53 protein-coding genes and 12 tRNA genes (1 of these 65 only partly in view) are annotated in these 57,671 nt (G+C 30.1%); 13 read left to right on the top strand and 52 right to left on the bottom strand.

Going from position 1 to position 57,671, the window contains the following annotated elements; genetic code table 11:
• Positions 1-336 precede the first annotated feature (336 nt).
• Positions 337-585 carry a hypothetical protein gene (locus tag DK442_RS14960; protein WP_160114202.1) on the bottom strand — a complete coding sequence of 83 codons (249 nt, stop codon included), beginning with the start codon at positions 583-585 and terminating at the stop codon, positions 337-339.
• Between the two features lie 1,195 nt (positions 586-1,780).
• Between DK442_RS14960 and DK442_RS14955 the strand changes: the two genes are divergently transcribed.
• The gene (locus tag DK442_RS14955) at positions 1,781-3,349 is read left to right on the top strand and encodes a tetratricopeptide repeat protein (protein ID WP_160114201.1); all 1,569 of its coding nucleotides are present in this window, start codon (positions 1,781-1,783) and stop codon (positions 3,347-3,349) included.
• A 56-nt stretch (positions 3,350-3,405) separates the two neighbouring features.
• On the opposite strand, the gene DK442_RS14950 is transcribed toward DK442_RS14955, so the two are convergent.
• The 3 genes from DK442_RS14950 to DK442_RS14940 form a co-directional block, all read right to left on the bottom strand.
• The gene (locus DK442_RS14950; RefSeq protein ID WP_109436693.1) at positions 3,406-5,304 is read right to left on the bottom strand and encodes a tetratricopeptide repeat protein; all 1,899 of its coding nucleotides are present in this window, start codon (positions 5,302-5,304) and stop codon (positions 3,406-3,408) included.
• Between the two features lie 448 nt (positions 5,305-5,752).
• On the bottom strand, positions 5,753-6,370 hold the full coding sequence (locus tag DK442_RS14945) for a hypothetical protein (RefSeq protein ID WP_143918980.1): 618 nt from the start codon (positions 6,368-6,370) through the stop codon (positions 5,753-5,755).
• A 341-nt stretch (positions 6,371-6,711) separates the two neighbouring features.
• Positions 6,712-8,517, bottom strand: coding sequence for a hypothetical protein (locus DK442_RS14940; protein WP_109436691.1), 1,806 nt, complete (start codon positions 8,515-8,517; stop codon positions 6,712-6,714).
• Positions 8,518-9,061: 544 nt separating this feature from the next.
• Between DK442_RS14940 and DK442_RS14935 the strand changes: the two genes are divergently transcribed.
• The 11 genes from DK442_RS14935 (at position 9,062) to DK442_RS14885 (ending at position 18,420) form a co-directional block, all read left to right on the top strand.
• Positions 9,062-9,550 (top strand): hypothetical protein, encoded by a 489-nt coding sequence (locus tag DK442_RS14935; RefSeq protein WP_109436690.1) that lies wholly within the window; start codon positions 9,062-9,064, stop codon positions 9,548-9,550.
• Positions 9,551-9,575: 25 nt separating this feature from the next.
• A complete protein-coding gene (locus tag DK442_RS14930; protein WP_109436689.1) occupies positions 9,576-9,998 on the top strand; it encodes a hypothetical protein in 423 nt (140 codons plus the stop codon).
• A gap of 54 nt (positions 9,999-10,052) precedes the next feature.
• Positions 10,053-11,492, top strand: coding sequence for a hypothetical protein (locus DK442_RS14925; protein WP_109436688.1), 1,440 nt, complete (start codon positions 10,053-10,055; stop codon positions 11,490-11,492).
• Positions 11,493-11,572: 80 nt separating this feature from the next.
• Positions 11,573-11,968, top strand: a complete 396-nt coding sequence (locus tag DK442_RS14920; protein WP_109436687.1) for a hypothetical protein — start codon at positions 11,573-11,575, stop codon at positions 11,966-11,968.
• A 108-nt stretch (positions 11,969-12,076) separates the two neighbouring features.
• On the top strand, positions 12,077-12,382 hold the full coding sequence (locus tag DK442_RS14915) for a hypothetical protein (RefSeq protein WP_109436686.1): 306 nt from the start codon (positions 12,077-12,079) through the stop codon (positions 12,380-12,382).
• A gap of 197 nt (positions 12,383-12,579) precedes the next feature.
• The gene (locus DK442_RS14910; protein ID WP_109436685.1) at positions 12,580-13,419 is read left to right on the top strand and encodes a phosphodiester glycosidase family protein; all 840 of its coding nucleotides are present in this window, start codon (positions 12,580-12,582) and stop codon (positions 13,417-13,419) included.
• A gap of 27 nt (positions 13,420-13,446) precedes the next feature.
• Positions 13,447-13,986, top strand: coding sequence for a hypothetical protein (locus tag DK442_RS14905; protein WP_160114200.1), 540 nt, complete (start codon positions 13,447-13,449; stop codon positions 13,984-13,986).
• A gap of 4 nt (positions 13,987-13,990) precedes the next feature.
• Positions 13,991-14,491, top strand: a complete 501-nt coding sequence (locus DK442_RS14900; protein WP_109436683.1) for a hypothetical protein — start codon at positions 13,991-13,993, stop codon at positions 14,489-14,491.
• A gap of 19 nt (positions 14,492-14,510) precedes the next feature.
• The gene (gene tssO / locus DK442_RS14895; protein ID WP_109436682.1) at positions 14,511-14,990 is read left to right on the top strand and encodes a type VI secretion system TssO; all 480 of its coding nucleotides are present in this window, start codon (positions 14,511-14,513) and stop codon (positions 14,988-14,990) included.
• Positions 14,987-16,105: a toxin-antitoxin system YwqK family antitoxin gene (locus DK442_RS14890; protein WP_109436681.1), complete on the top strand. Its 1,119-nt coding sequence runs from the start codon at positions 14,987-14,989 to the stop codon at positions 16,103-16,105. Before tssO ends, DK442_RS14890 begins: the two co-directional genes overlap by 4 nt.
• Before the next feature lie 74 nt (positions 16,106-16,179).
• Positions 16,180-18,420 (top strand): hypothetical protein, encoded by a 2,241-nt coding sequence (locus DK442_RS14885; protein ID WP_109436680.1) that lies wholly within the window; start codon positions 16,180-16,182, stop codon positions 18,418-18,420.
• Positions 18,421-18,427: 7 nt separating this feature from the next.
• Here the strand turns inward: DK442_RS14885 and DK442_RS14880 are convergent, their stop codons facing one another.
• The 46 genes from DK442_RS14880 to DK442_RS14660 form a co-directional block, all read right to left on the bottom strand.
• Positions 18,428-18,865 carry a DUF4952 domain-containing protein gene (locus DK442_RS14880; RefSeq protein WP_160114199.1) on the bottom strand — a complete coding sequence of 146 codons (438 nt, stop codon included), beginning with the start codon at positions 18,863-18,865 and terminating at the stop codon, positions 18,428-18,430.
• Positions 18,862-19,497, bottom strand: a complete 636-nt coding sequence (locus tag DK442_RS14875) for a hypothetical protein (RefSeq protein WP_109436678.1) — start codon at positions 19,495-19,497, stop codon at positions 18,862-18,864. Before DK442_RS14875 ends, DK442_RS14880 begins: the two co-directional genes overlap by 4 nt.
• A gap of 42 nt (positions 19,498-19,539) precedes the next feature.
• Positions 19,540-20,376 carry a hypothetical protein gene (locus tag DK442_RS14870; protein WP_109436677.1) on the bottom strand — a complete coding sequence of 279 codons (837 nt, stop codon included), beginning with the start codon at positions 20,374-20,376 and terminating at the stop codon, positions 19,540-19,542.
• Positions 20,373-21,080 carry a hypothetical protein gene (locus DK442_RS14865; RefSeq protein WP_109436676.1) on the bottom strand — a complete coding sequence of 236 codons (708 nt, stop codon included), beginning with the start codon at positions 21,078-21,080 and terminating at the stop codon, positions 20,373-20,375. The genes DK442_RS14870 and DK442_RS14865 overlap by 4 nt, the downstream gene beginning before the upstream one ends.
• A 121-nt stretch (positions 21,081-21,201) precedes the next feature.
• Entirely contained in the window at positions 21,202-23,025 is a 1,824-nt protein-coding gene (locus DK442_RS14860) for a WG repeat-containing protein (RefSeq protein ID WP_109436675.1), read from the bottom strand.
• Positions 23,026-23,143: 118 nt separating this feature from the next.
• A complete protein-coding gene (locus DK442_RS14855) occupies positions 23,144-23,449 on the bottom strand; it encodes a hypothetical protein (RefSeq protein ID WP_160114198.1) in 306 nt (101 codons plus the stop codon).
• 6 nt (positions 23,450-23,455) lie between these two features.
• Positions 23,456-24,136: a hypothetical protein gene (locus tag DK442_RS14850; protein WP_109436673.1), complete on the bottom strand. Its 681-nt coding sequence runs from the start codon at positions 24,134-24,136 to the stop codon at positions 23,456-23,458.
• Positions 24,137-24,181: 45 nt separating this feature from the next.
• Complete coding sequence (locus DK442_RS14845; protein ID WP_160114197.1) at positions 24,182-24,700, bottom strand: hypothetical protein; 519 nt, start codon at positions 24,698-24,700, stop codon at positions 24,182-24,184.
• 233 nt (positions 24,701-24,933) lie between these two features.
• Positions 24,934-25,668, bottom strand: a complete 735-nt coding sequence (locus DK442_RS14840) for a LytTR family DNA-binding domain-containing protein (RefSeq protein ID WP_109436671.1) — start codon at positions 25,666-25,668, stop codon at positions 24,934-24,936.
• Positions 25,661-27,424: a histidine kinase gene (locus DK442_RS14835; protein WP_109436670.1), complete on the bottom strand. Its 1,764-nt coding sequence runs from the start codon at positions 27,422-27,424 to the stop codon at positions 25,661-25,663. The genes DK442_RS14840 and DK442_RS14835 overlap by 8 nt, the downstream gene beginning before the upstream one ends.
• Positions 27,425-27,449: 25 nt before the next feature.
• Positions 27,450-28,085: a DKNYY domain-containing protein gene (locus DK442_RS14830; RefSeq protein WP_160114196.1), complete on the bottom strand. Its 636-nt coding sequence runs from the start codon at positions 28,083-28,085 to the stop codon at positions 27,450-27,452.
• A 208-nt stretch (positions 28,086-28,293) separates the two neighbouring features.
• Positions 28,294-28,632 (bottom strand): hypothetical protein, encoded by a 339-nt coding sequence (locus tag DK442_RS14825; protein ID WP_109436668.1) that lies wholly within the window; start codon positions 28,630-28,632, stop codon positions 28,294-28,296.
• A 1-nt stretch (position 28,633) separates the two neighbouring features.
• The gene (locus tag DK442_RS14820; protein ID WP_109436667.1) at positions 28,634-30,169 is read right to left on the bottom strand and encodes a hypothetical protein; all 1,536 of its coding nucleotides are present in this window, start codon (positions 30,167-30,169) and stop codon (positions 28,634-28,636) included.
• 25 nt (positions 30,170-30,194) lie between these two features.
• Positions 30,195-31,451, bottom strand: coding sequence for an ankyrin repeat domain-containing protein (locus DK442_RS14815; protein WP_109436666.1), 1,257 nt, complete (start codon positions 31,449-31,451; stop codon positions 30,195-30,197).
• A gap of 278 nt (positions 31,452-31,729) precedes the next feature.
• A complete protein-coding gene (locus DK442_RS14810) occupies positions 31,730-35,170 on the bottom strand; it encodes a VIT domain-containing protein (protein WP_160114195.1) in 3,441 nt (1,146 codons plus the stop codon).
• A 76-nt stretch (positions 35,171-35,246) separates the two neighbouring features.
• On the bottom strand, positions 35,247-36,131 hold the full coding sequence (locus DK442_RS14805; RefSeq protein WP_160114194.1) for a hypothetical protein: 885 nt from the start codon (positions 36,129-36,131) through the stop codon (positions 35,247-35,249).
• A gap of 206 nt (positions 36,132-36,337) precedes the next feature.
• A complete protein-coding gene (locus DK442_RS14800; protein WP_109436663.1) occupies positions 36,338-37,018 on the bottom strand; it encodes a LipL32 family surface lipoprotein in 681 nt (226 codons plus the stop codon).
• 232 nt (positions 37,019-37,250) lie between these two features.
• Positions 37,251-38,696 (bottom strand): nicotinate phosphoribosyltransferase, encoded by a 1,446-nt coding sequence (locus DK442_RS14795; RefSeq protein ID WP_109436662.1) that lies wholly within the window; start codon positions 38,694-38,696, stop codon positions 37,251-37,253.
• Positions 38,697-38,793: 97 nt separating this feature from the next.
• Complete coding sequence (locus DK442_RS14790) at positions 38,794-39,942, bottom strand: hypothetical protein (RefSeq protein WP_160114193.1); 1,149 nt, start codon at positions 39,940-39,942, stop codon at positions 38,794-38,796.
• A gap of 78 nt (positions 39,943-40,020) precedes the next feature.
• Entirely contained in the window at positions 40,021-40,758 is a 738-nt protein-coding gene (locus tag DK442_RS14785; RefSeq protein ID WP_109436660.1) for a metallophosphoesterase family protein, read from the bottom strand.
• Complete coding sequence (locus DK442_RS14780) at positions 40,755-41,303, bottom strand: 2OG-Fe(II) oxygenase (RefSeq protein ID WP_109436706.1); 549 nt, start codon at positions 41,301-41,303, stop codon at positions 40,755-40,757. The genes DK442_RS14785 and DK442_RS14780 overlap by 4 nt, the downstream gene beginning before the upstream one ends.
• A gap of 7 nt (positions 41,304-41,310) precedes the next feature.
• Positions 41,311-41,853 carry an RNA 2'-phosphotransferase gene (locus tag DK442_RS14775; protein ID WP_109436659.1) on the bottom strand — a complete coding sequence of 181 codons (543 nt, stop codon included), beginning with the start codon at positions 41,851-41,853 and terminating at the stop codon, positions 41,311-41,313.
• Positions 41,837-42,379: an LOG family protein gene (locus tag DK442_RS14770; RefSeq protein ID WP_109436658.1), complete on the bottom strand. Its 543-nt coding sequence runs from the start codon at positions 42,377-42,379 to the stop codon at positions 41,837-41,839. Before DK442_RS14770 ends, DK442_RS14775 begins: the two co-directional genes overlap by 17 nt.
• A complete protein-coding gene (locus DK442_RS14765) occupies positions 42,376-42,888 on the bottom strand; it encodes an O-acetyl-ADP-ribose deacetylase (protein ID WP_109436657.1) in 513 nt (170 codons plus the stop codon). Before DK442_RS14765 ends, DK442_RS14770 begins: the two co-directional genes overlap by 4 nt.
• Before the next feature lie 2 nt (positions 42,889-42,890).
• Positions 42,891-43,367, bottom strand: a complete 477-nt coding sequence (locus tag DK442_RS14760) for a macro domain-containing protein (RefSeq protein ID WP_109436656.1) — start codon at positions 43,365-43,367, stop codon at positions 42,891-42,893.
• Positions 43,364-43,999: a DUF4291 domain-containing protein gene (locus DK442_RS14755; RefSeq protein WP_109436655.1), complete on the bottom strand. Its 636-nt coding sequence runs from the start codon at positions 43,997-43,999 to the stop codon at positions 43,364-43,366. The genes DK442_RS14760 and DK442_RS14755 overlap by 4 nt, the downstream gene beginning before the upstream one ends.
• A gap of 20 nt (positions 44,000-44,019) precedes the next feature.
• Positions 44,020-44,568 carry an NADAR family protein gene (locus tag DK442_RS14750; RefSeq protein WP_109436654.1) on the bottom strand — a complete coding sequence of 183 codons (549 nt, stop codon included), beginning with the start codon at positions 44,566-44,568 and terminating at the stop codon, positions 44,020-44,022.
• A gap of 65 nt (positions 44,569-44,633) precedes the next feature.
• The gene (gene prs / locus DK442_RS14745; protein ID WP_109436653.1) at positions 44,634-45,458 is read right to left on the bottom strand and encodes a ribose-phosphate diphosphokinase; all 825 of its coding nucleotides are present in this window, start codon (positions 45,456-45,458) and stop codon (positions 44,634-44,636) included.
• A gap of 130 nt (positions 45,459-45,588) precedes the next feature.
• On the bottom strand, positions 45,589-46,269 hold the full coding sequence (locus tag DK442_RS14740; RefSeq protein ID WP_109436652.1) for an NUDIX domain-containing protein: 681 nt from the start codon (positions 46,267-46,269) through the stop codon (positions 45,589-45,591).
• 47 nt (positions 46,270-46,316) lie between these two features.
• Complete coding sequence (locus DK442_RS14735; protein ID WP_109436651.1) at positions 46,317-46,556, bottom strand: hypothetical protein; 240 nt, start codon at positions 46,554-46,556, stop codon at positions 46,317-46,319.
• Between the two features lie 170 nt (positions 46,557-46,726).
• Complete coding sequence (locus tag DK442_RS14730; RefSeq protein ID WP_109436705.1) at positions 46,727-47,827, bottom strand: slipin family protein; 1,101 nt, start codon at positions 47,825-47,827, stop codon at positions 46,727-46,729.
• Positions 47,828-48,518: 691 nt separating this feature from the next.
• A tRNA-Arg gene (locus DK442_RS28250) sits at positions 48,519-48,612 on the bottom strand.
• Positions 48,613-48,828: 216 nt separating this feature from the next.
• The gene (locus DK442_RS14725; RefSeq protein WP_109436650.1) at positions 48,829-49,155 is read right to left on the bottom strand and encodes a DUF6331 family protein; all 327 of its coding nucleotides are present in this window, start codon (positions 49,153-49,155) and stop codon (positions 48,829-48,831) included.
• A gap of 375 nt (positions 49,156-49,530) precedes the next feature.
• A tRNA-Arg gene (locus tag DK442_RS14720) sits at positions 49,531-49,603 on the bottom strand.
• An 84-nt stretch (positions 49,604-49,687) separates the two neighbouring features.
• Positions 49,688-49,758: transfer RNA gene (locus DK442_RS14715), tRNA-Gln, on the bottom strand.
• Between the two features lie 5 nt (positions 49,759-49,763).
• Positions 49,764-49,834: transfer RNA gene (locus DK442_RS14710), tRNA-Arg, on the bottom strand.
• Positions 49,835-49,841: 7 nt separating this feature from the next.
• Positions 49,842-49,915 (bottom strand) — tRNA-Leu (locus DK442_RS14705).
• 66 nt (positions 49,916-49,981) lie between these two features.
• A tRNA-Leu gene (locus DK442_RS14700) sits at positions 49,982-50,055 on the bottom strand.
• Positions 50,056-50,060: 5 nt separating this feature from the next.
• Positions 50,061-50,133: transfer RNA gene (locus DK442_RS14695), tRNA-Ile, on the bottom strand.
• Positions 50,134-50,138: 5 nt separating this feature from the next.
• Positions 50,139-50,211 (bottom strand) — tRNA-Glu (locus DK442_RS14690).
• Positions 50,212-50,451: 240 nt separating this feature from the next.
• Positions 50,452-50,524, bottom strand: a tRNA-Asp gene (locus DK442_RS14685).
• Positions 50,525-50,530: 6 nt separating this feature from the next.
• Positions 50,531-50,613: transfer RNA gene (locus tag DK442_RS14680), tRNA-Tyr, on the bottom strand.
• 100 nt (positions 50,614-50,713) lie between these two features.
• Positions 50,714-50,786: transfer RNA gene (locus DK442_RS14675), tRNA-Cys, on the bottom strand.
• Between the two features lie 255 nt (positions 50,787-51,041).
• Positions 51,042-51,128 (bottom strand) — tRNA-Ser (locus DK442_RS28245).
• A gap of 1,142 nt (positions 51,129-52,270) precedes the next feature.
• On the bottom strand, positions 52,271-53,659 hold the full coding sequence (locus DK442_RS14665) for an RtcB family protein (RefSeq protein WP_109436704.1): 1,389 nt from the start codon (positions 53,657-53,659) through the stop codon (positions 52,271-52,273).
• A gap of 134 nt (positions 53,660-53,793) precedes the next feature.
• Positions 53,794-55,569, bottom strand: a complete 1,776-nt coding sequence (locus DK442_RS14660; protein WP_109436648.1) for a hypothetical protein — start codon at positions 55,567-55,569, stop codon at positions 53,794-53,796.
• Between the two features lie 304 nt (positions 55,570-55,873).
• Here DK442_RS14660 and DK442_RS14655 point away from each other — a divergent pair, with 304 nt between their 5' ends.
• Positions 55,874-56,896 (top strand): YafY family protein, encoded by a 1,023-nt coding sequence (locus DK442_RS14655; RefSeq protein ID WP_109436647.1) that lies wholly within the window; start codon positions 55,874-55,876, stop codon positions 56,894-56,896.
• A gap of 61 nt (positions 56,897-56,957) precedes the next feature.
• Here DK442_RS14655 and DK442_RS14650 read toward each other — a convergent pair whose 3' ends face one another.
• Both DK442_RS14650 and DK442_RS14645 read right to left on the bottom strand, forming a co-directional pair.
• Positions 56,958-57,389 carry a hypothetical protein gene (locus DK442_RS14650; RefSeq protein WP_109436646.1) on the bottom strand — a complete coding sequence of 144 codons (432 nt, stop codon included), beginning with the start codon at positions 57,387-57,389 and terminating at the stop codon, positions 56,958-56,960.
• Positions 57,390-57,398: 9 nt separating this feature from the next.
• Positions 57,399-57,671, bottom strand: partial view of a hypothetical protein gene (locus DK442_RS14645; RefSeq protein ID WP_109436645.1) — the 3' portion only. Its footprint extends 336 nt past the window's final position; the window shows 273 of its 609 coding nt (coding positions 337-609); the start codon falls outside the window, past its right edge — the gene reads right to left on this strand; it ends in the stop codon at positions 57,399-57,401.

The following is a 57,671-nucleotide window of genomic DNA, read 5'->3' as shown; positions in this document are numbered from 1 at the left end:
GGCTTTTAAAAAAATAATGTAAAGTAAAAACCCCCTGATCAAAATAACCCAAAATGACCAGGGGGTAAAATATCAATCTTACATAGAAATATTTATAAAGTTTTTATCACAATCGTCAAAATAAAAACAATAACCTTTCTACATATGTATAGAACAATAGTTTCTTAATTTAAAAAAACAGGTAATACATGACTGACATCATTTCTAAATTTTATATCTCGCTATAAATTGGTTTTATAATAGTTTATTGTATTTCACATATAGAAGTAAACAAAAAGTATGTTTAAGCTTCTTTCATGAGGTAAATTAATAGTCCAGCTCTCAATTTTCTTCTTTTTACTCTATTTCAATTTGACTACAATGGATTAAGCTTAATAAACTATCTACTTTATTTACTAGCTCCAACAGTTTATATTGTGTAACCATATTAGATTCAAGAATAATTTTATTCTCGATTTTAAGTCTATTTATTTCATTCTTTCCTATAGAATTGAAAATTTCGTCTTCTTCTGGTATTACATTAAAAAGAATCGATATAACAAACATTATAGTACCTACAGGTAACACCCACTCCATTTTTTTCATAAAAACATTTTCAAAATAATAGACAAATACAATGGTTTTTATCAACGATAAAGTAGTAAACATCTATATAGATTACTAGAGCAATATTATGGTAAAGCCATAAATATCTTTAGAAAAAAGAGCATACAAAAAGAAACATTATTACATCAATAGGTTACTTTTAAAAAGATAAGGAGGAACAAAAGAAATCATCAAAAAACAATCAATTAAAAACGTTGGACATAGTATTTTAAAGAGCAGTTTTAATAAAACAACAGTAATATATTGATATAGCAAATCCACAAAATATATTCTGTTTTATGAGAAAACGGTGTTATAGAATGATACTATTGTATGAATAAGACAAAAAAAGCAAAACCATAAAAATATTGAAAAAGCTAAAAAAGAAACAAAACAAACTCTTGAAAAACAATGGATTAAAGATAAAACTTAAGAAAATCAAATTACAAAAAAACCTTTTACCTCTCTAATACCTCTTAGTGTCCCCCTTTTGTACCCTCAGTTTTTTTTTAGACAACAAGACTACATATTAAATTTGAGTTAAAACCAAATTAGAATTATAGTTCAGACTCTTAATTGTAAGTAGTTTTGTTTTTTCAAACCTCAAATACCTTAAAAAAGAAATAAAAACCTATTTAAACAATAAATTCATAAGATACAAATCATCAAAATTTACCCCTAACTTTTTAATAAACTCAGATATGGCCATTCACAACACTTCATCTTTAAAATTACTTTTTCATCCAAAAAGTACTATAATATTAAAAAAGAAGAATTTTTATAAAAGCTAGAAATTCTCTTATCTTTTATTAAAGACATTAAATCTTATTCTTTAAATTCTATCTTAATCATAACAGAATTTATCTTGATTGGATAACGAATTAAATGTATCTAAATTGTATAAATTAAAATTTAAAACAATAGTTACAGAATCACAGATTCTAAGTAATTGTGCTAGAAATACCATTTATATTGCTTATCTTAAAGTGTTATGTTAGTGAATTTTAGAAATATTTTTAATGATTTATATAGATATGGATTAAAATAAAAACCAAAAAACCCCTTAATAAACCTCTTAATAACCCAACCCCATATGATACTACTTCTACACTATTCTTTTTATAGATTAAACTTAATATCTGTATCATTACCTAATTTACGGAAGATACATTTAACGATCTACACTATTTTATTTATGTGTTTTTTACAAAGTATAAATGCACAAAATCAAAAATTAACCAATTTAGAAAATGAACCTACTCAATATTACAAAAACAATACTATAAGTGTTGATATTCTAAGCAGTATTGGCTATCAATATTGGGTTCAGGGAAATTATAAAGAAGCACTTCGATACCTTCTTATTTCAAAGAAAAAACATAAAAAAAATAACAATTATAAAGGTGTTGCCAGCACAACACTACACATCGGATTAATATATGCCGATTTAAAGGAGTACAATGAAGCGCTTAGAGAATATAACAAAGCGATTCATCTATTTACAGATTTAAAACTCACAAATGATGTTGCTACTACTTTCACCAAAATAGCAACTATTTTGATTGAGCAAAACAAGCATATTGAAGCCTTAGAATATCTAAATAATGCTTTGGAAATACACACTAAAAGTAATTTTACTTATGGTATTGCAGAGATTCATAATCGTTTGACTTTACTCCATTTAAATAAAAATAACCTCGACAAAGCATCGTATCATATTCATGAATCAATTAGACTAAGTAAAGAAATTGGAGATACCTATGGATTGACAAGTAGCATGATTCTATTAGGTAAAACTTTAAGACTTAAAGGCAATTTGAAAGAAGCTGAGCATAACCTAAAAATGGGATTACAGAGCTCAAAAGAAAATAATCTAAAAAAGCAAGAACTAGCTTCATATCAAGAATTAAAGAAGTTAAAAACCATAATGAACCAACCTGAACAAGCTTTATTGTTTTATAATAACTATGTCAAACTTAAAGATACTTTGTTCAATTATAAAAAATCAAAAGAAATAGCTTTTTTAGAATTTAAAAATAAATTAGAACAAACCAATACTAAAATTTCTATTCTTGAACAGGAACATGGAAAGAAAAAAATCATCAACTACACTCTCTTTACCAGTATTTTACTCATCTCCATTAGTGCATATATTATCTTATCTGTGTATAGAAAACGTTCAGAAAAAGAAATTGAATTTGCAATTAAAGAACAAGATATTTTAAAATCTCAAAATTCTTTAGCTCAAAAATTTATTCAAAATGAAAAACTGAAGCAAAAGGAGTTAGAAGAACAACTAGAATTCAAAAATAAGCAACTTACCTCTTATACTTTTAATTTTCAGCAAAAGAATGAGATCATCAATAAAATACAGAATATCGTTAAGCATTTAGATCAAGTGTCATCTTTAGAAGAGAAAAAACTTATTCAAGAATTAAAGAAGCTGGCAGAAGAAAACCTGAGCATTGATAAAAATTGGGAGAATTTTAGAAATTATTTTGAAGAAGCTAAAATAGGGTTCCATGCCAAATTAAAATTAAAACATGAAAATTTAAAGGCTAACGATCTTAAAATATGTTCTTTGATTAGACTCAACCTTAATATTAAAGAAACGGCAAGTATTCTTGGTATTTCGCCAGGAAGTTTAAAAACTGCCAGATATCGTCTTCGTAAAAAGCTGGAACTGAATCCTAAACAAGAAATCATTGATTATTTAATTAGTCTTGAAAAAGAAATGATTCCTGACGATAAATTGTATAAATAGAAGTTTTGTATTATGTGTTCTTTTGTGAATACCTTATGCCTTATAATTAAATATCTCTAGAGGTTCATGACTAGGTTTTGAAGGGATTCTTCTGGTTTTATATTTAATTTTTTACGAAGACGATATCTGGCCTTCTTTACTCCTTCTTGAGTAATGTTAAGGATTCCTCCAATTTCTTTGTAAGACAAATTCATTTTTAGTAATGCAATTAGTCTTAATTCTCCTGGAGTGATTTTGGGGTATTTCTTCTTAACAGTTGTATAAAAATCTTGATGGATATGTTCAAAATAATTTCTAAAATTCTCCCAGCTTTCATCGTCTCTTAATTCTTGTTGAATAATTGCTGTTAATTGACGATAGTCAAATGTTATATTTTCTTTTTCAGCCAATACAAATTTTTCTATCGTTTGTTTTAGCTTTTCTAATACGGTATTCTTTTTGGCTAAGTGTAAAGCATGTGTAATTAACTCTCTTTTCTTAAATGACAATTCATCATCTAGCTTTTCTTTTTCCAATCTAGAATGTTTTGCCAGCAATTTAGAACGTTCTATTTTTTGTTTGGTTTCATAAAATCCAAACCCCAAAATAATAAGAATTAATACTAAAACAATAATCAATAAGGAATACTTTAGCTTATTAATTTTTACTCTTTGTTTCAGTAATTGAATTTCGTTTTCCTGTTGATCAATTTGCAGTTCTTTTTGTTCTGTTTCATACATCATTTGTAATTGACGTGCTTGTTTTTCGTTCTCTATTTTAAGCATTGAATCTTTTAACTCCAGAGCTTTTTTATAATATCCAGAAGCTTCCATACCTCTTCCCTCCTGTTCTACGATAGATGCCAAAATAGTATACGTATTCTTTTCGCCTTTTAAATTTTTGATCTTTTTAGAAATTTCCAATGCTTTGGTTGCATAAAACTTTGCCTGACCAAGTTTATGGATAGCTAAATAAGTCTTGCTCAACCTATGACAAGTAATCATTTTACTAGTGTAATCACCATTATATACATGGTTTTCTAACGATTTCTTTAAATAATCAATCGCTTTATTGTAATCCTTAAGATGATAATAGATCTCACCGATAGAACTTTGTGTAGAGGCTATATTCTTTTTATTTCCTGATAGCTTTTTATATTCCAGGGCTTCCATGCTATACTTCAGCGCTTTATCATAATTATTAAGTCCAACATAACATCTCACTATATTTTGTAAAGCAACTGCAACCTGTATATTATTACCTGATTTTCTTATAACTATTAAAGCTTCATTAAGATAATCCAATGCTTTTTGGTATTCTTTCTGATCTATTAAAGAACGACTTAAATAATTATATTCACGACTGATGCCATTTATATCATGTTTCTTTTCGTATATATTCATTGCCTGCAAGTGAAATTCCATTGCTTTGTGATGATTCCCAATATAATAATAGCAACTTCCTATATTTTCTATTGCCTTTGCAAAAGAAATAGAATCATTAATTGAATGAAATAACTCTCTGGATTTTTGAAAACTTTCTATTGCTCTAAGATAATTAGCCTGATATTTATGAATTACCCCTATTTGGTGTAATGCTGATCCTTGCCCCCAATAGTATTTTTCTCTTTTATTAATCGCTAAAGCCTTATTAAAATATACTAATGCAGAGTCATATTGTTTCTGGTAATAATAAACAATCCCTAAACAATTTTGAGCACCAGCGATACCTCGTTGATTTTTACTGGATTTAGCAATTTTTAGTGCTTTATTGATATAGGTTTTTGCCAATTTTGAATCTGACGTAGCATATTGAATTCCTAAATCATTATAACCAATTACTAATGTAGAATCAGGTGTATCATGATCATTTACTAAAAAACGTAAACTATCTACAATTTTAAGATTTTGGGCTGACAATTCTTGAGATAAAAAAACTCCATAGCATAAGACAAATACTAAATAGAAAATTCTCATTTAGGGATAATATTAAGAAATCAAAAATAAAATTTTAAACAAATACTTTTTATAGAAACAATACTGGAGAAAAATAGAATTAGCATTTTTCTACACACAATCTATTAACTTCATAATATTGTTTCTTACAAAACAGACAAAGGTATAATCGTAACTAGTGATTTAGCAATATATAGGGTAGACAAAAGGTTACAAATACAAATCAATAGGTGTACAATTCTTTTATCAACAGAACATAAACCTCACAAAATCAATCAACTGTCATTTAACTATGTAAAAGAGAGAATTTGCTATGGAAAAAAATAAAAAACGCCCAAAATCGGGCGTTTTTTATTTTTTTATATCAGATAATATTCAATCGGCAAACATAACTTCATTTAGATATCAAGAAAACAGATTTCAAATTAAATTAGTTTCTTTATACATTACCTAAGATAAAGAGGCTATTTTATTTATGAAGTTCTTCGTATATATTAATAGGTAGAAAATTATGTCTTTGCGCATTGTCCTCACCATTGGATGCGTCAAATATTTCATTGAAATACCCTACTGCTCCATATGAGTAATTTACTTTTTCTATCCATTGATTGAAATAATCTTCTTTTTTATCAGAAGTAGCATATTCAAAAACTTTACCTTTTAATTTTTCCAAACCTGCTTCTGTAAAAATTGGACGTGATGGGAATATTTTAAATTCACCTTCTGTGATTTGAAGTTTGGATTCAATCCATTTTACATCAGCTTGATATTGTGCAACAAGTTTATCCTCTAAAGATAAAAATATCTTTTCTTGTAATACAATTCTAAGGGTACTTCTCTTTCCTATCAAATCTTCAACCTTAAAAGTAAGACGACCATTACTTCCTAATTGATATTGTCCATCATTATTACTATTTTCTAAGACTATTGTAAAAGGAATTCCATTAATACTGCTTACAGTAAATTCTCTATCATTAATAGATTGAATAGAAATTTGATCATTCTGTGCCTTCATTTGTATAAAAAAGCATAAGATTACCAGGGTAAGTAATAACTTTTTTGTGTTCCAAGTATTCACGTTGCGCATAATATTCATTTTTTGGGGGAGTAAAATTATGATTTCATAAATTGTTTTCAAAGTTCTAATTGCATAGATTTCTTTTTATTTGAAAGTTAATCAAATACGACCATCTATAAAAAGTATTTTTAATAATTAATAATAGATAAACAAAAAACATACCAAAATAAATAAAAGCCTCCAACAATAACGTATTAAACATTTTACTAACCTGTTATAAACTAAACACATAACATTCTTAGTTCGTTATCTTCTTCTTTATTTTACAATAACTTTTTAGAATAAATATAATACGCTAATGAAGATGTATGGGATAAAACAATTTCTAAACTGATACTGATATTCTTCAATTAGGTATTACACAAATGATCTATTTCTGAATTTATTTGGTTTAAAATACTATGCCATTTGACTAAACCTCTCATAATCTCACATTTAGTACTTTCTGATACCGTTTTTAGATCGCTATTAAAAGTATTTTTATAATATGAAATACCTTCACTTAAGTTTTTGGCAAATGTTGTCAAGTACTTTTTTTGTTTAGTATCCAAGGGGGTTTTCATCTCTTCGAGCTTAGTTTTTAAGTAATTGATATAAATCCCTAACTCTTTTATGAACATATTTGGACGATCTGTTCTTGTTATTACATCAGATTCTCCATAGATATGATTGGTCATTTCTTTTAAACTCATAATCTTTGAAAAGTAAGCCATATTGGGGCCTGGGCAAATAGAAACACCTTGTCCTTCGGTTTTGGTATTTAAGTTATACTTTAATAATGCTGAAGTTCCTAATCCAACACAAGTACATGACTTTTCTATAATTTTATTATATTCTTCCTCATATTTATCTTTAGAAAACTCTTTTTCATCCAATTCTTTAATTTTTAAATACTGATATTGACGAGAAGCAGTACACATTCCTTGTTCAGAAAAATCTTTATTTAAAGCTACGTATTTTTTAGGGCAGGAACTCCCCGGTCTATTTTTTGATATCAAAGCAAGTTTTTCCTGATCTTTAGTATTTCCCTTAAGATTATTAAAAGGTATACCCAAAGGAGAGATATTACTTAGATACAAATCTTTTTCTTTTGCTTTTACTAATTTATCTAATGAACTATCATCTACAGTTGTTGCTTCGGGAACCAAAAGAAATGGTGTCCCCCAACCTACAGAATCTACTCTATAGTGTTCGAGTAAAAACCGATGTTCTTCTGCTGTACCAACTCCTCCTTGAGCGGTTATTTTTATAGATAAAGGTTCTTGTAGAATATGATTTCTTTTATGAAAAAGTGCTTCAATCATTATCTTGTGTATTTCTTGTATCAATTCCTCCTTTTGATCTCTAAATTGAGCTAAAATAGGTCCCAGAAGATATCCATCGGTTGCAAATGCATGCCCCCCACAATTAAGCCCAGATTCAATCCTATATTCTGAAACCCAAAGTCCTTTTTTAGCAAGAAACTTTCCTTGTATCAGGGCAGATCTGTAATCACTTACTTTTAAAACTATTTTCTTTTTAATCTTCCCGTTCTTATCGGGATAAAAATCATCAAATTCTTCCATATAGCTATATAACCTAGGATTCATACCTGCCGAAAGTATTATAGATGAAGATAAATCGCTTTTAGCATATCCTCTAAGTGCAGAGTGAGCGTCATTATATATATTAGGTAATTTTTCTTTTTTCTTATAATTTTCTTTATCTACTTTAGTCATGATATTAACATCAATACTTCCTATACATAAATGATCTTCTATAAAACTTAGGAGTTCTTTTACATTATAATTTGTATAACTCAAATTTTTAAATCGTTGTTTTAGGACAGAAGTACCAGGTAGAATGTTTAAATATTGTTTTAATTCTTTATTCAATCCATTTGAAATATTTTTGAGTTCTTCAAACTTCTTTTCTGCTACATTATTCATCAAATTAAGATAGGAAGTAATCCGTTTGGCTCTAAAATCTTCTATACTTTCAGTTATTTCACTATAGGGTTCTTCAAATAGATTGCAGTACATTTTTCTTAGTTTTTCTAATAGAATATCATCTACTAAGGAAACAACAGAGTCTATGCCTAAATGAGAAACTTTTAACGGAGTATCGATGGTAAAGCCTATTCCCATTACAGGAATATGAAATGAATGTAGTTTCATAAAAGAATAAATTAATTTTGCTGCAATTGCGCAACTATAGATTGTTAATCCAAAATATTATGTATTTACATATATTTATACAGATTCTTAATCGTCAAAATTGACAAATGGAGTCAGAACTAAATATGATAATTATCATATTCTATGAACTTCTAATTTTTTAACAATAATTAGTTTGAATTTCTGGTAGCTCTCTTTTCATACCTTCTATCGTATAATTTCTGAAACTATGTTCTAAGAGTCGTATTTGACAAAGAGTTTTTATTGAAGTTTTTAGATTATATAAATCTGAAAAAAGGTAATTTAAAATGTTATTGTACTCGAATCAAATACAGGGTCTCTCAAAATATTCCCTACTGCAGCCTCAAAAATTCATCAAATATATATCCAAATAAAACGGATATTAATTGAGGGATAACCTCCTTAAAGAAAGTATATACATTTGGAATATAATATTAATTAATTGTTAGAAATCAGAACAAAATATCACTAACAACTCTGAAGAAATAGAAAATCTTTTAACAAAAATTGAAAACGTATCGTCATGGAAGAATATAAAGAATTTGAATATAAAAGTACATTTTCATATTGGACATTCATGCCTGCTATTATTTTTGGGGCACTAACACTTTATTGCTTTTATTACAATGCAGGGATTGCAATTAAAGGTAAAAGTATTATATCAAGTCCATACAGTTATTATATTTTAGGAGTTTTATTCATTTCATTTTTGATATACTCCATCTACAAATTAAAAGCGCATAAAACTGCCATTCAAAATAAAAATACTATAAAAATATCTCAGACTACAATTAGTTTTCCTCATAAAACCACTCAAGTCATTTTAAGTTTTAAAGATATCAGCAAGTTATATATTAAGGATGATTCTGATGATGGAGAATCTATTATCATTTATACGAATGATAATAAAGATAGATTTGAGTTTTTTCATGACAACTTTATTTCATCTACAGCATATATCGAGTTTAAAATTTCGTTAGAAAAATTATGTATTAATGTAAGTAGTACATAATCCAATAATTCCTAATCATAATAACATGGAAAATAAAGAAAAAATAGAACAAGAAGTTCAATTAGAGATTATAGAAAAACTACCTGAACAAATATTACAGGAAATGCTAGACATTTATAAAAAATCAGCTGAAATGGAAAGTTATGTAAAAATTCCTTTTTTGATTATTGGTGTCTTTTTCTTAATTCATAATATTTTTATAGCTGGTAGAAGTTATAGCTATGATACCTATAATACTATCAAAACAACAGAATTTTCTATAGTTGGAATCATAGTTATTGTTGTATTCATTATGGCAGGAATAGCGATTGATAAAAATTTAAAATTAAAGAAAAAATTAACTAATGCCTCGAAGACTTACAATATTTCATTAGAAACAATGCAAAATGAATTTAGTGGTATAGCTGCCAATTTATATGGTGGTAGAGGAGTTAAACTAACAAAGTAAGTTTTCAATATTTTCTATTAAAATAACATAAATATTTTCAATCTAGAAAAGAATATGAAATCAAAGATTAATATTTCTGTCATCGCACTCTTAATGATATTTATCTCATGCGGAAAAAAAATATCGGGAGATTCTCCAGAAGCATTTAAAACATCGAGATTAGTTGTAGAAAAAGATTTAGACCAGATTCAAAAAGATAATTTAGAAAAAGCCTTTAGAGTTGTTTTACTAGAGGCAATGAAGTTAAAATGGGATAATCCTAAAAAATATAAAGGAAAATCTTTTGAACAGATTTCATTACAAATCATTGATAATAAAACCTATAATCAAATAATTTCTCTTGCTGAAAGTCTTCTCAAAGAAGAAAATGAAAATAATCTAAAAGAATTAGAGGAAGAACTCACAAGGTTACAAAAAGAACGTAAAGCTGCTAGCGAAATAATATCCAAACTAGAAACTGTTACGCCTACAAAAATACAAATTACAGAAGGTCCTTGGGGCGATCCCCAGATAAAAGTAACATTCACAAATACTGGGGATTTACAATTAACAGGAGCGTTCTCTTTTGTTATCGACATATATTCTATTGCAAAAAATATACGTATAGATGGCACAAAACAGGGAGGTAATTTTAAAGACGATGTGTCTAAGCAGAAAGGAGATTATTTCACAACAATTACCCGAACATTAAGTGGATTGATAGAACGAAGTAAACGATTAAACACACAATTAAAAAAAGCCAAATATCCTATTGAAAATCTTACTTCATATGATTTAGATATTCGTGCTAAAGCGATAAAACTTACAACAACAGAAGGAATAACATATGAATATCCCGAACAAGATATCGCACATTACGATACAGAAATAGGTCTTTTAAATCAAAAAAAAGAAAGAATAAAATTATTAACAGGAACATTAGAAGAATTAGAATTAACAGATCTTACATCAGAAGATAAAGAAAAGAACACACATGCTATCGATCTAGAATCGATAAGGGCTAAAAATACGGGAATAAGCCAGAAAGAACAATCTATTAAGATTGATGAACAACTACATTTGATACTCCCAAAAACGTATGCAATCAGAAAACTACCAAAAAAAGGGTTTGGTACATATATACTTGCACTAAGTGATAGTCTAATTTTTGATAGTAAAGACAAAAAACTTATACAATATCAAATTCAGGATACCATCTACAAAGAATATGTGAGTGATAGTGACAAAGCGAATGGTAAACTAAATATTCTTAAAAAAGAAAATGTTAGTTATGATATAAAAGCAATCATTAACGAAATGAAAGAAAGCTCATATGTTGACATAATTGATGCTGATGAATCTGGATACATAATTCGTAAATTTTCTAATGCTTTTGAACTTCATAGGTATTTTAAAATAGAAAACACACATTACTACTATACCTTAAACTTCTCAAATTTAGAAGATTGTGTTATCGAATTTGATCGATCCAAGCATATTAGTGGCAAAAAATGATTGTATAAACATATATTGATGTAAGTGGTAGTGATTGTCAAAATTGAATTTGAAGAAAACTAAAAAAACAAGTATACATTATGTCAGAAGAAGTACAAGAAAAAAAAGAAACTATTACCATGCACATTATCATTTTAGTGATAATGATGATAATATCTTTTCTAATATTAACTAAATCATATGAAGGAATTAGAAAAAGAGATCTTGATTTTGGTTTATTATTAATGTTTTCAAGTATCTTTTTCAATATTGCTTTTTCCTTTGGTTTAAAAAATAAAGTTTTTGTAAAGTACTTTTTTTGGGGAACTTTTTGTTTCTATACTTTATATTTATTTTGGTCTACTAGAAAAGATATTTCGTTTGAAGATGATTCTATATTATTACTTATGATTATTGAATTTTTTGTGATAATAATTTATACAATTTACTATTTAATTCGTAGAAAAAAATTGGGAAATATATTCAAAAAGGAGTAAAAATCTTAAAGTAAATGACAAAGTCACCAAATACAAGATTGACATTTACAAATTTGTTAAGCTAAAACGTATCGCATGTAGCAACCTTACATTTTTATATAGGACAATATGAATAAGAAAATTATTAGAGCAATTATAATAAGAACAGGAATTCTAATCTTGCCCATAATTGTATTAATACTATTCATGGAATATGGGCCAAGACCTGAATATAATGAAAGACATGGTCATACTGATAGAGGTTTGGGGTTTGCCATTATGGGAGTTCTTTGGTTGCTATTATTTTCTATATTAATAGGTTTTGAGATGTTATTCAAACTATATAAAAGACAAAAAACCTGGATTGCCAATTTGATATTTATTATTATCATTGCATTCTTCCTTACTGCATGTGCCATATATAACAGCTATTAATTACATAAAAGTAATATCAACTCCTTTAGAAAACTCAGTCCTATTTGAAGTATCCATTCTACTTTAATTACTGTACTTCGAATATATACAAAGGCTTAACGAATATAGATTGAGGCTTTTATCCCCAATAATAACCTAATATTTTTACTATAAAATTAATATAAAGAGAATTTTTCTTAAAGTATAATGCTTCTTATATGAATATAGTAAAAAACAGATATTACATAGTAACTTTTATTTTGGGTTTTACATACACATTGTTTAGCCAACAAAACTCTAATCATATTCAATGGCAAAAAATAGATGAAGGGTTATTCTTATCAGAATACCTTGCTCCAAAGAAATCGATCTTGGGAGATCATAAAATTACCATCCTAAAAATCAACCCTTCTAGATATGATTTTAATCTTTTTAGTGCCAAGAAAAAAGAAGAACATACAAGAACTGCCAAAGAATGGGGGAATCAAAAAAAACAAATAGCGATTATCAATGCCGGAATGTATCGTATGGATCACGCTACTAACCTCGGATATATGAAAGATTACAATTTTATAAATAACCCTAACGAGAATAAGGATAATACTATTGTAGCATTTAATAGAAAGGACAACAGCGTTCCAGAATTTCAGATTATAGATCGCACCTGTCAGAACTGGGAAGTACTCAAAAACAAATACAATTCTTTTACACAATCCATACGCATGGTAGATTGTAATCAGAAAAACAGATGGAGTAGACAAAGTAAAAAATGGAGTATGGTCGTCATTGGTAAGGATGAAGAAGGAAATGCTTTATTTATCATATCAAGATCTCCATATACAGTACACGATTTTATCAATATCCTGCTACAAGCACCATTAAAATTATATAACCTCATGTACCTGGAAGGAGGTCCGGAAGCATCCTTTTATTTAAATCATAACAATACCGTAGTTGAAAAAATGGGAAGTTATGAAACAGGATTCAATGAAAATGATAAAAACACTGTCTTTTGGGAAATCCCCAATGTAATTGGAATTACAAAAAAAGAAAATTAAAACGTAAATAAACCAAAAAATAACATCATGAATATTGGAAGAAACATCATAAAAGTAATAGCTATCAGTTTATCTCTTATGGTATCGTCATGCATGAGTACAGAAGAGAAAAAGAAAAAAGCTGAAGAAGAAGGTAATGCTCTGGTCTCCATAAAATCAAAACTATTAAAAGGAGCAGGAGATGCTCTTAAAACAGATGGTAAAGAAGCATTAGAATCTGCTAGTGAAGGGATTTCTGAGGCCATAAAAGGAGTGACAAAAGGATATGATAAAAGTATTAATCAAGCTAAAATAATAGCAGATTCAACGTTTTTAAAGAATTTTGAAATCGGACGTACAGAAAAAATATATAGTGACTCTACAAAAGTAAAAAAAGTGTCTGTTTACTTGATTTCCTCAGAAAATTTTGATGGAAAAATCAAATTAAAAGCTTATAATCAGGAAAATAAAGAAATTGGAAGAAGTACTACCAAAGTCAAACTTGAAGCTGATGATGCTGCATTCTTCGATTTCGAATTTGATAATAGAACTCCCCTACTTCAAGCTGATTATTTTAAAATAGAATAAAATCATGTATACAACGACATCAAAAATCATTTTGCTTCTTTTACCAGCTATACTATTTAGCTGTTCAAAAACAGTTGAAAAGAAAGATTCAAATACCCAAGCACAGGTAATTGATTCGAACCTCATAGAATTAACGATAGAACGTGGAGCTTTTCATTATGACAGGTTCGTTCTTAAAGATACCATAATCACTTTTTATCCATCAGCAGAAATGGTAGAAAATAATAAATACAATGTAACCTCAAGTCAAAATATCACCATACAACAAAGGGATGAATTAATCAATTACCTTCAAGAAAAATCTTTTTTTAAACTAAAAAACAGATATAGTAATCAGACTTCGGATAATAGTATATTAAAAATCACTTTGAAGATGAATGGTAAAAACAAAACTATTGAATGTGATGATTTTGAAAGAGGATGCCCAGAAATACTTCAGTATATAGAGCAGCAAATTATCGCATTACACAATAAAGGGTTAAAAAGAATTTATTTGCCCGGATAAAGGTATAATAATAGTATGTATGGAAGGGAAAAAAGGAAATTTCAAACAATATATATTAGTGTTCATTGCAATAGTGATAACACTAAGTGTGATTTTTTACTTCATGTTTAAAATTCCAGAACTAAAAAAACAAGTCGCCGAAGTAAATAAAGAACGAGAATTTCAAGAGTATTATAGAGATCATATGATTAAAACACAACAACAGCTGGATTCTATCTATAAAGACGGAGTAAATGTTGAATATATGCGTATGCTTTTCAATACAAATCTCGTTGATATGCAAAAAAGATTACCCAAAAAAGATTCTTCTTATGTTCATGAGATGTACGACATTATGATATCTAATTTTCTGGAAATACATGATCTAAGAGAAGAGCGAATAGAGCTTTTATCTCAAATACAACAACAAAAAGAGGAATTAATCGATTCCTATCGAACTGTTCGAAGTTTACTTCCACAAGATGTAAAAAGAAAAAATCACTATCACAAACCAAAATGAAAACAATCAAAATAATACTCATACAAATTATATTTTTATGTACTTCTTTTTATAGTCAAGCTCAGAACTATCTTACCTGGAATGAGATTGAAAACATAAAATTTGGTCAGGAAAATATTTTTAGAACCAATAGAGACAAAAAAAACCTGGAAGGAGATTATAAAATATCAGAAACCAGTGGAGCCTATTCTGAAATACGTTTTAAAAACGGAAAGATCGATGGTAAATATATCGTCTATGATTTTGAGGGTAGGATAGCATCTTCCTCAACCTATTCTAACGGAAAAATACAAGGGAAAAGCACAACATATTTCCAGAATGGTAACATTGCTTCAGAATATTATTATAAAGATCATCAACCTATTGGCAAATGGTTGGATTATAATAAAAAAGGTGAAATCACTAGCACTCAAAACTATAAAAACGGAAAAAAAGATGGAAAATGGACTCGTATTATTCGCAACCCTGCTGAAAATACAAAATCTACTTTGACAGAGTATTATAAGGATGATCAACCAACAGGACATTGGGAAGAACGCCTTATTGATGGTCCATTAAAATGGGAAAAAGATTACAGTTCTCCTGTAGATTATATGAGAAAAAGTTATTATCCTAATGGAACGTTAGCTGAAGAAAAACAAATCAAAGACAGAAGAAAAAACGGTATCACAAAACAATACACACAAGAAGGTATTCTTCTTAACAAAATTAATTATGATAACGATCATATTGTTGATCAGGAAGTATATTACAAAAATGGTACATTAAGAACTAAAACACATTACAAGTATGGTCGTATTAATGGCCCATACGTAGCCTATACAGAAGAAGGCATTAAAATTATTGAAGGAAATCATAAGGACACTTACAAAGATGGAATTTGGAGAAAATTTGATGAAAAGAAAGGGCGACTTATAAGAGAAACCACCTATAAGAATGATGTAAAAAATGGTCTTTGTAAACATTATAATAAGGCTAAAAATGTAGCTCTTGAAGGAAATTATCTCAACGGCAAAAAAAATGGAATTTGGAAATATTATGATCTTGCCGGAGAACTAGAAAAAGAAATAGAATATGATAAAGGAAAACAATTGTCTGAAAAAAACTATAATTAATTTGATTATCAAAAAATTAATATAAAAATACAAGTAATTTCATTCTAAGATCTTTTACCATTTATAGTGTAACAATGAATACTAATTTTTTACCATATCTCATTATAACAGTAATAATAACTTTAATATGCACCTCTTGTAAAAAAGAGATACAAAAAGAACAACCCATTAAAAAAATAGTTACTGTTGAAACAAACACTACCAAAAAAGATACTCTATCTATTATTAAAATTCCAGAAAATGCTGTGCCCATTAGTGTTTCTGAATTTGAAAAAAAGTTTAAAGACCAGTTAAAAGATAGTTTAGGTGTATATATGCCTATTACATCGGGATTAGCATATACAGATAATATATCAAAACATTATATACTATTTACGGAAGATCGAAGTATTATAAAGAATAAGGATACACTAAATAGTAAGATCAAAGCATTTATTATCTCAGAAACTCAGGGTTCATTGATCAATGCCTACGAAATATCAGAAAACACTTATGCTCCTGATATTAATACCGATTTTCGTTTTTTAAAAAAACACTGTTCTTTTACCGATATTGATAAGGATGGAGTAATAGATCCTATTATTATTTCTACTTCTACATATGATGACATCATCACGTCCTCTATTACTATGTGCTACAAAAACAAAGTTGCAAAAATTTTCTGTCGTAAGAATGATAGTGATGAAGAAGATACATCATTCGAAATATCTCCTACTTTTTATTCTTTTCCTAATGAAATACAAAACCATGTGCTACACACAATGGAAGAATTAGAATATGAAGATTTGGCATATTTTGGCAAGTTTAGAGAAATTATTAATCAAAAAGCACATTTTGGTAATAGTGAATCCATTATATCTGTTCATATACCAGAAAACATATATACGACTCAAATACAACAAAAAATCCATAATACACTACTTATAAAAGAGAACAATACATATACACTTAATACTTTACTCAAAACATACGAATCTGCATTTCCAAAATCGTCAATAGTTTCAATAGATTTTCCTATATATCCTACATTAGACTTTCATTCTGGAGTGATTTCTAACAACATAACTACAGAAGAGATATACATACCTATACATGAAATAGAATATTTTTACATTTCTGAAAAAAATGAAGTGTTTAGAAAAAAAATAATTTCTGGTGATTGGTTCGACAGTTATCACCTTAAACCCGATGAAGATGTTCCTCTTGATGATAGCAATATTGATTATGACTCATATAATGGAAGATATTTAGTCCAAAGCTGGGATTATCAAAATGGATGGGAAAGCGAGAAAGTATCCTTATTTCCCAAACAAATGAAGGAAGGAAATTATTTAGCATTTTCTAGGCTTAGTTATTTTGATGGTAAAGAAAAGAGAGCAATATATTCCTCCAAAGACTCTATATATTATGCAACTCCAGAGCGTAATCCCTATATGGTCAGTGAAGATATTAAAAGACTTAAAAATAAGTATCAAGAATTATATCCTGCATCGCACGACTTAGATTTAGAAACCGGGATTACATTATTAACCGGATTTGAAAACCCGTCATACGTGGTCACACCTTGGTTCAAAAATAGTTCAGAAGAGAACATTGATCTAAATCATTCTTCATTTACTATATATTATATTAGTAATGATAGTACTATCTATGAAGAGAAAATTGGAGAATATGATGATTTAGGTATCCTTACTCCAGGAGATGAAAATATCCTGGATGATTCTTTTATGATAGAGATTAAAAATGGAGATTGGATTTTTAATCAAGGGGATTTATCCCAAGGTTATTTTCCCGAAGAAATGAAATATGGCGAATATCTCATGTATTCCAAAATAGAAACTGCACAAGGAAAAACATATTATTCAAAGAAAGAGTTTTTACATTACTTATCTCCTTATGGAAACAATAAAAAAGATAATAAAGAAGATAGAAAAGAAACCAAAGAGTTTTATAAAAATTTAACTCTAATCACTCAAAAAGGAGATACTATATCGAATACGCTTAATTGCTATGAAGAAAAAATAAATAATCATACCGTAAACACCTGTGTATATCCAAAATCATACACACTAAAAAACTTGTATAAAGTATATCGAAATTTAAATTTCGAAAGAGAAAACTTATTGCCAGATATACCAGAAAAAGATACTATATATTTCTCAAAGAAATACAACAAAATAAGTTACATACTTCCTAAAACTGAAACAGATTCTATTAAAATTTCTATTGAGACAGAAAAGTATGAACAAGAATATTTTCTATATAAAACTGTAGATTATTCTCAGGTTTCTAAACGTTTTATAGATAAAAACTAAAACTGTACTAAACCTCAACAACCTCTACAATTACATAGAAATAAGGTATTTTATTTCTATTTTTTTCTATATAAATTGTATTGTTTTTATCTTTCTTTTCTGCATTTCCATACATCGTTATTAGAATTGAGAAATTAGGATTTATTGCTTTAATTTTTGAAGGATTAATTTGTCCATATTTTTCAGATTCCCAGCCACAACAATTAAATTTTAGCTTTCCTAATCCATATTTCGAGATCAACACTTGTTCTATTTTTTTAGAATCTTTTCCTGACACTCTATATTTTGAACGCAATATAACTTGTCCCTTTTCTTTACTACATTCTAAAAATTCTAATTCGACCGGTTTTTCTGCATATAAAGATAACAGATCTCCACATAGCAATATAGTACTGTTAGTGCATGAGTAAAACAGAATAATCAATATAAAAGGAAATCTTATCACGGCGAACAGGTTAAAGAAAAGAATGTGATTGCCGTATCATCATAGATATCTCCTTTATACACTTCTATAATTTCAAATTCAATAACCTCATCTACTTCCAGCAAATTATCATAGAGTATTTTTCCCAATGAAAAGGTTTGTACATTAGGAGTATCCTCCAGATATATCTCGGCAATACTCTTGCCATTTCGATACATTTTCAATTTCTTTACTCTATTATTGGCTTTCCAAGTTTTTTCATTTTTTGCATACCCATTAATAAAAGTAACGGCTGCAGATAATCTCCAACGTTCATAATCAGCATATATCTCCACTACTTTAAATCTAATTTTTTCTCCAATTCCAGATCCATCAACTCCTTCTACCCATGCTGTATTTATAGTATTATCAAAATTTGATTGATACATGTTTTTAGCTTCATATGTTATCCCTTTATTCGCCTTTAAAGTACTTGTCGTACTTATTTTACATGTATTAGGGCAAGCGTTTTCAAATTCACCATCATAATCATTGCTCCATGCAGGGTAGTTGGCATATACCTTTGATCTAATCAAGGGTTCTTTTTGAAAAGCATATAACGAGTCAAAAACAAGCATTAAAATAATTATGAAAACTGGAATTGTTTTTGTCATCAGGGTTTACCGATTTTCTTATTCATAAATAATATACTAAACTTATTTAACATGTATAGTAATCTTCTCATTTTCAAGCCATTTTTTGGCCAACAGTGTATTATGAGTAATATTAATCATATAATAAGTTTCACTCATGAATGCAGGAGAATGATCCGTCAATTCTATCATTACTCTATCATCTATATAATTAGAATGAATAAAATAGGTTTTGCCATTATATAAATACAAATATCCTACATGATTATCAAGACCTACAATGTATACACCTTCTTTGAGTCGTTTCAAAGTGTCACTTATGTTGTTGTTTTTGGATACTATTATGTTATTTGCGTTTATAGCTATTGATTTCACTTCTAAACTAGAAGCTTGTTGTGCCATTTTATATCTATTCAAATTAAGTCCCATATGTTTAAGTGTAGTTGACACAAAATAGCCACAAGCAATTGTGCCTTGATTCGGAATATCACTATATCCATTAAAGTCCCACTCTGTGCCGTACCAATGAGGTATAATATCATTGAGTAATGATTTTGTAAAATATAGAGAAACTACATCCAAAAGACTATCTTTTTTACTATTATTAGTCTCTGTTTTATACTCCCGACTTAAACGATTTCTAACGGTTATTATTTGTTCTTTTGTTGCGTTATACCCTGTTTTTGGTTTAAAATTTAATCCGCTTGCTATAGAATCAAAAGTTTTCTGAGGCGTTATTTCTTCTTCTAATCCAAGAACTGTATCGAGTACAACTAATTCTTGGTTTTGTTCACTAAAACTTTTGTTTTCTTGTTGTTTTGAAGAATTAGCACATGAAAAAACAAATGCAAAAAAGAAAGGAATCAGAAAAACGATATTTCTTCCATACTTCTTTTTCATTTTTCAGATACTTTGTTTTTCAAAATTTCATATGTATTATTAGTATACACAAGAAGTTCTTTAAATTTTTTCACTTCTTCTTTTTCTTCGCAATCTTGTTCTCCTAGTTTAAATGTTGTTCTCTCTGTTATGGTATGATCTATTTTAATATCAAAAAACCCATTAGTCGGATGTCTTGACATTATTAATACTTTTTTTGAACTTGTAGATTCACCCTCACAGATCATGTTCCACTCTCCGCTATATTCATGCGTAATAAAATTGTCCAGTATTTTCTTCAACTTATCCTGAACTGGTAAAAACAAGGAGATTGATTCTTCTGTATATGGATTTGGTTGAGATTGTGTTCGGTGACGCACTCTTACACCAAAAGCAGTTTGATTTTTTGTCACCTGATATAATGGAACATCAATAGATATCTCATCTAAAAACAATGCATCTGACTCCCATTGCTTACTTTCAAAAAATTTATTTTTTATAATCCCTGTGTTGCTATCTACAATAAGAATATAACTATCTAGAGAAAAATAACTTTCATCTTCTTCTAGTATATTGATTTTAGGAATAATCAAAATGGTTTGATCTTGATTTGAAGGTATTTTTTGTTCAATTAAAAATTCCGGATAACAGTCTTCATATCGTATTCCTAATTGTTTTAATGCCTCAGCAACTATATCTACTTTGGATAATACTTCTATTGTCACCACCTCTTTCTTTCTAAAAGAGGAAAAACAACACAAACAAGTCAAAAATATTATAAACTTAATCGTTCTAAAACACTTATAAATCATTACAATATTTTTTATTTTGAATATCAATATACAATTATTGTGTTATTAAAATTCCGTAAGAGTCATATTTAGATCCATCATTAAAACTATATACTCTTTCTCTTCCTTTACCATTAATAGAAGCTCCTTTTGATTTTGTATCAATCCAAACTTCTCCCTTTTTATCTATAAATTTATAAGTCCCATCATATTTCACCAATGCTATTCCATTAATAAATTCATGAGCTCTCTCATACTTAAACCCTAATACTTTATTCCCTTTTTTATTTAAATACCCATAATAATCCGGAGTTTCATAATTATTATCTTCATTTTTTACCTGCACCAAACCATCACTAAAGTTTCCAACTTTATCATATATCATTGGGATTACAATTTTTCCTTTTTCATTTATAAAGCCATACTGGTAATTTTCATTTTTAATAGAGATCATCCCTCCTGCCATATCTCCTAATTCCTCTACATCCTTTAACAAAGTACTTTTTCCTTTCTTATCGATATGATAATACTTAAAATTAGACCGTCCAAATAACAGATCTCCTTTTTCTTTTAAGTAAATATATTCCTGTTTAGAAACCTCTTTATTGTCTTTAGAATATAATTTATAATCGCCTTCATCCTTTTTTTGAATACCCACTAATCCATTTTCATAACTTTCTATATCATAGACAAACAAAGTATCCATTCGCTTTTTCTTTATATTCAAATAATAATAATGCTCATCATCTTCATAAAACCTATCATTTATAGGATAATAATCAGATCCTTTTACAGAAAATAGTTCATTGTTTTTCTTATCCATTACCGATATTCCGTTTTCTGTAGGCATATATATCATTTTACCAAATTTTGTATTAGTCGTAGCGGTAAATTGTATTTTTTTCTTTTCGTATTTTTTTGCGAAATATAGTTTTACTTTTTTTACAGTACCATCATAATAAAGTTCTCGATGAAACATCCCATCATTATCTTTGAAATAATCCAACTTTGAAGCATTCTTTTTAATATAAGATTTTAACTCTTTGGTATCCTTAAACTCTTGATTATCTAGTTTTTCTATTGTTTCCTCTAAGAACTCTATCATTTCAGCAAATACTTCTTTTTCCTCTTTTGGTTCTCTGTCGGTATAACTATATCCTTTTGAGTGCAATACTTTCCCTTCTTCATTTAATCCTTCTATTTTTAGAGGGGCATTAAGAGTATCACTGGCGGTGATATATACATAATTGTCTTTTATTTTTTCTATTAGAATTTCACCTCCGTTATAATTTGCTTTTGGTTGATCAAGGGATACTATTACTTCATCATAAGTTGACAAGTATTTTATAGTATATTCTACATCTATACTATCTATCAATAATGGCTCTCCCCATACAGTATCATATTCAAAACTTACATCATACTTTGAAATACTATCTATATCAATCGTTCCATTATTATAATATATTTTTTGAGGTTTATAATATTCTCTAATAGTTTTTATAGTTGAAACGGGGTTTATAAAATCCTTATCCTTAAATTCAAATTCAATGTGCGATTTATAATCTTTAAATTTTTGGAAAAACTGAGCTTCTTTCACCTGACCTATAACTACTGAAACTATCGTAGTATCATTTTTAAAAACAGGATCAAAACTTTCATCTTCTATAAATTCTATTTCATTTGAGAATGTATTATCAAAAAAGTTTATGAAAGATTTAAGGCCTTTCAAATTCTCTTTCATCCCTTCCTTTACCTCTTCCAAATTTTCACCATCCATTTCTGAAAGATAATCTGATATCACTTCTTGATCTCCATTGCCAGAACTGCTACAACTACATATTAAAAATAGTGCTGCTATCAAAAGTGTATTTTTCATTTCTTATTATTTTAAATCTATTATTTTAATTCATTACCTCTACAAATTCGCTTTTTTTATTAGAGCATCACACATTGTTTTTAAAGTATATAGTAATGCTATTTTGTATCTAAAAATTCTAGGATAGAAAAAATTCTACAACTATAAAAAAAACTATAACACCAATGGGGACACTTATAATCAGTTGCTTTAGCACGCGAGTAATTATATATGTTTTTAAATTAAATATTGACAAAATTAATCCCAAACTCAATCCTACTATCGAACCAATTCCTGGTATAAAAAGATATAAAAGGTGCTCCATACTATGTGGATGATCACTACTAAAAACATTGACTAACACGCAGGCTAGTATCAACCCTGCTATACTATATACAAGAAGTCCAACACCCATCGATTTTATAATGAAATAGAAATTTTTCATTATCTATCAATTTTTTTTATGATCCTGATTCATATATAAAACACCTTCTATTTCTCCGTTTTTTATTACGAATATATCTTCACATATTTGTTCAATATCTTCTTCATCAGAAAGGTAAGTCGCATAATGAAAATTCATAAATTTAGACTTAATAGTTTCCTCTGCACCCTGATCACATATCAACATTTTACTACGTCTTGGAATAGAAACCAATATTGAATCAGCATTTAATTCCTTTTGAATATGAATCATAAAATTTTGATCCAGTATTTTTTCACAAGTAAACGTATGCCTTTGAAAACCGATGACTTTATGGTCAAATACTTTTTGTGTGGTGTATTTTAATTCTAACTTCTCAATATTGATCTGCGCGGTATCCATAATCAAGCGAAATTGTTCTTCTGTTTGATCATTAGAATCTAGCATCCAAAGATCATCTTGAGTAGATGTTACATAGCTGATTACCACTTTAGGTTCATCAGAGTTATAATGATCAAGGAATGGAACAATAAAATTATTAGGAATCAACCCTTCATAATCTATTTGGGAAAGAAAAGGATATAATTCGTGATCCTCTTCTTTTTGAGTTACGGTTTTTGACTCAGTAGATATAGAATCTCTATTAGATCTTATTTTTTTTTCTTCTTGAGTATTTTTTTTTCCAAAAAGCTTGCTAAAAAAATTCATTAAAGTTGTCTTTCGTTAAATTTAGATCTTAAAAACAATTTAAAATCAATTCCATTGCTCTACTAAATCTCCTTCGAGGTTATAGAAGAAATCGAAAGTTTTACCTATTTCAGATTTGATTTCAATAGTGTATCCCATTTTAGATTTATCACCATCATTAGGAGATGTAACAGATACCGATCCTAAAACCGGAGTCTCAGCCTTTTCTTTTTCTCTTATTTCTCTTATAGAAGTATTTACCAAATTTTCTATCATATCCATGCTTACTTCTTCATTTAAAGTGAACATATAATCTTCTATCCTTCCTTTTTTAAGTTCTAAACTTACCTCTGAGACATTTTTCCAATCATCATCAGTTTTCACCCAGCCTTTCATCTGTAATGATTCAGGTTTATCCGTTACTACGACATTAATAACATGACCTATGTTTTCATTGTAGACAATTGATAGATCTGTATAATACGAATATAGTCCAAACTTCTCGGTCAAATCTCTCTCTATTTTATTAAAATCTGTAACAGAAATAATGTAATTATCCTGTTTACATGACTGCAGTGTAAACATGCATAAGAGAAATAGCACGATCATTTTTAATCTCATTTCTTTTCCTATATAAATAAAATCTAATACTCTTGTTGTTATACGACTAATAATAGCATCCAAATACTACTATGCTATTTGGTTTAATATGTCAAAAGTACCAGTTCCTCTTAAGAAACAGAATGATGAATCAATATTCGATAGTGTTTGATTTATATTTGAAAAGTTCTCATTTTAAACTAGAAAAATGGCTGTTATTATCCATTCAATAGCTTTGATACGAATTCATCTTTTTTTCGTGATGAAACAGGTATTTTTTCCCCAGATTTCAAAATGACATATCCATTTTTGTCATATTTATCAACATAATCCAGATTTACCATAAAAGATTGATGTGTTCTGATAAATCTTTCATTTGGTAGTTGACTCTCAAATTCTTTTATAGGTTTAGAAGCCATATAAGATTTACCATCTGATAAGTAAAAAGTAGTATACCCTTTGTCTGATTTACAATAAATAAGTGAATCAAAATTAATAACTTGAAATCCTTCTTGTAACCTAAGAACTAATTTGTTCTTTTGCCTATTGATAAGTTGATTTTTAACAATTTGTAATTGTTCTTTTTGTTGAGATATATCTATATTAATTGCTTTATCTATTGCATTTTCTAACTCTGTAATATCTACAGGTTTTAAGATATAATCTACAGCTCCATTTTTTAATGCTTGCAAAGCATATTGCTCATAGGCAGTAATAAAAATAATTTTAAAAGTCAATGCACTTGTTTGTTCTAAAAAATCAAAAGCATTACCATCTTTTAAATTTATATCCAGGAAGATCAAATCCGGTTTACAAGCCTTTGCAACGGTAACAGCATCTTTGACCGATTCACATTCTCCTAAAATATTAATATCCTTATCCAGGCTTTCAATCATTGATAGTAACCCTTTCCTGATATACAATTCGTCTTCTACAATTAAAGCTTTAGTCATTTTGATCTATTTTATAGGGTAAAGTTAATGTTACTTGTGTTCCTTTTTCATTAAACACACTACGGTTTTGTATAAACACTCCTGAAGGTACTTTAAATTTTTTTGATATAATTTTCAACCTTTCAGATGTTATTTTGGTAGCTAATGATTTTTTATCACTCATTGGTATTTTTTCTCCATTATCTATACCAACACCGTTATCCTTTATTAAACAAACAAGCTTATTTTCTTTAAATGAAATTTCGATAGATATTTCGGGATCTTCAACATTATTTTTAAATCCATGAATAATTGCATTTTCAACAAAAGGTTGAATAAGCATTGGAGGAATTAATAGTCCTATTTCCTGGATATTGTCATCCAATTGAAGCGTATATTTAAAACTATTTTTAGATCCCATATTTTGTAAATCCATATAATTTTGTAGCGCTTCTAATTCTTCTTGTATGTAAACTAATTTCTCTCTCGAACTCTCTAAAATCAAACGCAATAATTTAGAAAATTTTGACAAATAAAGTACTGCTTTTTTCTCCTCATTATTAAGAATCATACCTTGTAAAACAGAAAGTGAATTGAAAATAAAATGAGGAGTCATTTGAGATCTTAAGAGTTTCTGCTCTGTTAATATATTCTCATGGGCTGTTCTAATTCTATTATATGCAAAAATGAATACTATAGAGAGTAAGACAAGAATAATGAATAGTAAAATAACCGCTCCCCATAATTTTTGCTTTTGAGATGTTATTAATTCATCATCAATTACCTTTACTTTTTTCTTCAGAATATGTTCTCTTTTATTAGAGTTTTCTAATGAATATATTTTTTCGTTAATTTTTTCTCTAAATATCTCTTCATTCCAATCGTTAATACGTTCAAGATATTCTAGAGCAGTATCTATTTTTTTCTGTCCTTTATATAATAAAAAGTAATTTTCATTAAGGGTTTTGTGTCCTCTTATTTGACTTTCTAATGTAAAGGAGCGATGAGCAGAATCTAAAAACATCTTAGCTTCTTTCCATTTCTTTTGTTTAATATATGCCAGACCTATATTAGATAATGTTATGTTTATTTCTTTTACATCTTTAGACTCGTACTTATATTTTAATGCGTTTTTAAAATTAACAATAGCTTCATCCCATTTTTTTAATCCCATTAATACTAATCCATAATTGCCTGTAAACACTGGTAATTTTCGATATTCTTTTTTTGTGATTTTATTGTATGTATCATATGCTTTATCATAATCTTTATCATAATAATATAATACTCCGCATTTAAAACATAGCTTTTGAAGTTCTATCGAATCCTGAACTCTAAATACTGTACCTGCCTCATCACATAATCTCACTCCCTCTTTAACCTTACTCATATCAGTAAGGTTCTCTACTCTTAAATTATAAGCAATAACCAAGTTTGCAGTATCCTTTTTTGCTGAAGACTTTTCATACATCTGGATAGCTAATGTATATCCATTAGAGTATTGACCAATTCTAGCATAGGAACGTGCTAATAAATAGTACTCTCTCATCGAAAGCTTACTATCCACTTCTTTTTTTCCTAAAATATTAATTACTTTATCATAATCTCTCTCTTTAAAAAACTGTTCTACATCTTCATAGTTCTTATCTTCAAAAAGATTCTCTACGTTCTTAAGTTCCTGATCTTCTATTGGTTTTTGATTACTATCCTGAGTGTACGTTTTAGAAAAAAAACATATAAAAAGTGTAAATAGTATAACGTTCTTAATATTCTGCATTGAAAATGTATAAGAGAATATAGTTTTAATTATTGTTTCTTAATAAATTCGATAATTCTTTTACAGAAATTGATTTTTTGCCAAATACATTCTCTATTTCTTTATTTGTATATATCAATTCATCCCAAAAGTAATATCCATTCTTATCCTTTGCATATGGCCCTGATCCTTTTGTTGCCCTAAATGTCTTATAATCTACATGGTTTAAAATACCTGCTCTTTCGCCAAATATATAATTTTTGTCCTTGGCATAGTTATCTCCTAATACTTTAAATGAGCTATAATCGGCCTTATTGTAAATATAAAACTTACCACCATATGCCATATCATAATAATGATAAATATGATTCTTGTCTTTATAAAAAGTACTTCCAATATGAGTAAATGTCACGGTATCTATTATTTTATGTAGAGATATTTCTTTCTCTTCAAAAGCAATATGTGTTATATATGACACTGTCACTCCTACCTCAGTCGCATATGGTATTTGAAAACCTATTTCTTTATTCTTATTGGTATATAGGTTATGTTTTAGTTTTCTCCAATCCAATTCTCTGTGAATACTATCTAATCTAGAAACAATAGTCGCAATTTTTTTCTCTCTATTGGTTTCAATATCCTCTTCTAGAACTTCAACTTCTTCTGGAATTTCTTCTACCACCTTTTGAACTTCTTTTGTTTTACAACTAAAAAAGAAATAAATAAAAGCTGTAAACAATATGATTAGCCTTATAAACAATATACTATGCTTCTTATTTTTTAATTATATATATTATAAAGTTACGGTATGTTTTTAATTATATAATATCTCAATTTATATTCATACAACCTTAATCTATATTCGAACTTTATCAATTGAAATAAGTGATCTAATATGCTCTTTTTTTTATTCGCCAAGCATATAAAACTATAGTAATCAAAATTATAATTATTTGTATTGGTATAATACTAAACAAACGCTGAGCAAACTTATGTTTCTCTCGATCTTTATCTTCTATTTGTTCTAATATCTGACTCATCCTTTTCTTGATAAAAAGTATATCGTCTGACGCTTTTATTTTTTGTTTTTCTAAATGTAAATATGTGCTATATTTATTATAGGCAACACCAATGTTAGGAGCTGTTAAACACCAGGAATATATCTGAGAACAAAATACAACAAGAAGTAAAAAAGGTATTATACTCTCGGTTATTATTACTTTTTTCATCTTACATTTCTTTCGTCTCTGTCATAAGTTGCATTAATTGATCATAATTACCTTCTTTATAATCTTCTGGTTTTAGATGTCCTAAATGTCTCATTTTTTTCGGAAAATATGTATTATATGAATATATCCCTTTATCGTCTTTAAAAAAATAATACACATCAATTTCTACAGGATATTGGCCTTCTCCTCCATCGCATCCAGAAATTACATCTACCGTAGACCCAAGAAACAAAATACTTTCTCTATCTGCTATATTTTTAATTTCCTTATTCTCAATCAACAGTTTATCATCATAAGCATACCCTAACGTAAGATCTTTTATTCTAGAGGTGTGAGAAACTCTTGGAGCTTCCTTTTTAGGAATATTTCCTGAAAGAAAATGAATTGAGGAAATACCAACATATATCCCATTATTTCCTAAAAAATTGTAAGTATTGATAGAAGTGAAATATTTTGAACTACCTTCTAACCAAGGAAGTATCCTAAATTTATTTGCATCATAGTCGTAAACATATTTCTGTATCCCATCAGTATAGATATACTCTGTTTCCATGTGCAGGTTATTGATATCTTTAACTACAGAAATATCTATAGGTTTTTGTTTGTTTATAATATAATACATGTCCTTATATACCTTATTATCATATCGTATTAGTTCTTTAAACTCATTAAGATAAGAAGCTTCTATAGGAACAAAATGTACGTTATGGTTATTAGCAAGATGAACTCCTCCTTTTCTATAAATCCATATCGTACCATTTTTGGTATCTAATGATATTCCGGATTCTTGTTGTATGATTTCCAGAGTATCAAAAGTGGTTCCTGATTGTTGAGTGTTAAAATCCAATGTCATATTTTCGATTTCATGTACTCCGACACGATAAAAAGTATCTTTATCAAATAAAAAACTATTTCCATGCTGATGTCTATCTGTAATAGGGACGAATTGTGTAGTTTTACCCAAAAGATCTGGAACAACAGAAAATGTGAGTTGTTCTTCATTAAAAAGATATACATATTGACTATTCTTCATGAATAGTCCCTTTCTTGGTAAGTTGGTTATCACTTCCAAATCACCTGGCATCTTGGTAATAACCTTCTCTATAAATTCTGCCGAATAACTTTTAGGCACAATATATTTCCATACATCATTCTTACATATAAAATTAACCCCAACAGTCTCTGAAATAATTTCTAAATCACCAATTTTACTTACACCATATTCTTTAATTTCGTTCTCTTTTTTTTCTGCTATAAAGTACCCTTCAGCAGTGGTAAACAAAAAGAATTCTTCATTTTCTTCTAAAATTTTAAAATTTTCAGCATCTATATTCTTAAGTATTATTTTATCCCTAGACACATAACTTACTCTATTTGGATCCTTTACGGTATGTTGAAATACTAGCTTTCCATTTTCTGAAAATAATTCATAAAAATGAGGGGTATGATAATGATAGCATTCACTTGCCTGGATTACATTTCCTATCAAAAACATATAAATACCAGTGACTATACAGTATATCTTACTTTGTTTCATTATGTTCTAACTCTTAACGATTACTTCATTTTTTCCAAGGTGAAAGTTCTTTATATTCCTTTGATTCTTTTACTTCATTCTCTAGTAATAGTTCTTTTACTTTTTCATTTTTTGAAGCTATTGCATAGTACAGAGCATTTTCTTTATTTGGATTTATATAGTGGATATTAGCTTTACGTTCTATAATGGTCTTAACGCATTCTAAACTATTATCTACGGTCTTATCTTTACTCATAGCCATAGCATCATAGAAAAAATCCTTTACAGAGATTGAGCTTCCTCCTACATTTTGGTTTAAACTATTTATATTATCATAAAGTCTTGCGGCGTGCATTAAAGGGCTTATTTTAGAAGTTAATGATGTTTGATTTATATCAGCACCATTATCCAATAAAAATGTTAGCATTTCTACATCTCCTCGTATTGCAGCATGATGTATTGCTCCATATTCATACTCTTTTGAGATATATTTTACATTAACATGGTGGTCCAAAAACATTTTGGCAATGGTAGTATCCTTAACAAATATAAAAGCCTCATGTAACATTTCCTTAGTCACCCAATCCTGATTGATCCATTTTGATAATAACTCAGAAGTATTTGATTTTCTTGATTCGTTTAAAAATAATTTTCTTTTTTGGTCTAATGAAAATTTATCAAAGAATATTGTAGAAATTTTTGGATGATTTGATCTAATTGCCAAATCCAGAACTGTATTGTCATTAATATCTTTAATCGTATCTGTAGCTTTATTTTTTAGAAGTAACTCTACAATATTGTCCTGATTAGACTCTACCGCAAGGTGTAATGGTGTTTTATCATACACCAGACTTTTAGTATTTGGATTCGCTCCTTTTTTTAATAGTTTATCAACAAGTTCATAGTCGTTTTTTACAATTGCATAATGCATACTTGCATAACCGTTTAAAGAATCTATAATATCCAAATCTATTTCTTTCTCTAATAAATATTCTATTTCTACTTCATTGTCATTAAGTAATGCTATTAATAAAGGAGTATGGCCGCTAGAATCAACTGCATTAAGCTTATATTCTTCCTCAATCAATTTTTTAGAAATTTTGGATGCCTGATGCTCTAAAGCAATGTGAAGAATATTTCTTCCATTAAAAAATTGCAGCGTATCTCTATCTACATCCATAAGAATTTTTTCAAATTGATTTACATTATCTTTTTTAATAATGTTTTCAATACTTTCTGTTGATGGTTTACCACAAGATATTATCGTTATGATTAGAATAAAAATGCAATTGAAACGTACCATTTTTTAATTTTTAAAGTAAAATATTCAAAAAAAAAGCCAAAACAATAATGAAAATGACCCAAATGCTTATATTCATATTTCACTAACAACATAATATGAATAAAACTGGTAATTCTTAGGTCATTAATGTTTTGGCTTACTAACTAATACTCCCACAAGTAATACGTTAAAAATATTTCTTTTTTAGAATGGTAGAATACGCTAAGTCATATTTGTAGCGATCGAATTAATATTCGTTTGAAGTTTTATTGGCAGATTGATCATAGGCCAAATGTTATTTAAAACTTAATGATAGCCCCCTGTATATTTTTTGCTTTTTTTGTCAAGGTTAGAACTTTTTCTGTTCGTTCTTCCTTTTCTGTTCCAAAATATTTATACATTTCTATGGATAGGCCTACCGGACCATGAATGGTTTGTTGACGATCTGCAAAAAAGTCAATCATAATTGTATATGTCCCTTTTTCTGCTTTTTTAACTATAATTTCTTCGGGACCATAACCATCTGTAATATCTGTATTATATCTTATATTATCAGACTCATCATTACCATAATAAAAATCTTTTCCTGATGGAGTAATAAGATGTAAATCAATATCGGTATCACTGGATGTCCATGTAAGAACAACTCTTAGATCTCCTGAAATTATATACTTGCTTTTTTTGGTATGTTTTTCTTTCTTTAAAATTGAATGATAATCATTGTACAAAGTGTTCATTACCTCTGTATAATCATAAGGGTCATGATTTCTTTCTATCCAATTACCGTCCAGTGCATTCCTTAATATTTCTGCTGCTTTGTTATATTCTTTTAGTAATCCATAGGTTACTGCCAGATCCCGATGTGCAATAGGTTCATCTGGTCTTACTTCTAATATTTTCTGAAACAAAGGTACTGACTCTTTATATTTTCCTATAGAACGCAATTGATACGCCAAAGTTCTGATGTTTTCATGATTATCTAATTGTATCTCGGCTATATTTGACCAAATCTTAGCCGCCAGATCTGGAGCATCTTGGGCAAAGATACTTCCTGCAGCCATATAAAATCCAGCAGGTTGTTTTTCCTGGGTAGTTAAATTCAAATATTTTATATACCGCTTCTCTGGATCATATTTCTTTATTTTTTGTAACGATTCTGGTATATCTGTCCATACTTTTTTAGAAAGCTCGTGTTTGATATGTTTATTAATGTTTATAGGAATTGTAATTCTTTGGTCTTCTACAAAGTCCTTGGTGTATACAAAAATAATTCCGTCATTTCCTAATGTTCCTGCCAATTGTCTTGATGCTTCTCTTGGTATAATTTCTAGAGAAAATACCTCATCCCAATCTAAATAGTTCAATTCGCCTTTTCCTTCTTCCCATTCTATATTAGCAAAATCATCAACTTCGTAATCCACAAAAACCAATGGATTACTCCCTAAAACAATATGGTTATCTTTTTTCTTGATAAACAATTGTTCTTTATATCCAAAAATTTGGTAATCGTCAATATTGGGTGCGCTAACAAGGAAATCATTACCATCTTTATACGTTGCTTTTTTTTCAGAAAAACCAGCAATAACAACTTCTTCCAACATTGCTTCTGATGAAGGCATTATTATACTATGATCACCTATTACAACTTCTTTCTCTACAGTATCAAAACCAATAAAAGAATAATTTAAGACACTTCCAGGAGGTACTTCTAACGAAAAATTTCCATCAAAATCACTCACTGTTCCTATATTCTGACCTTCAACAAATACATTGACTCCTGGCAAAGGTAGACCATCTTCGACTATTCCTGTAACTAAGTAATTATCTCCTTGTTGTATTACTTTAATAGTAATTGTAGCATCTTCTGCTGTTGATTCTTCAAAATTTTGGTCAATTATGGGATCTAATTGCTTTGGTAAACGTAAGGCATCTATTGAATCTAAATATCTTTCTATTTGATCATATTCATCATCCATACGATCATATTTCTTCTCTAAATCCTTCTCTTTTTTATCAAATGTTTCCTCTAGCGTATCTTCTTGATCAGGATATCTCCAAATAAGTAATTCTGATAATGCATCCATTTGATCTTCAAAAGCTTCTAACTTTTCTAATTGCTTCTTTAATCTTGCTAATTTAAGATTATCAGCATATTGTTTTTGCCACTCTTCGTTAGGAGGTATTATTTCATTAGTAATATAGTCTTCAAAAGTTTCTAATACAATTAAAGAAGTGAATTCTGTTAATAGGTGATACTTTAATGCTAAGGATAGTAATTGTTCCTTGTTTTCTTTAGGATATAGACTTAACTCCTTTACTTTTTCAATAGCTAAGAAACGCTTTAGATCGATTATTTTATGATCAATCTCTAGCGGAGTAACAGAAACATTAAGCTTTTTATATTTATCAAACACAGGAGAAGTTGTGACCAACTCGGTTCCTCTAACCACAGATCTAAAATGTGATCTGTCAATTCGAGTGTTCGATTTTGGATAATATTCTATTAATTGCTTTTCTTTATATCCAGAAAAAACTACTGAATTATTCATCAACACAGACAATGCAGCTGTTATAGATTGAAGTTCTAGGTTTAAATATACTCCTCCATTGTCTCTGGCAATCACTTTAAGTTTTGCAGGATTATTCGATGCTTGTGATGTAACTGTATATAGAGGTGATACTGCAGATTTAAACGTAATATCACCAAAATTGGTTAAACCGTCACTACACAAAATATACATGTCTGATTTTGGGATTTCGTCTACACAACCATATTGCGTTGCGGCATCATATGCGATATCTTTTAAAAGTCGTTCTAGTTTTCTAGTATTTGCATTCCTTACTTTTATTTCTCTTATAGAAGTCACTTCGGTATTAAACAATATTATGCTTATATCAACAGTAGCAATTCGTTTACAAAGTTCTTTTAAAAATAGTATTTCTTTATCTACCAATCCCTTTCTGGATCGAGAATGATCCCACAATATCGTAATACTTTTTGGTACTATGTTTTCGTTTTCTATACTAGGTACTGGAGTACTGTTATAATAAAAATAATCATTCTCATGTTTTTGATAAAAAGTGAACCTTTTTTGTTTTGGAGTCGCAATAATATGAACCTCTTTTGTAGTTGTAGATGTGATAGAAATAAGCTCTTTATTCTTTTTTGTAGTAAACGACTCTACTCCTGACAACTCTAGATTTTCTGTGAATCCAATGAAATCAATTTGTATATCTTTTTTGGCTATTTTTTCTTTAAAATCTAAAGTTAAATCCACCAATAAATTACCATTATCCCAAGTCAATTTATCTAAAACATCTAATCTGATTGTTCTACTTCCTTTTGCTGGAATTGGGTATATTCTTGTTTTAAAATTATTGCCTTCAGTCTTTTCTACCAAACCTGGATCAATATTACGACTTACAATAGTTTCATAAGCGGCTCGTCCTTTTGCCTTATCCACAGCAACAGCCTCTCTAAGTTCTCCATTAATATCTAAAGCATATCCTACTATAGTTTGATGATCTGATAAAGGAAACTGTAGCTCCCCCGATAATTGCCTTTGTGAATGATTAAAAATTTCTATGGTGTATTGTGTTACTCCAATATCTCCCACCACACTCGTATGTATTTTCATCTCTTTAATAGAAAGGCTATCTGCATCCTTAGAGTCTATCAACGTGGTTTGACCACAGATACAAAAAGGAGTAGTAAATATCAAAAGTATAAGTATTCTCATCTTTCTAAAGTATCGTATTTGTTTCAAAACTAACACCATTAGTCTTAAAAAATGGTTCTTATGTATTCTTTTTAGTTTATTGTTCAATTTTAGGAGGAAACACTATAATATGTGAAGCGTAATCTTTGTATTTTCTAAATTTTGTGGAAATGAATAATGGTTTTTCCCATTCTTTTTGATACTCCCAAGAAGGAGCTGCCTCCCAATTACACTCCTTTACTATATCAAATCTAGTAATCCAAGTATGCCAACCTTGCTTACTAAACCCCCAACCAAATTCATTTTGTAATAATAGACTATCAATTTGTTTTTGATCATTTTCTATAACAAACATTTTTTGAATGGGAATATCTGGTTGTTTCCAGACATCATATTTTCGTTTCTTTTTAAAATTATTACTTGCAGAAGAATACTCTTCTGAATCCTTAGAAATTACCAAAAAAGCAGTCCAATTAAAATATGTTGTAAGTATGTATGCGATACTCCATCCAGCATGTTCTCTCTCTTTCCATATTTTTTTGTGATACTTTTCTAAAATTTCAAATCTTTCAACTCCTAGTCCAGCCTCTAGTCCTTTGACTGCATATATGGTGCAATGCATACTATCTACTTTTATATCATTCTGTTGAGCTTGCATCTTATATCTTTCAAACTCATTTATAGTATCTCCGACTCTGTATCTATTTTTTGCATTGGTTTGCCAAATCGTACCATAATATTTACTAAATGTCTTTTTCACATTAGTAAAATACTCATTCTCTATTGCAGCAATAGCATTAATTGCTTTTGGAGAGTTAAACCCATTGTATGTATTTGATAGTATACTTGGCTGTGTGTGAAATATCGTATCGTTTTTTTGAGTAGCATCTAATGATATTTCATTTACACTATCTTTTACTTGTATTGTATTATGTTCATTTGTTTGAAACGCCAAGTATATCAAAAAAATGATTACGCTCATTAATATAACAAGAACAACAATTAATAGTCTTTTTTTAAGCATATCATCAGAAAGATTTTAGTTTAAAAAAGAAAGGTGTATACATATTAAACTGTATACACCTTCTCGAAAAACATTTCTCCTATTGTTTGAAAATCAAGTCCTTCTTTTGCTACTACCACCAGGACAAGAAATCATATAGTAATCTAAAATTCAGGTAAAATGTATTAATTCATTTGAGCTAATAACTCATCAATCGTTTTTGCCATAACTACACCTGGCAACTTTACAGGGGAACCAATTTGTGCTAAGAAAGTACCTTTTACTTCTCCTGTTTTATAGGTTGTAAAACCAATTCTATATAGTCCTACTGTTAATGCATTAAGAGGATCACTCACTTTACTTTTGTAACGTAAAAGAGAGTTATAAGATCTTCCGCTAGGTTGCTTAGGCATCTCACCGCTATCATCATTTTTTGCTAATGTGTGCCAGTTTGCATTTGCAGCATTACTAATACCAGCCTTAGTAATGATATCTGATCTTTCTAAAGTAATATATGTATCAAAATAATCTCCTGATCCTGCATTAGCATCATAGGTAGCTCCTTTAATAGGATCTTTAACTTTAACCTTTTTTGCTGGAGACATCATACGTAAACCTAATTCTGGTGCCACTGCAGGAATCCAAACATAGATATAATAAAATTTCTTACCATCTCTTACTTCATCTTCTGTATTTACCGCTGCATGTCCTAAATAAGAAACTACATCTGTATAAGGAACTTTAATAGTTTTTGGTCCTATTTTCTTTTCAATAGAACTCCCGAATTTTTTAATTTTTTGAGCTTCTGCTGTAAAAGTACTACCAATAGCAAATGCTAATAATAAGATTGAAATTTTGATTTTCATTTTTAATGTGTTTATTATTATTTGAAGCTAAAGTAGTAGTAGTTAACGATTATCATAAGTGGTAATCCATAATTGGTTTTTATGAATTCATATTCGATATGATTTAACTTTTATTTGCGAATTTGAACATTGTATTTTCTTTTTATCCATAAACTCAAATTATACATTAGAAAACCTACTATTGCTAAAAAATTATTTCAAACATCTTACTCCTCAAATTTTATTAATTCTTTTAACTAAGCAATCTTTCTCTAATTTTCATTAGGCTATCATCGATAATTAATTCTCCGTCAACAAAAACTTTTTGTAAAAGTCCTTTACTTTCTTCCTCTCTAGATACTTCATCTTTATAATTGATTCGTCCATTTTCACTAAATAGCTTAATCAAACCTTTAGCTGATTTCTTTGTGCCGTCATCGGTAATCGGGTCTTTAAAAATTTCTCTCCCTTCACCCTTAACTTCTACATAAGTAGCTTTCATTGCAAATCCAAACGTATCTCTTGTATTATACTGATAAGTAAAACTCCCTATTCCTAAAACCACATTTGTTGATGCAAATCCTTTCTCTTTAAGTCGTTCACAAATTTGTGTTGCTCTTTCAATAGTAATACTGTCTCCATAAATTGCTCCTATTTTAGGATTAAGTACTTTATAACCCTGATCATTTATAGTGCCTCCAAATTCATCCCATAGTAATTCTATAACTCCTTTAGAAACTATTGGACTTTCATCTTCACATCCGCAAATGATGTCTACAGGATCTCCAGAATCTGGTCGGATAACCAGTTTACCCTCTCTCCCTAGAATTTCCTCTTTTAGTTGTGGAAGATATTCTGTAAGTACTTTCCATAAATCCCAGGTGTCTGATACTACCGATAAAATCCCAGTAGGATAGGTTTCTAATAATCTTCGGAAGGTTCCGATTTCATCATCTTTACTACCAGCACACATTACACTATGTTCTGTTGCATTTACACTACCGATAACCAGTTCTTTGGTTACATCTGTATTATAAAAAGTTTCAAAAGCTTTAGCTACCGGAAGAGTGTCACTTCCTGAAAAAGCAAGGGCATGTCCCATACCACTCAATATAGAAGATTCTGTACCAGACATTCCTCTCATAGAAAAGTCATGTCCTTGCCAAGTCACAAATTCTAAATTCTCTTGATCTGTTTCTGATGCATATTTATTTAATATTTTTCTATATTGCTTTGCTATGGTTGCAGATGTACAAGGCTGCCAGATAATATTAGATAACAAGGTTTCTAAGTAGTTTGTTAACCAGAAAAACTCTGGTTTTGTGTTTACCAAGGTGAACATAGGTACCCGAATAGGTACTTCTGAACCTTCTGGTAATGCTTTGATTTCTATCGGCAAATATCCTAAATCATGTAAGTCCTCTATATGAGATGTATTATAATCTACTCCTAAATAATGATCAACATATTTCTTATACTCTGTTACAACATCCTCTTTGGGTTGATTAAAGAAGTCCTGATTAAATCGTTTAATTAAATACTCCTTAATAAGGTATTGTAGTCCAAAAAACACAACATTATCCACTCCTTCTACTCTGCTTTTTCGAGGCGTCCAGTTAGAATATACTAAAGTAGTACCTTCTGGGTATTGCTCTCTATGACCTAATTTATAACCGTCTGTTAATAGTAATGGATTCATTCTTAATATTATTTTGCGTTAATTACACGCAAATATAACTTTTATCTTAGAATTGAAAAAATTTTCAAAAACATTTCTTCTAAAATATATTTATATTTTATTTGTCCCTTACCTTGCTTAAGTAATTTTTAAACACTTTTTGAAAATTGATAAGGTCTATCTTTTCCTTTTTGACCTTATCTCCTTCTTTATATTCTTCATAATATGAATCAATTTCTTTCTCAAAAAATCGTATACCAGCCACTATATCCCCATGATCTCCAGTTTCTAAATACCCTCTATATTTTTCTGGTTCTTTTGGGTAAGTCTCATCACCTCTCTTAGTTTCTGCTATGATAGCATCTATTAAATCTCTAAAAAAAACATCCATCTCATCAAGCTCAAAAACTTCAGGTTTATCAAAAAAAACATTTGTAATATTTATTAGATCGAAAGAGTTTAAATTATCTTGAAAACCACTAGTACCATAGCCATAAGTGCTATTATTTTTATCATACATAAAAAATATACTGCGTTTTGGTAAATGGTTTGTTTCTCCTATCACAAAATATTTGGAACCTATATATTCATCATTCATGTGATATTGTATCTCCCAATAGTTATCTTTCTTTAATAAGTTTACCTGAAATTTGTTTCCTTCGACGGCCAATGTAGGAGATCCTATAATTATTGTATCACCCTTTAGTATCATAGAAGTGCGCTGATAATAATGCATTGCAAATACATCAATATGCAATTCTGTAATTTTTTTATTTTCGATTTTCTTAGAAAAGATAGTAGAGGACACTTCTTCATACTCATATCCATCTATTATTTTACCATTTTCATAAACCGATTTGATATTCAATCTTGGTTTATATTTATTCTTTAGGTACTCATCATACTCTTCTTCATTCATCTGATATTCCTCAACCTCTTGCGATTCATCAAATGTATCTGCTCCTAATGCCATTTGGTAAACATCTAAGGAATACTGAAATTTTATAACTCCATTCTCATAATAATCAACTCTGGGAAATTCTATATTCCCCTTTGAGAAATACCCTTGATAAGGCTGACCATCTTTATAATAACTTTTATATACTTTCTGGGGTTTCTCTGTTATTAAAAAGGACCTGTTCTCTACAAAGTCATTCATGTTTTGAGCATTGATCGTATTAGACAAGAAGATGCACCATGCTAAAAGTAAAACTATCCTTACTTCACTTTTAATTCTATATCTCAATGGAAATCTAACAATCGTCATCCTTATTTATTTTAAAGGATAAAAATCGTCACTATTTTTAATAAAAACCACCCTGTTTTCAGTTAAAATAAAAGAGATTTAGTTTCGTCCTCTTTCATCGGGATACAAATATGGTAAGGGTTCACTCTGCCAAAATTCTTTGGTATCAATATCCAAAATGGTTAGTTTCCCCTTAAAAGCAGCTCCTGTATCAATATTCCATACGTTATGTGCTTTTATTGGTGTGTCTTTATTATAATTTGTTGTAGGTGTGTGGCCTATATATATTTCTTTGTAGTAATTAAACCTTTTTGGCTTAGTTAGTATATCTTCTAAAGTTTTTTCTTCAACTTTATCTGCTAATAATGCTGCCTCCCACAAGGTTCTATCCCAATAATAATTTGACTCATACTCTTCATTACCTGCTCCATGCATTGAAGTAAACCCTGCATGTAAAAACAACCTTTCTTTTTCATCTATATAATAATTGTGTAGTGTCTCAAAAAACTTTTTATGCGTATTCTTGGATAAATATCCTGATTGGATATAGCTGTTTATGGTTTCTTTACCTCCATGTTCCAACCATATTGGATTAGTTACTCCTTTCTCCAACCATAAACCACACCAGAGGTCATGATTCCCTCTTATAAAAACACAAGTATTAGATATTGACAATTCTATTAGTTTTTCAATAGTTTCTGCCGACTCACTCCATCCATCTACATAATCTCCCAGAAAGATTAAAGTATCATTTGACGTTACTTTAGCGCTTTCTAACACTTGAAGTAATGCCTTATACCCACCATGTATATCGCCTATAACGAGTGTTCTTTTCATGATAATTGATACATTATATCTGTTCTTAAGACATATTTTGTTCCTGATATAATTGGTTTTCCTTCATGCCGTAAAGGATGATGAAATAATAATGCATCACCCTGTTTTGGTTCAATAGTCATCCCTTTTTCAAAATAAGTTTCACCTCCTTCGAAGTTATCATTAAGGTATATCAAAAATGAGAAAAAGCTACATTCTTTTTCATTTCTATTATAACTACCATCTCGATGCATCTTGAACCGCTGTCCAATATCATATTTATAAATTCTAAACATCTCATTGAGACCAATGGCTTTATACTTCCCAAAATCTTCTTCTACAAATGGTTGCACTTGCAACCATATCTTTTGAGCAAGTAATTCATCCTTAAATAGGATACGCTTATTATTACGAATTCCTTTTACCATCACCTGTCTACCATCAATATTTACTTTTGCTTCTTCGAATGAGACTTGTTCTCCTTTTTCAATAAAATGAGAACACATTTCTTTAGAAAGGAAATTTTTGACAAGAAATACTTCTGGATGTAGTTCAATTTTTTTCATCACATTATCATTTAAACTCAATATATTCTGGTGCCACAGTATCTGTTAACCAAACTCCATTATCAGATTGAAAAAACTCAATACCGTTTGTATACATTTCTCCTGATCGAACAGTGAGTATAATGGGCTTTCCTCTCCTTGACCCCACATTTGTTGCTGTTTCTCGTTCTTCACTTAGATGCACATGATGTCTGCTCATCTTAAGCAGTCCTTTTTCTCGAATGGCATCCATAAATTTTGCTACTGTGCCATGATATAGAAACTCTGGAGGTCGAACGGGTTTGTATTCTAAATCTATTTGAATAGAGTGCCCTTGATTAGCTCGTATCCTAGTTTCACCCTCATTAAAAGCAAACCGTTTCTTATCATTGGTTTCAACAATCTCTTTTAACAGTTCAAAATCCAATATAGGTTGATGCCTTTTTGCTTTACTTAGCAATTCACTCACGTCTGCCCAACCATTTTCATCCAGGTATAGTTTAATTTTACCTGGATTATGTCTAAGAATAAGACTTAAAAATTTACTTATATGTTTATGATTTGTTTTCATTTTTTTTAATATTTTTTTCTAATTCTTCACCATCTCTCACTACTTTAAACAAGTTATGTTCATACTCTGGAATAACAGTTGACTTCAATACTCCTATAATATCATTCCAAACATCTCCTATAAAAAAGACCTCAGGTCTATGTATAGATTTATCTTTGCGAATAATATCTAGTGTTAAGAATACCTCAGACAAGGTGCCTATTCCTCCTTTTTGTACTATAAACAAATTTGTATCCTGTATTAATAATTCTAATCGTTGATATAGTTTTTTGGTAACAATCGTTTCTGATAAGAATTCGTTTCCTTTTTCTGAACCTACTTGTTTACATGTTATACCGATTACTTTTCCTCCTTCTATAACAACTCCATTAGACACTGCTTCCATCATTCCACCATATCCACCATTCTTTACTACATACCCATTCCTGCTTAGTAAAGAACCTATCAAAATAGTTTCTTTATATTCTTTACTCTCTTTATTTTTTCCTGCTCCACCAAAAAGTGTTGCATATTTTATCTTTTTCATTTTACTAATTGATTAGTGTATAGCTCAAAATTTTCTATGTCAAAACAAACAAAATATACTTCCTTGATTGTCTCCTGAGTGACGAATTGTTGGATAGCATTTATAGCTATCTCAGCGGCAATTTCTTTAGGAAACCTATAAATCCCTGTACTAATATTAGGAAATGCAATAGTTGTAACCCCATTATTCAATGCTAATTGCATAGCATTGATATAACAATTTGCTAATAATTTTTGTTTTTCTTTTCCTCCTTGATTCCAAACTGGACCTACCGTATGAATTACATAATGAGCAGGTAAGTTTCCTGCTGTTGTTATGACTGCTTCACCTACTTTACATTTTCCTTGTTTGGCAATTACTCTTTTACATTCTTCCAGAATCTGCAGTCCTCCTTTTCTATGAATAGCTCCATCTACTCCACTTCCTCCTAATAAAGAAGTATTGGCAGCGTTTACAATTGCATCAACGTTTATGGTTGTAATATCGGTTTGGATTACTTTTAGTTTCATTGCTATTCAAAATCGTACACAAAAACATCTATATTTTTTTGTATTACTGTATCTATAATTATTGGTTCTATTTTATCCCATTTTCCTCCCGCAAGACCGCAACCAATTCTTGGCATGTGAATGCTAGCATTAAGTTTTTGAGCTTCCAAACCCACCTTTTCCAAACACTTTTGAACTGCCTCATAACGAATAGGGACTCCTTTACTTCCCGTCTTCATTCCTTGTTGTGCAATCATATTTGCGACATGTAAATAATCAGAGACTTTTATTATTTGAACTGCTCCTAGTTCAAAATCATTTTTTGCTCTATTTCTATGCCATTCTCTATAGGATTTTTCTGGTTCTGACCATCTTTTAGAGATCGCTAGAACAAAACCTTTTCCCCAACCACCAAGGTTATTACAAACATGTACAATAATCTTAATTCCTTTTGCCTGAGGTACAGTAGCATCTCCTTTTATATATTTTATCGTTTTCATTTTAACATTAAATACCCATTCAATTCATCATCTTCAAAAGTCAATGGTTTTTCTTTTGGAGTCATTAAATCTTCTAGATTTTGTGATGTTACCAATTTGTATTGTTCTACCACAAATTCAGAAATATCTTCAATTTCCAAAATATCATCTTTGGCATATGATTTCACAAATTCTTTTCGTAAACCAATTTGAATTGCTCTACGTTCTTGTTTTGCTCCATAAGGGTCATGATCAGGATCCCATTGTAATCTTACATTTGAATTCTGTACATTTTTCTGCCATGCCTCATATGACGAATACAACGTTGGTTTGAACGAGGAATACACTGCATTTTTTAAATAATTCTCAAAAGCTTGTCTCTTAAGATGTATTGCTAGTACCACTTCTTGCCCTTCTTTTGTTCCCCAGCCATTTCTATACATCATCCATAAAAAATTAGGTTTGATCCAGGTCATTCTTTCAAAACTAAATGCTCCTCCAAAAAATTGATTTTGCACAGCAAAATTTCCTATTTCTGGTCGATATGATTGATATACGACAATTTTTTCATCATCATATTGTGCCATAATATGATATCCTTGTTGAGGCCATTCTTTTTTCTGTTCTTTATATTTTTCTAATTGTAATTTCATTTTATTAATTTTTAAAAAGCTTAGACCCCTAATTCATCTCTCACTTCCATTAAGGCAAAACCTAATAAATTTTGTCCTCTCCATAGGTTAGGATTTTGTGCTTTTTCATTGCTTTGTCCCATTCCTATACCCCATATTCGATCTCTCGGACTTGCTTCTACAAGCACTCTTTTCTTTGTATCTAAAAGGAACTCTAACTGATCCTTATGTTGTGAAAACTTATGAAGGTTTCCTTTCTTTACGATTTCGTATTTATGCTTATTCCAAACTACAGGATCAAAATTTTTTACTTTTCTTCCTAATTGTTTTGCTTCCATAGGATTTGAAGATTTAATAATCTCTTCTAAAATTATTGAATCATCAAATAATCTTGCTTTTTCAGCCATCATCCAGTGCTCTGCTGTTTTATACCGTATAGTATCGACTGTAAATGCTGAAGACCACCATTGACTAAAACAACTTTTACCAATGCTTCCATCTTTATTAGGTGTATGTCCCCAAAAGAATAAGTACTTTATACTTTTCCCTTTATTAAATTGTTCTTGTATATTTTGTAATGTATATCTCATTTTAAACTTTTCTTTTCTTTACTTCATTAATCAATTCTTCTAAACTATTTATTATTGGATTATTTTTATCTTAAAACGGGAATTTGCACCACTCCTTCTTCCTCAATATCTCTAAAAGAATTAGTAGTGAATATAGTTTCAAAACATTGACTCAATTCTTCTATACCTTTACTAAAAATTCCATGACTAATAATTAGACTTAATGTACCTGCATTTTTTTCTTGTAAAGCTTTTGCTAACCCCAAGAACGTACCTCCACCATCACAAATATCATCTACAATAACACAATGCTTTCCTTTTAAATCTTCTTCATAGACTCTAAATCCCGATAATTGACCTGTTTTTACATCTCGTTTCTTAGAACATTCTATCACTTCAATTCCACCTAAAAACTCCGAGACCTTATAAATCTTTTTTAAAGCACCACCGTCTGGAGAAACTAATATTACTTCTTCTTTTATATGCTTTAAACATTGTTTCACAAATTCATAATTCTCAATAACTTTCACATTATTTATTAGTGCAGGAGTCACCTCAGAATGTGGATCAAAAACGGTTACCTGATCATATTGTTGAGCATTAATGATATCGGCATACACTTTTACACTTAATGATTCACCAGAGACCATAACCCTATCTTGTCGTGCAGCTGGAAAATATGGAATACATACATTAATCACTTTTATACCCATTCTACGTAAAGCATCTGTTGCAATCATTAATAATCCCAGATCATTAAAAGAATTTATACGATGTGTTATCGTAACGCTATCTTCAATATTCTGTTCCAAAATCTTTATATGCGGTTCACCCCCATTAAAGACAAAAGCTTCAAATTCTATTGATTTACCATATGGTGTAAATGATGGATCTAAATGCAAATATCTCATAATTGTGTTATTTTTACGCAAATTTAAAATAGAAAAATTAATCCACCAAGTATTTTGCGTAAAAATTACAATAAAAAATAAATTATATATTCAGAAGAGGTTTCGAATATGCGAGAATAACATCTAAAAGTTATTTAATATCAAAGAAGAAGCCTTCATCTTTTAATTTAAAATACTGCTTTTTGTTGAATTTAAAAAGGTTAGCCGGTCTACCTCGCCCTTCAGAAACCTTTTCCTCAAGTTCTTCCAGAATACCAAAGCCCAGTATTTTTTTTCTAAAATTCCTGCGATCAATCTGTTTTTCTAAGATTGTCATGTACAGTTTTTCTAAATCAGAAAACAAAAACTTGTTTTCTAATAGATCAAAACCAATAGGCTCATAAGTTAATTTGTTTTGAAGTCTTTCTTTGGCCTTATCAAATATAATTTGATGATCAAAAGCTAACTCTGGAAGTTCTTGTACATTAAACCAAGCAACATCTTTTGCGTCTGTGTCTGCTTTTATCTTATGATGTTCTGGTTTTACCAAAGCAAAATAGGTAATGCTTACCACTCTATTTCTTGGATCACGACCCAGGTTGCCAAATGAATACAATTGCTCCAAATAGTCTATAGTCACATTAGTCTCTTCTTTCAACTCTCGTTCTACAGCTTGTTCCAGGTTTTCATCTTCTAAGACCAGACCTCCTGGTAACGCCCAAGAATTTTTATAAGGTTCTATATTCCTTTTTATCAACAGGACATTAAGTTTTCTATCTTTATATCCAAAGACTACAGCATCAACAGCGACTTTAATATTTTGGCGTATCATAAACGCTAAATTATGAATTTAACTCAAGTTTTAAGGTAATTTTAAATTCAATTTTCTTTATAAAACCCAAATATAAATGCTACAGTCTTGGCATATATAAAACTTTCTATAGTTGGATCATATTCAATTGGTGCATCCAATGTTTTCATCATCTCTATAACTCTATATAATTTGGCTTTTGAAATCCCTAATTGACATGCAAAACCTTCTGGTGAACCTGTAGTTTGCAACCGAACAGATTGATCAATCTGTTTTATCAATTCTATATGTTTAATAATAATATTCATAATGATTTTTCACCAATTAGTGTTATAACCAATATAAATTGTTACCCATAAAAAGGCAGAGAGCTGTTTTTACTTTTTAAAATCGGTTTTTTAGGCTTTAACCTGAGTAGAAGTATCGATGAATAAAAAATGCGCCAGCTTATTAAAAGACTGACGCATTTTCTTCACACCTACCTATTCACAGAGAATATATCTTTCAATTGTTTTACCATACCGCCATCTCCAGAAACACTAATTTCACCAATTTTGTCTGCAATTTTCTCTACATACTCCATTTCTTTAAGCTTATAAAGCATCTCATTCTCTTCCATAAGTTTTGCTGTATTCAACAAACTACGGGTTGAAGCGGTTTCTTCACGACGTGTAATAATATTGGCCTGAGCTCGTTTTTGAGCCACCAATACCTGATTCATGATATCCTTCATCTCTCCTGTCAAAATCACATCACGAATACCACAGTTCAGGATTTTTACCCCTAGTTTTGTAGCTTCGGTTTTAGTATCTTCAAATACTGCTTGTGCAATACTTTCTTTACGTTCCAAAAGCTCATCCAAGGTATATGTACCTACATAAGCACGTAACACCAATTGCATAGCGATATACAATTGTTTTTCATAGTCCTTATTATCCAACAAAGCCTTTTCAATATGGATAACCTTATATTGAGTATAGAAGTTGATACGAACTGCTGCTTTATCTTTGGTTAACAATTCCTGACCTGCAATCTCTAGTTGTAATTGACGTAAATCTGCTTTAGCTATCTTGATAGAGGTATCATTTCTCCAGAAACGGTATGTACCACTTTCTAAAGTTTTGGTATATACGTCATCTACAATCAATACTGCTTTTTCATAAGCAGCTACTTCAAATGCTCTGATATATTTAGTCAATGCATAATGACTAAACAATGATTTATCAATCTTTTCGGTGATATAGATCTTACTTAAATCTGCCTTAGCAAATTCATAATCGATCAATCCCTTCCAATAGACATAACGCCCAGCAGATAAAGTATTTTTGAAATTACCATTCTCATACATGAGCACGATCTCATTATCTTTTACTTCGATTAGATATAGCATGGCCTCCAACTCTTCATCTTGTAGTAAGAGTTCCAGTGCCACTGGTGCTGCAAAAGGTTTGGTTAAATCATATTGTATTACCTTTTCATTAAATCCTAACCAGTGAATTCCTTTGGTTAGTACACGATAATAATCTCCTTTTTTGAAAACTAAACCTACTTTGCCCGCATTAATTCTTACTCTTTTCATTTTTTTACTTTTTAAACCTGTCTTTCCGACAGGCAGGTTAAACATTCAATAAACGGCAATTCCTGTAACGGAGACCTTGCCTACTTTAATCAAGAACCACGGGTATAGTTCTTTCTCAATGTATATTTTCCAGGCATGCCCTCTTTTGCTTTAGCAATAAGAGGTCGGGCTATTTGCTATATCTTTTTTTACTTCTTACCCTTTTACAATACTTCGATAAGCTCAGTATAACAGCTCAGGGTGCGTAATTAAAAAAAGGATGCCGCTTCTATCCCTCATGCGATTCTTTCTTAAAAAAACAGTGAAGGCAAATCGTCTTTCCTGTGCGGAAATATTAGTTTATCATATTTTCCATAACCAGTTTTAAGCAAAGAGAAAAAAGAGTATATGATCTTAAAAAAGATCATATAGTTCTAAAATCTGAATTCAAAAAAGTAGCTATTTCGAATATTAACAATACCAATATTTCAAAGTACATTAGAGATTGTTGATATAGCAAGAGTGCTACAACAACTGATCTGCCATCACGGTTCTTGTCATATCTTGTCCCGATGAAGATCGGGATCTCAGCGTGACAGGCTGGTGATCAGTTTTTAAAAGATGATCAGCTTATCAAGAATGGATTTTTAGTCCATATCCTACATTATGAGTGTAGTGCTCTAACCAAACTGAGCTACAAAGCCTAAAAAAGTGGCCTTGACAGGAATCGAACCTGTGCATTTGAAAAAGACATTAAAGTGTCTGCTTCGCTAGAACCGAAATCTAGTGCGTTTACCAATTTCGCCATATCCGTAAGGATAGTGGGATTCGAACCCACATGAAACAATCTATTGCTCTACCATTGAGCTACGGGGCGTTAATGGATTTTAAAAATAGTCGCCCCGAAGGGATTCGAACCCTCAACACATAGAATGGAGACTATTTTTGGTAACAGTCAAACCTTCAAGTCAAGTTGTATATGAAGTGATGATACAAACAATGCAATACCTCATACAATGGTGTTATACAGAAACACTCAACAAGACTCGCTTGATATCTTCAAGAAGCTCAATAAATTTATTTTTTAAAACACAATGATTTAAAATTGAACTACTTATTAATTTTGATGAACTTTTATTAATGAATTCTATTGATTCATTTATATCCTTTAAGATGTTTTGATAATTATACTGTCTTATTATTCTTTCTATATTTTCTTTCGAAAAATCAAAAGCATCTATACCACAACACTCAGCAACACAAAACGTTTGCAGATGCTGCCAGAATTCTTTGTTATTTTCTAAAAACTCATCTATACCACTTATACTTTTTGATTTTCTTAAACTCATATTATTTTCTTTTATGAAAGCCCTGCTACTTTCCCCATATTGCAGCAGGGCGCTACTTCAAACCCTCAATTATACCCCATTAAACATGAGGGTTTGTTTTTAATTACACCACAAAGATGAAATTATACTACGCAGTCTTTTTGCGCAGATCAAAAATCATTTATAAAAAGTGCGATGTCTGTCATTTTTGCTTTTTATCCCCTTGGTTTCCTGAGGATATAAAGCTTTACTCATCGCATTGATGTAATTCGAAGCCCACTTTGATAACACTCTAGTGATCAAAAGCTTCATAGTGTTTATTTTTCTTTTGGTAATAGTAAAGTGAGTTTCCATAATAATTAAATGAATTGGTTATACATTGCTTTAAAAAATTAGTAAGAATAGCAAGACTCGAACTCGCATCTTTGGGTTCGTAACCCAATGTTCTATCCAATTGAACTATATTCCTTTTTAGATGTGCTCCAGGACTCAAACCTTGTTCTTACCTTTTACAGTGGAGTGCTTTACCTTATAAGCTAGAGACATCATTTTGATGACATGAAAGGATTCGAACCTTTACACCAAGAGTCAAAGTTTTGGATGCTGCCGTTACATCACAGGTCAATTTGTAAGCTCAATAGGATTCGAACCTATACTCCAAGGTTCGTAGCCTTGGGTGCTTCCGTTACACCATGAGCCCATAGTCGTACTCCACCTTGGATTCGAACCAAGACTGTACGGGGCTTAAACCCGATGCCTCTTCCAATTGGGCTAGTGGAGTAATTGCCAGCGCATCGTCTGGCCCGTTTGCTAAAAATGTCTACTAGACATTTTATGCTCCGTCCTGTACAGGGAGAGAGACTCGAACTCTCAAAATCCTGATTCTAAGTCAGGTGCGTTTACCATTTTCGCCATCCCTGCATTAGTTGAGGCATTGGGAATCGAACCCAAGACTTCTGCGATATCAGCACAGTACTCTACCAACTGAGTTATACCTCATTTTGTACTCCATAAGGGAATCGAACCCTTGTCTTCCAGTAGAAAGTCGAATGCACTAAACCACTATGCTAATGGAGCAATTTGTCTGGGGAACAGGACTCGAATACTGAAACAAGTTCAGTACAAGCTCTACAACCTCACGCGTCCAAGGCGGGTAAACTACCATTGTTATACCCCCAGATGATTATTGCAGTACCGACGGGATTCCCTTCGACTGGGCTCAGGATAAACTTCTCACCCCTGGTTCTGCTTTGCAGTATCGACGGGATTCCCTTCGACTGAGCTCAGGATAAACTTCTCACCCCTGGTTCTGCTTTGCAGTACCGACGGGATTCGAACCCGCGACCTTCCGAGAGACAGTCGGGTGCACTAGCCATTGTGCTACGGTACTAAATAGTGGAAGTAGTAGGACTCGAACCTACAAGCTCTGAAGAGACCAGATTTACAGTCTGGAGAGCCAACCAATTGCTCAATACTTCCATAGTTTTTGAGACAAGGATGAGATTGCTACGCTTTCTCATCAAGTCACAAAGTGGATTTTCACAGCATTCAAATAAGTTTGATGCTATTCCAATCATTGAGACAAGGATGAGATTCGAACTCATAAAAAACAGATTTGCAGTCTGCAGCCTTAACCATTCAGCCACCTTGTCGTTGCGATACTGGCAGGATTCGAATACCGGATCAAGTCCGGCACAGGCCCTACTATTTTATGAATAAAAGCTCATCAGCGCTAACCATTAAGCTACAGTATCTTTATTGCGGAGAGTAAAGGATTACTCATCGGTTGCTACTTTATATTTTGGTATTCGTGAATGCGAAGCATTTCTAACCTTCATCACGTTCTAGACGTGAACTCGCTTAGCAGGCGAGCGTAACAAAGCCAGTATTTACTCTACGCTCCATAGCGGAAGGAGTGGGAATCGAACCCACACGAGTCGTTATCTCCTAACAGTTTTCAAGACTGCGGCCACCACCTATTGGCTTGTCCTTCCGTAAAATTGACGTACATTTTTTAAGTCCCAAATCAAGTTTGGGACAGCTACACGTCAATGTGTTTAGTTTTCAATATGTCAATGAACTAATCCTTAGTTCCTTTTTCAAAATTCAGTTGTTTAGAAACATTAGATTCTTTTAGAAATAAGTTTCCGATATTCATCGGAATGCATTCAACTATTTTCTTTTCCGATTCAAAAAAATTAATCTTCAAAAAAAGTTTCATCCAAAAAAAAGACGCCTTGTTCGGGCGTCTTCTTATATATTTTGGTATATGTATATGTTATATTCTTATACACATCCTTTCTATAAAATAGACACCTTTTATGTTCACATCAGAACAATATTCTCTTTGTTTGGTAAAGAGGCGGTTTATCGTATGTTGTGAATTACTCGGAATCATTTTTATATGTTTTATATTGTTTTTTTACTTGTCATTCCAGCAAATGCTAAAATCTAAAATCTGTATAATAGATTCTGGTCTACACCAGAATGACAAATTCTATTATTTCTTGTTTTGATTGCGATGCAAAGATTAAACCTTTATTTTAAATCTGCAAACATTTTTTTTATTTATTTATTTGATAATCAGATAGTTATAATAAAAATTAGATATAAGAATCCCTGTCCGTTTTTCAACAGATTTTGGATAGTTGCAGTAACCGTCTGTCTCCCTGATGCTTACTTCCAAATACTAATCTTTATTTGCTAATTAACTTTTATTCATTATTCTTAAAAAAAATTCATAAAAAAAGCGTCCAATTTCTTGGACGCTTGCTATTCTATAGTAGTTTTCTAATTTATATCATTTCAAAAAATGATTAAAATAGTCACATAGCGCCCTGTTTCGAATGGATAATTCATTAATCCATCGATAATCACACTGATTAAACAGTGATTTTGGTGTGGTATGTATTCTATTTTGTTTCATTTTGTTATGCAAATATTTATAATTTATAGCCTAACTTCCAAATTTATTTCCAAAATTGAAACCATTTTTTCCTTTTACTTATCTTTTCAGAAAAATCAGATTGATTTTGATTAGCAGTCTTAATACTATTTTCTGTAAGATTCAAATTCAATAATACTTGGTAATCGGTATTTAAATTATATATATCTAAATATAATTTTGTACAAGATTTTATTTCTTTCTCTTTCTTCTCTTCCAAGGGGCATTTTTTTGCCAGTCACCTGCCATGATACACCCATAAGGTAATACTTCATCGATAACTGTACCCAATCCATATTCATCCATCTGGTTTCTTACAGTTTCTGCATTTTTATAAGCACTTGGTAGTTCTGTAACATCAATCTCATTAGAAAAGAAACGAATATCCAAACCTTGTGTTTCTTCCTGAAACACTTCTTCATTAGTTCTACCTTCTTTACTTCTTCTATGTTGAGTTCTACTCACATTACGTCCTGCTCCATGTGGTGCAAAACCAAGATTTGTCTTGGTAGTTTCACCATTCACAATCAACACAGGCTCTGACATATTTAAAGGAATTAATCTTGGTCCCGTAATATCAGGCATAAACTTAGCATCCAGAGGAGTAGCTCCTTTGGCATGATAAAACAATTCTTCATCTCTAAATACAAAGTTATGTTCATTCCAATAACGATCTTGAGCTTTAGCTTGTAAAGCTTTTAATGTGGCATTATGGATTACTTCATGGTTTGTTTTTGTCCATTTTCTAATAATTTGTAGTGCTTCCCAATATATTTGCCCTTCTTCAGTATTAAAAGGTATCCAGGCATTTTGTTTTAAGGTTTCTGGAGATAATTCTTTTCTAAACCGTTCTGCTATTTTCATCCCTTGTGTATACAAATTAGCTCCAGGACCTCTGGATCCATGATGTGTAATCATCATTGTATTTCCTGTCTTTCTTGATTTTCCAATAAACAAGAAATGATTTCCATCTCCTTGTGTACCTAAATGAGACCTTGCGGCCTGAATCATCTTTTCATTATTTAGCATATAGTTTCCTTCAAAATCTTTTAATAATTCATCCGGAAATCTATACTGAGCGTTTCGATCTCTTCCTCCAGGTCCAAAATGAGTGTTTTGGTGGGCTGCATCTAATACCTTTTTAGGATCAGTTGTACCAAAATCTGTTAACATCACAGAGCAACAAATATCTGCACTATGCATCCCAGGATGAATAGCGTTTTTTGCAACCGCTACTCCCCCAACCGGAATGGTTCCATTAGGTCCTGTAGGACAAGCATCTGGCATTAATGCTCCATTAACCATGGTTGGAGTTTTCATTAATGTATGCATCGATGCTACAACCGAGTTTACATTGGTTTCTTCTAACTCGTTTTCTGCTTTTATATTGACAGTAAATGGAGCTGGTTGAGCAAGTAAATCTACAATTGGCGGAGATTTAAACTGCTCCAAATAGCTATGCATTGCTTCTCTATCTAATTGATTTGTATTGATATAATCGATGGCTTCTGGAAACCACTTTCCTGATCTAAACCCTAATTCGATTAATGTTTTTCCTGTTATATTTACTTTGTTTTCCATAATTCTTTTATTTGTGTGCTCCGCCGACTCCTCGTTCGACGGAGCATTACTAAACCAATGTTTAATAGCTTGTTTAAAATTCTGATACAAATGTTTCACTTAAGTACGCAATAATTTTGCGTAGTAATATTTATTTACCTAAAAAGTTTCAAAAAACTATCTTTTTCTAATGTCTCCAAAGAAAAATCATAGTCAACTTTTGTCTTATCTAAAGTAATTTCTGCTCCTAATAATTTAATAATCTTATCAAAAGATAATGGTTTATTCCATTGCTGATATAATGCTTTAGTAGCTATATTTGATATCTCAGAATTACCAGACACTCTAGTTTGTCCTGCACCAAAATTTAGCAATACAAAGCATTGTCTATCCTTTTTAGGAATCAACATACCTATCACTGTTTGTTTTTGTACAGAATTACATTTTATATCTACAAAAAGGTTATTTGGATTCATCATATAATCATTAGAAATTTTGTCTCCCTGACCTATTATTATTTTATAACCACAATCTGCACTACCAGAATACACATTATTCTGAACTAATGTAGGTACATTTAAACCTTGATTTGCATACAAATACTCAACAGCTCCATTAGGTGCTGAGGTAATATCACCAGAATACATTAAATCGCCAGCTTGTTGATTAAATAAGCCATTCCAACCTATTTTACCTCCAATATTTAAACCTGATAAATCTAAATCATGAGCTCCCCAGGCATTTTCCCAATATACACCAACGGCTAATTTTTTACCATAAAAACGAGTACCTGTTGGAATGTTACCTACATACATTTTTTCTGAAGTTGGCAATGCATACTTTATATTCTCTGGAAGGAATATCTTTTTACCAGACAAATCAAATCGTTTCTGTAGATACTTTAGTATAAACTTATAATTTTCTTTATTTACATCATTTACTTCACTAGGTTTTACCCAAGATTTACCATTTCTTATTCTATATAAGAATGCATCTTGCCCATTTTTTCTATTGTAACAAGCAGATAATGATTTAAATAATGCAAAAGGTGTCGCATTATCCAACCAATGCATATCTTTATTTGTAAGCAACACATTTGTTACGTCATTTAAAGGGTTTGACACTAATGGTTTATGATACTTTTTAGATAATTTACTTATTTTATTTATAGTTTTAGGTGCTTTGCTCTTATACGCTAAAAACAAGGGTTTAAATCGGTTAAATATTTCTGCAAGTTTTTCTAATCCAAAAATATTAAATGCTTGCGCTGGGTTATACGAGCTGTCTTTAATTAGCTCTATAAGCTCATTATTCTTTATTAATAGAGTAGTATTGGTGGATCTATAGATAATGTATCTAAAAAATTCTACTACATTCTCAGGGTAAATATTATAACTTTCTGCTATTTTAATGATTGCCTCTTTATTTTTTAAATTTTCTTTGCCTGTAAACGTATAACCAAGTTCATCTACCAATATTGATATAAGTGTATCTATTGTTTCTTCTTTTAGAGCAATCCCAGATTTCAATAAAGACAAACATTTATCTTGTATTTCCTCTATCGAATACGCTTTTATCACTTTAAAAGATAGCTTAATATCTGGAATATCTAAAATTTCGATAGGGATATAAATTTCTTCTTGAAAGTCACTTCCGTAGGTTGAAATATAATGTCTTATTTGTTCTATAAGTAGTTCGCATCTAGAACTGTCTTTGATTTTAGACCAAGATTTATGAAATGTCTTATTTAAGTCATTTCCATTTAATGTTTCTTTCTCATAATAGGCAATAATTCTATCTTTTGCCCATCTTGCTTTTGGTTCAATTATATAACCTTCTTCGCTAATAAATGGTTTGTTTGAAGTTTTATTAAATATTTTTTTTGCTGGTTCTTTTGCTATTACGGCATTAAATAATTCAAGTGTTTTCATTTTTTTAATAAATTAAATAAGTGAGGAGTATTTGACTTACGGTGTTATATAGGAACTCCTTTTACCTATTTTATAAAAGACGGAGAGTATAATAAACCACATACTCTTGCGAGCACTGGAATCGAACCAGTATATAGGAACTCTTTTTGTCTTTTCTAAAACTGACGGAAAGTAATTTTCATAAAGATCTGATGATATAGGAACTTTCTTTGTCAATTATAATTCTGATACAAATGTTTCAACTAAGTACGCAATGATTTTGCGTAGAAAAAAATAATCATTATTTTTCCATAAATATTTGATTATGGCACAGAATAAGAATGCACTCATACGTTATAAAACCCTAGATAAATGCCTGCAAAACAACAATCGGCAATGGACACTTGATGATCTTATAGAAGCATGCTCAGATGCTTTATACGAATATGAAGGTAGGGATGTCAATGTAAGCAAACGTACTGTACAGTTAGATATTCAGATGATGCGTAGTGATAAACTAGGTTATAACGCACCCATAGAAGTTTATGATAAAAAATATTATCGATATTCAGATGAAGAATATTCTATTACAGATATTCCATTGACTGAAAATGATATGAATGTTCTTTCAGAAACTGTTGAGATGTTAAAACAATTCAAAGATTTTTCATTATTTTCTGAACTTGGAGGTATCATCCAACGATTAGAAGACAAGGTTTATACCGAGAAAACACATCAATCCGCTATTATACATCTCGATAAGAATGAAAAACTAAAGGGGTTAGAACATCTTGACATTTTATATCAGGCTATTTTAAAAAAAATTGTATTAAGAATTACGTATCAATCCTTTACTGCAAGAAAGGCTTCTGAATTTGTATTTCACCCTTTTATTTTAAAAGAATTTAATAATCGTTGGTTTCTAGTAGGTAAACCCAACGCAAAAATGAAACAACCTATTGTTACTTTGGCGCTTGACAGAATAATCAGTATAGATTTTGACACTTACATACCATACACTACAGAAAAATTTGATGGAGATAATTATTATAAAAACACCATTGGTGTTACGGTGCTTAATGATGAGCAGTTACAAGAAGTAATTCTAAAAATAGACCGTAGTAATGCTCCATATGTAATTACAAAGCCATTTCATCATTCTCAGGAAGTCATAGAAAAATTAGACGATGGTAGTATAGTTATAAAGTTGAATGTTCATTTAAACTTTGAATTTGAACGTTTGATTTTAGGATTTGGTGATACTATAGAAGTAATACAACCCAGGTTGCTCAGAAAAAGAATTCGTCAGAAATTAGAGAGGGCACATCGATTGTATGTTGAAGAATAAAACAAATCCCTTTGTTAAAAAACAAAGGGATTACAAACAACACAATATCAAAACTTAGCTTTTATTTATTACCAAACAAAGCTCCCAACCCTACTTTGATTTCTTGTTTTTCTACTTGTAAGTTATTCTTTACAGTTGCCTGAATTTCATCATAAAAACCATCCCCATCTCCATAAATAAGTCTTATGATGAGTGATCCAATAAATCCAAAATTATTATTTAAAAGGTTTAGCCACCATTCTAAAGTATCTTCACCAAAATTGATATATGTTTTACCATCAATATCTTGTAATGAAATTACGGTTCTGTGATAGGCATTTTTTATGACGGTAAATGCATCATTTGACTTCCCAGATACAACTTTGCTAATCGCATTATTTGAGGCATTAGAAGACTTATACGTATACTTGTCTCCAAATTCATTTTCAAAAAGTTGATTAAGACTTTTGATGTTTATTTTCTCTTCTGTATAATATACTTTATGTATTCCCATTTTTTAGTTTTATAAGATTAACCCTGATGTACTTTTCACTGTTCCATCTCCATCAAGTTCGAATTCAAATTCGAATTCCTGGGTCCCTATGATTCTTTCTCCGTAAATCGTATTTCCTTTTTCTTTTTTGGTGGCTACTATAGTAAAACTAGATACTATTTTATTATCTGACTCTACAGAAAACCCCCAATCTACCAACCTATAATTAGTAAACTCCTGAGTTTTTTCTTCAACTAATTTTTGACTGTCTTTAAAGGCTATTTCAATACGATCAAAACCTAT

It is taken from the genome of Aquimarina sp. AU119, from assembly GCF_900312735.1.
In the GTDB taxonomy this organism is placed as follows: domain Bacteria; phylum Bacteroidota; class Bacteroidia; order Flavobacteriales; family Flavobacteriaceae; genus Aquimarina; species Aquimarina algiphila.
This window is presented reverse-complemented; position numbering and strand designations above follow the sequence as displayed.

Bases quoted from the DNA above. Each gene is read 5' to 3' on its own strand.
- DK442_RS14960 (WP_160114202.1), bottom strand. From the start codon at position 585: ATGAAAAAAATGGAGTGGGTGTTACCTGTAGGTACTATAATGTTTGTT.
- DK442_RS14955 (WP_160114201.1), top strand. From the start codon at position 1,781: ATGTGTTTTTTACAAAGTATAAATGCACAAAATCAAAAATTAACCAAT.
- DK442_RS14950 (WP_109436693.1), bottom strand. From the start codon at position 5,304: ATGAGAATTTTCTATTTAGTATTTGTCTTATGCTATGGAGTTTTTTTA.
- DK442_RS14945 (WP_143918980.1), bottom strand. From the start codon at position 6,370: ATGCGCAACGTGAATACTTGGAACACAAAAAAGTTATTACTTACCCTG.
- DK442_RS14940 (WP_109436691.1), bottom strand. From the start codon at position 8,517: ATGAAACTACATTCATTTCATATTCCTGTAATGGGAATAGGCTTTACC.
- DK442_RS14935 (WP_109436690.1), top strand. From the start codon at position 9,062: ATGGAAGAATATAAAGAATTTGAATATAAAAGTACATTTTCATATTGG.
- DK442_RS14930 (WP_109436689.1), top strand. From the start codon at position 9,576: ATGGAAAATAAAGAAAAAATAGAACAAGAAGTTCAATTAGAGATTATA.
- DK442_RS14925 (WP_109436688.1), top strand. From the start codon at position 10,053: ATGAAATCAAAGATTAATATTTCTGTCATCGCACTCTTAATGATATTT.
- DK442_RS14920 (WP_109436687.1), top strand. From the start codon at position 11,573: ATGTCAGAAGAAGTACAAGAAAAAAAAGAAACTATTACCATGCACATT.
- DK442_RS14915 (WP_109436686.1), top strand. From the start codon at position 12,077: ATGAATAAGAAAATTATTAGAGCAATTATAATAAGAACAGGAATTCTA.
- DK442_RS14910 (WP_109436685.1), top strand. From the start codon at position 12,580: ATGAATATAGTAAAAAACAGATATTACATAGTAACTTTTATTTTGGGT.
- DK442_RS14905 (WP_160114200.1), top strand. From the start codon at position 13,447: ATGAATATTGGAAGAAACATCATAAAAGTAATAGCTATCAGTTTATCT.
- DK442_RS14900 (WP_109436683.1), top strand. From the start codon at position 13,991: ATGTATACAACGACATCAAAAATCATTTTGCTTCTTTTACCAGCTATA.
- tssO (WP_109436682.1), top strand. From the start codon at position 14,511: ATGGAAGGGAAAAAAGGAAATTTCAAACAATATATATTAGTGTTCATT.
- DK442_RS14890 (WP_109436681.1), top strand. From the start codon at position 14,987: ATGAAAACAATCAAAATAATACTCATACAAATTATATTTTTATGTACT.
- DK442_RS14885 (WP_109436680.1), top strand. From the start codon at position 16,180: ATGAATACTAATTTTTTACCATATCTCATTATAACAGTAATAATAACT.
- DK442_RS14875 (WP_109436678.1), bottom strand. From the start codon at position 19,497: ATGACAAAAACAATTCCAGTTTTCATAATTATTTTAATGCTTGTTTTT.
- DK442_RS14870 (WP_109436677.1), bottom strand. From the start codon at position 20,376: ATGAAAAAGAAGTATGGAAGAAATATCGTTTTTCTGATTCCTTTCTTT.
- DK442_RS14860 (WP_109436675.1), bottom strand. From the start codon at position 23,025: ATGAAAAATACACTTTTGATAGCAGCACTATTTTTAATATGTAGTTGT.
- DK442_RS14855 (WP_160114198.1), bottom strand. From the start codon at position 23,449: ATGAAAAATTTCTATTTCATTATAAAATCGATGGGTGTTGGACTTCTT.
- DK442_RS14850 (WP_109436673.1), bottom strand. From the start codon at position 24,136: ATGAATTTTTTTAGCAAGCTTTTTGGAAAAAAAAATACTCAAGAAGAA.
- DK442_RS14845 (WP_160114197.1), bottom strand. From the start codon at position 24,700: ATGTTTACACTGCAGTCATGTAAACAGGATAATTACATTATTTCTGTT.
- DK442_RS14840 (WP_109436671.1), bottom strand. From the start codon at position 25,668: ATGACTAAAGCTTTAATTGTAGAAGACGAATTGTATATCAGGAAAGGG.
- DK442_RS14835 (WP_109436670.1), bottom strand. From the start codon at position 27,424: ATGCAGAATATTAAGAACGTTATACTATTTACACTTTTTATATGTTTT.
- DK442_RS14825 (WP_109436668.1), bottom strand. From the start codon at position 28,632: ATGAAAAAAGTAATAATAACCGAGAGTATAATACCTTTTTTACTTCTT.
- DK442_RS14820 (WP_109436667.1), bottom strand. From the start codon at position 30,169: ATGAAACAAAGTAAGATATACTGTATAGTCACTGGTATTTATATGTTT.
- DK442_RS14815 (WP_109436666.1), bottom strand. From the start codon at position 31,451: ATGGTACGTTTCAATTGCATTTTTATTCTAATCATAACGATAATATCT.
- DK442_RS14810 (WP_160114195.1), bottom strand. From the start codon at position 35,170: ATGAGAATACTTATACTTTTGATATTTACTACTCCTTTTTGTATCTGT.
- DK442_RS14805 (WP_160114194.1), bottom strand. From the start codon at position 36,131: ATGAGCGTAATCATTTTTTTGATATACTTGGCGTTTCAAACAAATGAA.
- DK442_RS14800 (WP_109436663.1), bottom strand. From the start codon at position 37,018: ATGAAAATCAAAATTTCAATCTTATTATTAGCATTTGCTATTGGTAGT.
- DK442_RS14795 (WP_109436662.1), bottom strand. From the start codon at position 38,696: ATGAATCCATTACTATTAACAGACGGTTATAAATTAGGTCATAGAGAG.
- DK442_RS14790 (WP_160114193.1), bottom strand. From the start codon at position 39,942: ATGACGATTGTTAGATTTCCATTGAGATATAGAATTAAAAGTGAAGTA.
- DK442_RS14785 (WP_109436660.1), bottom strand. From the start codon at position 40,758: ATGAAAAGAACACTCGTTATAGGCGATATACATGGTGGGTATAAGGCA.
- DK442_RS14780 (WP_109436706.1), bottom strand. From the start codon at position 41,303: ATGAAAAAAATTGAACTACATCCAGAAGTATTTCTTGTCAAAAATTTC.
- DK442_RS14775 (WP_109436659.1), bottom strand. From the start codon at position 41,853: ATGAAAACAAATCATAAACATATAAGTAAATTTTTAAGTCTTATTCTT.
- DK442_RS14770 (WP_109436658.1), bottom strand. From the start codon at position 42,379: ATGAAAAAGATAAAATATGCAACACTTTTTGGTGGAGCAGGAAAAAAT.
- DK442_RS14765 (WP_109436657.1), bottom strand. From the start codon at position 42,888: ATGAAACTAAAAGTAATCCAAACCGATATTACAACCATAAACGTTGAT.
- DK442_RS14760 (WP_109436656.1), bottom strand. From the start codon at position 43,367: ATGAAAACGATAAAATATATAAAAGGAGATGCTACTGTACCTCAGGCA.
- DK442_RS14755 (WP_109436655.1), bottom strand. From the start codon at position 43,999: ATGAAATTACAATTAGAAAAATATAAAGAACAGAAAAAAGAATGGCCT.
- DK442_RS14750 (WP_109436654.1), bottom strand. From the start codon at position 44,568: ATGAGATATACATTACAAAATATACAAGAACAATTTAATAAAGGGAAA.
- prs (WP_109436653.1), bottom strand. From the start codon at position 45,458: ATGAGATATTTGCATTTAGATCCATCATTTACACCATATGGTAAATCA.
- DK442_RS14740 (WP_109436652.1), bottom strand. From the start codon at position 46,269: ATGATACGCCAAAATATTAAAGTCGCTGTTGATGCTGTAGTCTTTGGA.
- DK442_RS14735 (WP_109436651.1), bottom strand. From the start codon at position 46,556: ATGAATATTATTATTAAACATATAGAATTGATAAAACAGATTGATCAA.
- DK442_RS14730 (WP_109436705.1), bottom strand. From the start codon at position 47,827: ATGAAAAGAGTAAGAATTAATGCGGGCAAAGTAGGTTTAGTTTTCAAA.
- DK442_RS14725 (WP_109436650.1), bottom strand. From the start codon at position 49,155: ATGAGTTTAAGAAAATCAAAAAGTATAAGTGGTATAGATGAGTTTTTA.
- DK442_RS14665 (WP_109436704.1), bottom strand. From the start codon at position 53,659: ATGGAAAACAAAGTAAATATAACAGGAAAAACATTAATCGAATTAGGG.
- DK442_RS14660 (WP_109436648.1), bottom strand. From the start codon at position 55,569: ATGAAAACACTTGAATTATTTAATGCCGTAATAGCAAAAGAACCAGCA.
- DK442_RS14655 (WP_109436647.1), top strand. From the start codon at position 55,874: ATGGCACAGAATAAGAATGCACTCATACGTTATAAAACCCTAGATAAA.
- DK442_RS14650 (WP_109436646.1), bottom strand. From the start codon at position 57,389: ATGGGAATACATAAAGTATATTATACAGAAGAGAAAATAAACATCAAA.